At 66.6% G+C, this 57,671-nt stretch carries 32 protein-coding genes and 1 pseudogene (1 of these 33 running past the window's edge); 16 read left to right on the forward strand and 17 right to left on the reverse strand.

Annotation, left to right across the window (positions count from 1 at the left end; genetic code table 11):
- Positions 1-552: 552 nt before the first annotated feature.
- The 4 genes from AC5Y4H_RS15450 to AC5Y4H_RS15465 form a co-directional block, all read right to left on the reverse strand.
- Positions 553-1,284 carry a DUF2510 domain-containing protein gene (locus tag AC5Y4H_RS15450; protein ID WP_499983056.1) on the reverse strand — a complete coding sequence of 244 codons (732 nt, stop codon included), beginning with the start codon at positions 1,282-1,284 and terminating at the stop codon, positions 553-555.
- 267 nt (positions 1,285-1,551) lie between these two features.
- Positions 1,552-1,986, reverse strand: a complete 435-nt coding sequence (locus AC5Y4H_RS15455; RefSeq protein ID WP_499983057.1) for a DUF4383 domain-containing protein — start codon at positions 1,984-1,986, stop codon at positions 1,552-1,554.
- Between the two features lie 75 nt (positions 1,987-2,061).
- Positions 2,062-2,640 (reverse strand): cyclic nucleotide-binding domain-containing protein, encoded by a 579-nt coding sequence (locus AC5Y4H_RS15460; RefSeq protein WP_499983058.1) that lies wholly within the window; start codon positions 2,638-2,640, stop codon positions 2,062-2,064.
- A 98-nt stretch (positions 2,641-2,738) separates the two neighbouring features.
- A complete protein-coding gene (locus AC5Y4H_RS15465) occupies positions 2,739-4,295 on the reverse strand; it encodes a succinic semialdehyde dehydrogenase (RefSeq protein WP_499983059.1) in 1,557 nt (518 codons plus the stop codon).
- Positions 4,296-4,467: 172 nt separating this feature from the next.
- On the opposite strand from AC5Y4H_RS15465, the gene AC5Y4H_RS15470 reads away from it, so the two are divergent.
- The 3 genes from AC5Y4H_RS15470 to AC5Y4H_RS15480 all read left to right on the forward strand — a co-directional run bounded on the left by AC5Y4H_RS15470 (position 4,468) and on the right by AC5Y4H_RS15480 (position 30,101).
- Entirely contained in the window at positions 4,468-5,175 is a 708-nt protein-coding gene (locus tag AC5Y4H_RS15470) for an ANTAR domain-containing protein (RefSeq protein ID WP_499983155.1), read from the forward strand.
- Positions 5,176-5,309: 134 nt separating this feature from the next.
- Positions 5,310-5,702 (forward strand): Rv1352/Rv1906c domain-containing protein, encoded by a 393-nt coding sequence (locus tag AC5Y4H_RS15475; RefSeq protein WP_499983060.1) that lies wholly within the window; start codon positions 5,310-5,312, stop codon positions 5,700-5,702.
- 858 nt (positions 5,703-6,560) lie between these two features.
- The gene (locus AC5Y4H_RS15480) at positions 6,561-30,101 is read left to right on the forward strand and encodes a non-ribosomal peptide synthase/polyketide synthase (protein WP_499983061.1); all 23,541 of its coding nucleotides are present in this window, start codon (positions 6,561-6,563) and stop codon (positions 30,099-30,101) included.
- A gap of 86 nt (positions 30,102-30,187) precedes the next feature.
- On the opposite strand, the gene AC5Y4H_RS15485 is transcribed toward AC5Y4H_RS15480, so the two are convergent.
- Positions 30,188-30,979 (reverse strand): GAP family protein, encoded by a 792-nt coding sequence (locus tag AC5Y4H_RS15485; RefSeq protein ID WP_499983062.1) that lies wholly within the window; start codon positions 30,977-30,979, stop codon positions 30,188-30,190.
- A 473-nt stretch (positions 30,980-31,452) separates the two neighbouring features.
- Here AC5Y4H_RS15485 and AC5Y4H_RS15490 point away from each other — a divergent pair, with 473 nt between their 5' ends.
- From AC5Y4H_RS15490 to AC5Y4H_RS15500, 3 genes are all read left to right on the forward strand, one after another.
- Positions 31,453-33,258, forward strand: coding sequence for an N-acetylglutaminylglutamine amidotransferase (locus AC5Y4H_RS15490; RefSeq protein WP_499983063.1), 1,806 nt, complete (start codon positions 31,453-31,455; stop codon positions 33,256-33,258).
- Positions 33,255-35,045 carry an N-acetylglutaminylglutamine synthetase gene (gene ngg, locus AC5Y4H_RS15495; RefSeq protein ID WP_499983064.1) on the forward strand — a complete coding sequence of 597 codons (1,791 nt, stop codon included), beginning with the start codon at positions 33,255-33,257 and terminating at the stop codon, positions 35,043-35,045. Before AC5Y4H_RS15490 ends, ngg begins: the two co-directional genes overlap by 4 nt.
- A gap of 93 nt (positions 35,046-35,138) precedes the next feature.
- Positions 35,139-36,623, forward strand: a complete 1,485-nt coding sequence (locus AC5Y4H_RS15500) for an MFS transporter (protein ID WP_499983065.1) — start codon at positions 35,139-35,141, stop codon at positions 36,621-36,623.
- An 8-nt stretch (positions 36,624-36,631) separates the two neighbouring features.
- Here AC5Y4H_RS15500 and AC5Y4H_RS15505 read toward each other — a convergent pair whose 3' ends face one another.
- The 5 genes from AC5Y4H_RS15505 to AC5Y4H_RS15525 form a co-directional block, all read right to left on the reverse strand.
- Positions 36,632-38,428, reverse strand: coding sequence for a serine/threonine protein kinase PknE (locus AC5Y4H_RS15505; protein ID WP_499983066.1), 1,797 nt, complete (start codon positions 38,426-38,428; stop codon positions 36,632-36,634).
- 164 nt (positions 38,429-38,592) lie between these two features.
- Positions 38,593-38,934, reverse strand: coding sequence for a hypothetical protein (locus AC5Y4H_RS15510; RefSeq protein WP_499983067.1), 342 nt, complete (start codon positions 38,932-38,934; stop codon positions 38,593-38,595).
- Positions 38,935-39,112: 178 nt separating this feature from the next.
- Entirely contained in the window at positions 39,113-39,829 is a 717-nt protein-coding gene (locus AC5Y4H_RS15515; protein WP_499983068.1) for a pyrimidine reductase family protein, read from the reverse strand.
- Between the two features lie 3 nt (positions 39,830-39,832).
- The gene (locus AC5Y4H_RS15520) at positions 39,833-40,330 is read right to left on the reverse strand and encodes a flavin reductase family protein (RefSeq protein ID WP_499983069.1); all 498 of its coding nucleotides are present in this window, start codon (positions 40,328-40,330) and stop codon (positions 39,833-39,835) included.
- 17 nt (positions 40,331-40,347) lie between these two features.
- Positions 40,348-41,652 carry an APC family permease gene (locus AC5Y4H_RS15525; protein WP_499983156.1) on the reverse strand — a complete coding sequence of 435 codons (1,305 nt, stop codon included), beginning with the start codon at positions 41,650-41,652 and terminating at the stop codon, positions 40,348-40,350.
- A gap of 81 nt (positions 41,653-41,733) precedes the next feature.
- Here AC5Y4H_RS15525 and AC5Y4H_RS15530 point away from each other — a divergent pair, with 81 nt between their 5' ends.
- Together AC5Y4H_RS15530 and AC5Y4H_RS15535 are read left to right on the forward strand one after the other, a co-directional pair.
- Complete coding sequence (locus AC5Y4H_RS15530) at positions 41,734-42,471, forward strand: arsenate reductase/protein-tyrosine-phosphatase family protein (RefSeq protein WP_499983070.1); 738 nt, start codon at positions 41,734-41,736, stop codon at positions 42,469-42,471.
- 2 nt (positions 42,472-42,473) lie between these two features.
- A complete protein-coding gene (locus AC5Y4H_RS15535) occupies positions 42,474-43,949 on the forward strand; it encodes a multicopper oxidase family protein (protein WP_499983071.1) in 1,476 nt (491 codons plus the stop codon).
- A gap of 3 nt (positions 43,950-43,952) precedes the next feature.
- Here AC5Y4H_RS15535 and AC5Y4H_RS15540 read toward each other — a convergent pair whose 3' ends face one another.
- Positions 43,953-45,077 carry an FAD-dependent oxidoreductase gene (locus AC5Y4H_RS15540; RefSeq protein WP_499983072.1) on the reverse strand — a complete coding sequence of 375 codons (1,125 nt, stop codon included), beginning with the start codon at positions 45,075-45,077 and terminating at the stop codon, positions 43,953-43,955.
- Positions 45,078-45,146: 69 nt separating this feature from the next.
- On the opposite strand from AC5Y4H_RS15540, the gene AC5Y4H_RS15545 reads away from it, so the two are divergent.
- A complete protein-coding gene (locus AC5Y4H_RS15545) occupies positions 45,147-46,034 on the forward strand; it encodes a hypothetical protein (protein WP_499983073.1) in 888 nt (295 codons plus the stop codon).
- Here the strand turns inward: AC5Y4H_RS15545 and AC5Y4H_RS15550 are convergent.
- Positions 46,031-46,948 (reverse strand): TIGR03619 family F420-dependent LLM class oxidoreductase, encoded by a 918-nt coding sequence (locus AC5Y4H_RS15550; protein WP_499983074.1) that lies wholly within the window; start codon positions 46,946-46,948, stop codon positions 46,031-46,033. The two genes, AC5Y4H_RS15545 and AC5Y4H_RS15550, sit on opposite strands and share 4 nt — an antisense overlap.
- A gap of 62 nt (positions 46,949-47,010) precedes the next feature.
- Between AC5Y4H_RS15550 and AC5Y4H_RS15555 the strand changes: the two genes are divergently transcribed.
- The 5 genes from AC5Y4H_RS15555 to AC5Y4H_RS15575 all read left to right on the forward strand — a co-directional run bounded on the left by AC5Y4H_RS15555 (position 47,011) and on the right by AC5Y4H_RS15575 (position 51,421).
- Positions 47,011-47,700, forward strand: a complete 690-nt coding sequence (locus AC5Y4H_RS15555) for a helix-turn-helix transcriptional regulator (RefSeq protein ID WP_499983075.1) — start codon at positions 47,011-47,013, stop codon at positions 47,698-47,700.
- 143 nt (positions 47,701-47,843) lie between these two features.
- Positions 47,844-49,118: an amidohydrolase family protein gene (locus tag AC5Y4H_RS15560; RefSeq protein WP_499983076.1), complete on the forward strand. Its 1,275-nt coding sequence runs from the start codon at positions 47,844-47,846 to the stop codon at positions 49,116-49,118.
- A gap of 140 nt (positions 49,119-49,258) precedes the next feature.
- Complete coding sequence (locus AC5Y4H_RS15565) at positions 49,259-50,050, forward strand: SDR family NAD(P)-dependent oxidoreductase (RefSeq protein ID WP_499983077.1); 792 nt, start codon at positions 49,259-49,261, stop codon at positions 50,048-50,050.
- On the forward strand, positions 50,051-50,914 hold the full coding sequence (locus tag AC5Y4H_RS15570; RefSeq protein WP_499983078.1) for an LLM class F420-dependent oxidoreductase: 864 nt from the start codon (positions 50,051-50,053) through the stop codon (positions 50,912-50,914).
- A 3-nt stretch (positions 50,915-50,917) separates the two neighbouring features.
- Complete coding sequence (locus AC5Y4H_RS15575; RefSeq protein WP_499983079.1) at positions 50,918-51,421, forward strand: nuclear transport factor 2 family protein; 504 nt, start codon at positions 50,918-50,920, stop codon at positions 51,419-51,421.
- 43 nt (positions 51,422-51,464) lie between these two features.
- Here AC5Y4H_RS15575 and AC5Y4H_RS15580 read toward each other — a convergent pair whose 3' ends face one another.
- The gene (locus tag AC5Y4H_RS15580) at positions 51,465-52,067 is read right to left on the reverse strand and encodes a PaaI family thioesterase (RefSeq protein ID WP_499983080.1); all 603 of its coding nucleotides are present in this window, start codon (positions 52,065-52,067) and stop codon (positions 51,465-51,467) included.
- Positions 52,068-52,118: 51 nt separating this feature from the next.
- Positions 52,119-53,822, reverse strand: a complete 1,704-nt coding sequence (locus AC5Y4H_RS15585) for a 3-ketosteroid-delta-1-dehydrogenase (protein ID WP_499983081.1) — start codon at positions 53,820-53,822, stop codon at positions 52,119-52,121.
- Positions 53,823-53,922: 100 nt separating this feature from the next.
- Here AC5Y4H_RS15585 and AC5Y4H_RS15590 point away from each other — a divergent pair, with 100 nt between their 5' ends.
- Together AC5Y4H_RS15590 and AC5Y4H_RS15595 are read left to right on the forward strand one after the other, a co-directional pair.
- On the forward strand, positions 53,923-55,080 hold the full coding sequence (locus AC5Y4H_RS15590) for a 3-ketosteroid-9-alpha-monooxygenase, oxygenase component (protein ID WP_499983082.1): 1,158 nt from the start codon (positions 53,923-53,925) through the stop codon (positions 55,078-55,080).
- Positions 55,077-55,355: a ferredoxin gene (locus AC5Y4H_RS15595; protein WP_499983083.1), complete on the forward strand. Its 279-nt coding sequence runs from the start codon at positions 55,077-55,079 to the stop codon at positions 55,353-55,355. The genes AC5Y4H_RS15590 and AC5Y4H_RS15595 overlap by 4 nt, the downstream gene beginning before the upstream one ends.
- Before the next feature lie 7 nt (positions 55,356-55,362).
- Here AC5Y4H_RS15595 and AC5Y4H_RS15600 read toward each other — a convergent pair.
- The 3 genes and pseudogenes from AC5Y4H_RS15600 to AC5Y4H_RS15610 form a co-directional block, all read right to left on the reverse strand.
- Positions 55,363-56,168: pseudogene (locus tag AC5Y4H_RS15600) on the reverse strand (SDR family NAD(P)-dependent oxidoreductase).
- Positions 56,169-56,173: 5 nt separating this feature from the next.
- On the reverse strand, positions 56,174-57,250 hold the full coding sequence (locus tag AC5Y4H_RS15605; protein WP_499983084.1) for a hypothetical protein: 1,077 nt from the start codon (positions 57,248-57,250) through the stop codon (positions 56,174-56,176).
- Positions 57,251-57,298: 48 nt separating this feature from the next.
- Positions 57,299-57,671, reverse strand: partial view of an alpha/beta hydrolase gene (locus AC5Y4H_RS15610; protein WP_499983085.1) — the 3' end only. It continues 608 nt past the right edge of the window; only the last 373 of its 981 coding nucleotides appear in the window; the start codon falls outside the window, past its right edge — the gene reads right to left on this strand; it ends in the stop codon at positions 57,299-57,301.

Consider the following 57,671-nt stretch of genomic DNA (forward strand, 5'->3'; position numbering starts at 1 on the left):
ACTGCCGTTTCTACAGAAGTAGAAAGTAAAGAGTGATTGTCAGGAACAAACCACCTGCCCAGCCGCCGGAACTGAGCAACTTAGGGTGCACCCCGTCGACCCACCCAAGATTGCGACCAGCGTCGCGGCCACTGCGACCACTTTCAGCGTTTTCTTGGTGCTTGTCATCGGCGTACCTTTCTCGTTGGTGTTATAAATCTGTCAAATTGGATGCTATAACCGTCACAGGCGCAGCGGAAGCATGTTTTCCGCATTCGTTAAATCGAACCCCTGGGGCCGGTTTACAAAGTGGCGCGGCCGCGCGTCAACTGGTCGCGATTCGGGCGCGCGCTCCAGTAGGCGCGGCCTCGGGAGAAGACGGTCGGCGTAAAGTCCAAAGACGTCCGGCTAGATCGCAAGTGATGAGTTCATTGAGTATGTTGAGGTAAATTCCCCAAATAGCCAGCAGGCGAACGACCATTCAAAAAGCGAACGATGAGGCATGCGGCGAGACCGCAACATCACGGGCAGGAACAACGCCGACGACGTTGGCACCTGGCCGGGCGGGCCGGCCTACGGCTGAAATGCGGGAAGAACAGTCCCGGAATCCCGGATCTCCCAAATGCTCTTTTTGGTCACACCGTCGAAGTTGATCTTGTTCAACGTTTCCCGCGAATACGTGAGGTCGATGGCGACCTGAGTCGAGGTGTTGCCGTAGGGATCGGTCATCGGGAAGGTGCCCTGCACGTTCACCGCGGCCGCGTCGGGATAGGTAGCTTTTGCGTACTTGAGGATGTCGATGGTGTCCGACCGGGCACCGTCTTTGATCATCTGCTCGGTGTAGTTGTCGCGGATGGCGAATCGGGCGTCCACCACGCCGCCGTTCGGTCCCGGGGCGATGGTGAAGTTGACGCCCTCCGGTTTCTTGGGACCGGGCGGTGTTGACGGAGCCTCCTGGGTCGGTGTCGGCGCACCCTCAGCGGCCGAACTGCCGGGTGGGCTTAACGGGCTGTCCTTTTTCGGGTCGAAAACCCAGGTCTTGCCGATGAAGACCAGGAGAACGAGGGTGCAGAGCACCGCCAGAGCGACCGCGGCCTTTCCGGAGGTGCCTTTACTCGGCGGTTCGGCCGCGAACGTCCTCGGCGCCGCGGCGGCGAACTTGTCCGCCTGGTCGCTCGTGAACGCGTATTCGCTGGTCCAGCTGGTGCCGTCGAAATACCGTTGCAGCCCGTGACCCACCCCTGCGGGGTCGGGGTACCAGCCCGGCGCCGATTTGGGCGGGGGCGGTGCCTGTTCAGATGGCATCTATCCATTTTCGTCGTGGCAGAGACATCGCGGCTACCCGCCTCGATGGCCGCTCGAAACGGAGAGCGTTTCGTGAGTGAGCCGTCATGCTGTCGGCCTTTCAGTCCTGGCGGTCCGGCTCGGTGAGTTCCGGCGCGTTTCTCATGAGTCGCCATTCCTCCTTTGCGCCCGTAGTCGTCCTTCTCCGAATGCTTGGCCATCGCAACCTCCTTCGACGACTACCCGAAGCGGCGAAAGCCCAAGACCTCGAGACGGTGATCCTCTGACCTAGGGCGCTTTGCGGAGATCGGCGAGTGAGTTTCGAAGTCCACCGTCCAATCGAATCTGGACGGCTGCCACCGCGATCATGATCGCCGCGGTCACCAAGTGCACGATCGCGTCGGTGACGTTGTTGGGAAAGTGGAAAACGAACGCGACCTGCTGGGAGAAGAAGGCCCAAACCCCCGGCAGCGCACCGGCTATGGCGGCGAGGAGCAGATATAACACGGACCACGACTTCCGCATCGCGAATGCCAGCCCCGGCGCGAACAGCGCCAAACCCGCCACGGCGTGCCAGCCGTTGTAGTCCATTCCGAGCAGCTGCACGGTCGGCGCATTGGGCCCAATCGCGAAGCTGGGATTGATGGCGAAGCCGACCACCGCCTGAGCGACATGAACAACACAGATGATCAGCAGCCCGATCTGGGCGAAACTCCACCTCACATTGCACCCCCTTGTGCGCGGCAAGATGGCCGAAATACTACGTTCGGTAGTAGGTTCCTGCAACGAACGCCGTGGCTAGGCTGTCTCGTCCCGTTCGATCCAGCGGGTGAGCGCATCTTCGAGCGCGGTGGCGACGTCCATACCGGCGCTCTCAGCGGCCTGCTCAAACCGCTCGACCAATTCGGTGCGGACTGAGGCGCCCAACCGGGAGAACGGGGGTTTTGGCTTAGGCGGCAGTTCTACCGGCACATGTCGGGCGACAGACGCGTCGATGATTTCGCGAAGTGCCGGTATCTGGTTGAGCAACGTGGCGAGATCGTCGCGCTCTATGCGCAACAACTCGGCCGGTCCCATCGTCGTTACGGTCGCGGAGCGCAATCTACCCCGGTGCAGCGCCGACTCGCCGATGACTTCGCCCGGACCCAGCGCGGCGACGCGGTCCGAGCCGACATAGACGCCCACCTCCCCGCTGAGCAGGATGTAGCAGGAGTCGGACGGAGTCTGCTCATGAATCAACGGCAACGGGGCGGACGTCGAAGTGCGATGAGCCGCTCGGGCGAGACGCTGAAGTTCATCATCCGAGAAGTTGCCGAATGTGGCGTACTGGCGTAGCCGGCGAGCGTCTTCTTCGTAGAGCTTCGCGTCTGCCTTCATAGCGGACTCCTGACGTGCGACGTGCCGCTGACAATTGAAGAGCGTAACGCGCGCCGACAGAACCCGGTGCGGTATTGCGAACGCGGCGACCGGCCGCGTCAGTTCCTGCCGGGAAGCCTCATCACCGTCCGCACGATGGGCAGGAGCGACTTCTGCCAGAGAGTCCCCGGGATGCCAAGCGGCGGATCGAGATTGAACACCCGTGCGGTCGCGATCGTCTGGGATTCGGTGTACTTCAGCAGGCCCTCGGGACCATGCCGGCGCCCGACGCCGGACTGACCCATCCCGCCCATCGGCGCGCTGAGGCTGCCCCATGCGAATGCATAGCCCTCGTTGACGTTCACCGTCCCCGATCGCAACCGCGCTGCGATCTGCTGGCCCTCTGCGGAGGAACCGGCCCACACACTGGCGTTGAGCCCGTACTCGGTGTCGTTGGCCTTCTCGACGGCTTCGTCCACGTCGGCGACGGGATAGATCGAGACAACCGGCCCGAAGGTCTCGTTGGCCGCGCACTCCATCTCGGGCGTGACATCGGTCAGGACCGTCGGCTCGTAGAACAACGGCCCGATGTCGGGTCGCGCCTTCGCGCCGGCAATCACCTTGGCGCCCTTGGCCTTCGCGTCGTCCACGTGATCAGTCACGGTTTCCAGCTGACCCGCGGAGATCAAGCTGCCCATGTCGACCGAGAAGTCATACCCGGTGCCCAACTTCATGTTCCGCACTTCCGCGCCGAACTTGCCGATGAAATCGTCGGCGATGTCCTTCTCGACGTAAATCCGCTCAATCGAGATGCACAGCTGGCCGGCGTTCGAGAAGCACGCGCGGGTGGCCGCCTTGGCGGCCTTATCCAGGTTGGCCCCGCGCGTGACGATCATCGCGTTCTTGCCCCCGAGTTCGGCCGAGAACCCGATCAGCCGACGCCCCGCGTGTTCCGCGAGTTGCCGGCCAGTGGCGGTAGAGCCGGTGAACATCAGGTAGTCGCAGTTATCGATGATCGCGGTGCCGACCACCGAGCCCGGCCCGGGCACGATCGCATAGAGCTCTCGCGGCAGGCCGGCCTCATACAAGAGCTCGGCGCACGCCAGCGCGCAATAGGGGGTCTGGCTGTCCGGCTTGAGCACCACCGCGTTACCCGCCAGAAGCGCCGGTACCGAGTCGGACGCCGTCAGCGTCATGGGGTAGTTCCACGGCGAAATCACCCCAACCACGCCCTTGGGCTGATATCCGACCGTCGTCTTGCCGATCCCGGGGAGCAGCGCCTGCACCGTGCGAGGCTTCAGCAGATCCGCCGACACTCGCACGTAATAGTTTGCGTTCGCTATCAGGTCGACGATTTCCTCCTGTGCGGCCCATCGGGCCTTGCCGGCCTCGGCCTGCAGGAGATCCATCAGGAACTCGCGGTTCTCGAAAACAAGGTCCCGATAGCGGCTGATGACGTCGATGCGCTCGGCGACCGGCCGTTTCGCCCACGCGACCTGGCCCGCCCGCGCTTCGGAGAATGCGGCTTCGACATCCTCGGCCGTGCCGATTGGGATCGTGGTCAGCGGCTTGCCGTTGAAGACCTCGTCGATCGTTTTCGTCTGGCGTGCGGTGGTGTCCTTGATCGCGGCCAACTGACGCAGACGATCGAAGACCTCGGCTGACGGTGCGGGCATGTCATTACCTCTCGCAAAAGCACGGGTGTCTACGCACCAGCCTATTGGCTCTGCAAGGTCAGGCTTTATGGTGCACGCAACGAATGGCTCGTCTGCGGATTAGACGCGCCGACAAACGGGTAGTGGCACAGCGGTGCGCAATCACGACCGGTTCGAAGTGATCGCCCGAGGCATGGTCCAGGGGGCATCGGGCGTGTGTTGCTTGCTCTTGGATCGCGACCTGCGGATTCGGGCGGCAAGTAGAGACTACGAGCGCGTCACGCTGCGCGAGCACGGTGAGCTTCCGGGGCAATACCTGTTCGACGCCTTCCCGGACAATCCCAAGGATCCGCGCGCCGACGGGGCGGCGAAGCTCGCGTCGTCGCTGGAGAAGGCGATGCAGAGCGGCCACCCCCACACGATGCGGATGCAGCGCTATGACATCCCCGACCCCGCGGCCCCCGACGAATTTCTGCCGAAGGTGTGGAGCCCGACCAACTCTCCATTGCTCGATCACGGCGAGCTGGTCGGCGTGGTGCACAGCGTGAAGGAAGTGGCGGGAAGCAAACAACTTCTTGACGAGGTCGCGCGCGACGTCGATGACGGCGTCGGTTGGGAGCCGGCAGACCTACTGCACACCCTCGAAGCCGTCACCGCCGTGGAAACCGGCGTCCAGCTCCGGCGCCAGCAGGCATTGGCCACGGAGAACAAGCAACGGTTGCGCGCGATCGCTACCCGAGACATGATCGGCCAGGCCAAGGGCATGCTGATGGAGCGATTCAATATCGACGCCGACCGCGCGTTCGATCTGTTGACCAGGCTCTCCCAGGAGACCAACACCCGGGTCGAGGAGATCGCGGGCAACCTCGTTCACACCGAACATCCGCCGCGTTCGGGCTGAGGCGCCCGTCACACTCGAGGTTCGTCGCGATACCGATAGGACGACGACGAGGTCTCGTGTCCCGAATGAATTGTGGCGCAGTCGGAATGCCCGCGGTGGATTGAACGCGGCGCCGGCCCTGCTACCCTCCTTCAATGCAGTTCAGGACGGCTGCGATCGCTCAAGCGGCGATCGTCGTTGCAGGTTGCGGTGGCGGGTCGACGACGGCGACGACTCCGACGGTAACATCCACGCGGGACGTCACCCAAACCGTCACCGTGACGTTGCCGCCGCCTCCGGTTACCCCCAAAACGCTCATTGAAACCGACGGAACGTATCGAGTGAGCACCGACATCGTGCCGGGCACCTACCGCTCGGGCGGCACCAGCCCCGAAGGCGAATCCGATTGCTATTGGGCGAGGCTGAGGACTCTCAGACCCACCGACATCATCGATAGCGGCATCGGCACCGGTGCCCAGGTCGTGACGATCCAGCCGAGTGACAGAGCGTTTTTGACGCATAGCTGCCAGACGTGGCAGAAACAGTGATCAGCGGCCCGGGCCGTCGGGGAGGGGCGGACCATCGCGGCTCGGCGCCTAATCACGTTAAGCCGCAGAGGATTCGGTAGTAACGGCTGGTAACCAGTGCATGGAGCACACGCGAACTCGCGCTGCGGAGGTTGCGATGGGCCGCGTTGGTCGGCCGTTCAGGGTGAGCCGTTGTCGATCCCACTACTTCATCGGCGTGCTGTCGCCCACATGCCCCTCTGTCAGCCCTTAGCTGAAACGGTGAATCCAAGTTTGCACTCCTTATTTGACTGTGCCGTAAAGGTTCCGGTAGCTCGGCAGGCGACTGCGCGGTCGAAGCCCGCCCAGCCACCGCCAACGGCAACTGTGCCCGGCGTCGCCATACCAGGGCGAAGGCGATTACACAAACGTTAATTCAGTTGCACGCGTGCGTAATTGCGGTTTGCTGGCGCGGCTTGCAGTGCCCGGCGTGTATTTTGGAACTAACTCGCCTGTCCCAAGCTGGCGCTCCACTTGCGGCCTCAACCGCAAGGCGAATTCGCCCCCCTCGCGACACCGGGTGCGGGTAGTGAGGCTGTGCGGGTTGCACGAGACGTCAAGCAGCGCAGGAGAATTGATACGACGAAGACGCTTTGTATGAATGCGCTGTGATGACCTTCTCGGCGCAACGGGGGTATCTGCACGCGTCGGCTTAAGCCATGTCGATGCCGATTGTCCTTCGCTCGGCGCGGCAAACCGCCTGCATATCGCCGTGCGATGAGTATTGACAAATTCCGTTCTGTGTTGCGGTGTGGTAGTAGTTACGGTACGCGGTCACGCGAAAATTGAAGCAGCGCCGGGTATTTGACACATGCGCAGCACCTGACCTTGGAGCATTTCATGGGCGTTGCCGACCGTGTCCTCCCGCTGACGCGGGGGCAGCTGGCCATCTGGCTTGCGCACCAAACCAGCCACTTCGACGCAGAGTGGCAGCTGGGTGTCCTGGTGCGAATCGAGGGCACTTTGGAACGCGCCCTTTTGGAGCGCGCGATTCGGCAGGTGGTGGGCGAAGCCGAAACTCTTCGGGCCACTTTCTTCCAAATGGACGGCGAAGTCTTCCAAAAGGCAGTCGATTACCCGGACGTCGAGCTGGCCTATTACAACCTCACTGGCTCGCATGATCCCGTGCATGAAGCCCGCGAGAAGACGTCATCAATCCAACAGACACCGCTCCCGCTGACCGGTCCACTGTTCAAATTCGCGTTATTTCAGACCGGAATCGACGAATACTACTGGTTCGGATGCTTCCACCACATAGTCATTGACGGGTTGGGCATTTCGCTGATAGGCCGCCGGATTGCGGCCGTGTATTCCGCACTGGCGTCTGGCGCAACCGTTTCTCCTGCCTTTTTCGGAACGTTGCAGGAACTGGTTGGCGACGAGCAGCAATACGAAGAGTCCGCCGACTATCTGGACGATCAAGCATATTGGGCGGAGAACCTTCCTTCGGGGGGCGATCCCGATTACCGGTTGCCCCAAGCGACTTCCGACCGCAATTCGTATTTGCCCTCCGCGCCAGTACAATTGGATCCGGCCGTGGTCGGGCAAATCAAGGGATTGTCCAAAGCGTTGGGTATCCGCCGATCGTCGGTCCTGACCGCGGCGTGCGCCCTGTTGGTGCACGGGTTTTGCGCTAACGGTGCCGAAGAGGTGGTGCTCGACTTCCCGGTCAGTCGGCGCGTGCGCCCCGAGTCAAAGCTGCTCCCGGGAATGGTGGCTGGGGTGGTGCCCCTCGTCCTGAAGACGTCGCCACAATCTTCGGTTGCCGATTTCTGTAAACATGTGGATTCTCGGATACGAGAAACGTTGCGGCATCAGCGTTTTCCGGTGCAGGTTCTAGATGGCGAGGGTAATTCTCGTGACCCGCGGCAAGCGGCGAATCGCGTGGTCATCAACCACATTCTGGCCAGGCTCAACCTGAGCTTCGCCGATACTCCCGGAACGGCGGAATACACCACTTTCGGGCCGGTCGGTAATTTCGGATTCTTCTTCCTCGGATTCGGTGATCAGCATCTGCTGAGCACCCTCGGCGCTGGGCTCCCATTCTCAGATTTCGATGTTTCGGATTTGGCAAACCGGTTGCAACGAATCCTGGCCGTGATGGCGGAATTGCCGACCCGGCCGCTGTTGTCGCTGGACGTGTTGGCCGCCGCCGAGAAGCCCCGCCTGAATCGATGGGGCAACGGTGCGCTGTTGACCGAGCCGGCTTCCGCCGGGAGGTCGGTGCCGGAGTTGTTCGGCGCGCAGGTGGCGCTGGGCCCGGAGGCGGTGGCGCTGGTATGCGGTGAGCGGTCGTGGAGTTACCGGGAGTTGGACGAGGCCGCCAACCGGGTGGCGCATCTGCTGGCCGGGGCCGGGGTCGGCCCGGGCGCGTGTGTGGCGCTGTTGCTGCCGCGCTCGGCCGAGGCGATCGTGGCGATTTTGGCGGTGCTCAAGACCGGAGCCGCGTACCTGCCGATTGATCCGGCGGTGCCGGCGGCGCGGTTGGAGTTCATGCTCGGCGACGCGGAGCCGGTCGCCGCGGTGACCACCGATCGGCTGGCCGAGCGGCTGGCCGGGCAAGGCCTGAGGGTCATCGATATCAACGACCCCGGTGTCTTCGACTACCCCGCTACGGGCTTACCCGCGCCGGCGCCGGATGACATCGCCCACATCATCTACACCTCGGGCACCACCGGGGTGCCCAAAGGGGTGGCCATCACCCAGCACAACGTCGCTCAACTGCTGGACTCGCTGAGCGCGGGCCTGCCGCCGAAACAGGTGTGGACGCAGTGTCACTCGTACGCGTTCGACTTTTCGGTGTGGGAGATCTGGGGCGCACTGCTGCACGGCGGGCGGCTGGTCGTGGTGCCCGAAGACGTGGCGGGCTCGCCGGAGGACTTTCATGCCTTGCTGGTCGGTGAACACGTCAGCGTGTTGACCCAGACACCGTCAGCGGTGGGGATGCTGGCACCTGAGGGCTTGGAATCGACGGCGTTGCTGGTGGGCGGTGAGCCGTGTCCGGCCGAGGTGGTGGATCGGTGGGCGCCGGGCCGGGTGATGGTCAACGCCTACGGTCCTACCGAGACCACGGTGTACGCGGCGATGAGCGCGCCGCTGGCGGCGAGATCGGGGACACCGCCGATCGGTTCGGCGGTGCCGGGGGCAGCCCTGTTTGTGCTGGATGGGTGGCTGCGCCAGGTCCCCGCGGGGGTGGTCGGTGAGTTGTATGTGGCCGGCCGGGGCGTCGCGTACGGATATGTGCGACGGGCGGGGCTGACGGGATCGCGGTTTGTGGCGTGCCCGTTCGGCAAGCCCGGGATGCGGATGTATCGCACCGGCGATCTGGTGTCCTGGGGTTCCGATGGGCAGCTGCGGTATGTCGGGCGCGCCGACGAGCAGGTCAAGATCCGCGGATACCGCATCGAACTGGCCGAAGTCCAGGCGGCGCTGGCCGGGATGGACGGAGTGCAGCAGGCCGTCGTGCTCGCGCGTGAGGACCGCCCCGGCGACAAACGCCTGGTGGGTTATGTCACCGGCCCAGTCGACCCGACCGAAATCCGCGCAGGGCTGGCCGAGCGGCTTCCCGGACACATGGTTCCCGCGGCGGTAGTGGCACTGGACGCATTGCCGTTGACCCCCAACGGCAAGCTCGACACCCGCGCCCTTCCGGCACCGAAGTATCAGGACTCCGAGCACTACCGCGCGCCGGGCAACGCCGTCGAGGAGATCCTGGCCGATATCTACGCCGAGGTACTGGGGCTCGAGCGCGTCGGCGTCGACGACTCGTTCTTCGAGCTGGGCGGCGACAGCATTTTGTCGATGCAGGTGGTGGCCCGAGCCCGTACCGCCGGCCTGCTGTGCCGCCCGCGCGACATTTTCGTCGAGCAGACCGTGGCCCGGCTCGCCCTGGTGGCCGGGGTGGTCGACGGCGAGGCCGGCCCGATCGATGAGGGCGTCGGGCCGCTGGTGGCCACCCCGATCATGCGCTGGCTGCAAGAAGTGGACGCCCCGGTAAAGCAGTTCAACCAGACGGTTGTGGTGCTGGCGCCCGCCGGGGCGACCGAGGCGGACGCGGTCGTGCTGCTGCAGGCCCTGCTGGATCGGCACCCGATGTTGCGCCTCCGGGTAGACGACGACGGCGCCGGGGGCTGGTCGTTGCATGTGCCCGAAGCGGGGTCGACGGATGCGGGTGCGTGTCTGTCGTCGGTGCACGTGCTCTCCGACGAGGCGCTGATAAGGGCGCGGTCGCAACTGAATCCGGCGGCCGGGGTCATGCTGAGTGCGCTGTGGGTTGGCTCCACCGGCCAGCTGGTGGTGATCATTCATCACTTGGCCGTCGACGGGGTTTCGTGGCGGATCCTGTTGGAGGACCTCAACATCGCGTGGGCTCAGCATCGCGCCGGCCAGCCCGCCGACCTGCCGGTGACCGGGACGTCGTTTGTCAGTTGGGCGTCGCTGCTCGCCAACAAAGCGCGCAGCCCCCAGATCGCCGCGCTGGCCGACGCGTGGCGGTCGCCGGCAGCTACCCCGCCCGCGCTGCCGGCGGTGCAGCCGAAGCTGGACACCTACGCCACCGCCGGGCGCCTCTCGCTGGACCTGGATGTCGAGACGACCCGGATGCTGCTTGGCGAGGTGCCCGCGGCGTTTCATGCCGGGATGCACGAGATTTTGTTGATCGCGTTCGGGCTGGCGGCGGCGGAGTTTTTGGGCACCGGCGGCGCGCCGATCGGCATCGACGTCGAAGGCCATGGGCGCCACGAGGAGTTCGCCGCAGACGTGGACTTGTCGCGCACGGTGGGGTGGTTCACCACCAAATACCCGGTGTCGCTGGGGATGGGCGGCCTGCGCTGGGGTCAGGTGATCAACGGCGAGGTGGCCCTGGGGACCGTGGTCAAGGATGCCAAGGAACAGTTGCGGGCCCTGCCGCACGGGCTGACCTACGGCCTGCTCCGTTACCTGAACCCCGACGTCGAGCTGGGCGGATCGGATCCGGCGATCGGCTTCAACTACCTGGGCCGTTTCGGTGCCCCTGCGGGCGACAGGTCCGGCGACGGTTGGCGGTTCGGCCAGGAGGGCTGGTCGCTCACCGGGGCGGCCGGGGCGATGCCCATGCCGCTCGCGCACACCGTCGAACTCAACGCCGGCACCGTCGACGCCGACACCGGACCGTATCTGCACGCCGATTGGACGTGGGCGCCCTCTGCCCTCGATCGCGCGGCGGTTAACCGGTTGAGCCAGTTGTGGTTTGAAGCTCTGGCCGGCATCTGCGCGAACGTGCGGGCCGGCGGGGGTGGGCTGACGCCCTCCGACATCGCACCCGCCCGTCTCAGCCAGCAGCAGATCGACGAGCTGTGCCGGCACGAGCGGGTCGCCGACGTGCTGCCGCTGACCCCCCTGCAGCAGGGACTGCTCTTTCACTCCAACACGGCGCAAGGCAGCGACGACGAGATGTATGCGCTGCAGCTCGATTTCACGCTCAGCGGCATCCTTGACCCCGGTCGGCTCCGCAATGCGGTGCACGTAGTGGTCAACCGGCATCCCCACTTGGTGGCGCGGTTCTGCACGCAGTTCGACGAGCCCGTGCAAATCATCCCGGCCGATCCCGCGGTCCAGTGGCGGTTTGTGGATCTGGATGCCGAGGGCAGCGACGTCGACGCGGATGACTTGATCCGCGACATATCCGCCACCGAGCGCGACGCGGTCTGCGACCTCGCCGGTGGGCCGGTGTTTCGGGCCGCACTGATTCGCACTGCGGAGCGCCGGCACCGGTTTGTGCTGACTTTCCACCACATTCTGGTCGACGGCTGGTCGCTCCCGATCTTGCTGCGGGAGATATTCGCCAGCTACTACGAGCAGCCGCTGCCTGCGACGGTTTCCTATCGCAGCTTCCTCATCTGGCTGGCCGATCGCGACCTTGACGCCGCCCGCGCCGCCTGGCGTGATGCCTTGGCCGGCTTCGACACCCCCACGCTCGTCGGCCCTCGGGATCGGCTGGGACGAGGGCGGCGCGGCTTCGCGTCCGCCAGCGTGCCCGAGCCGACCACGCGGGCCCTCAACGAGCTGGCGCGCGCCTGCCACGCCACCGTCAGCACCGTGTTGCAGGGCGCCTGGGCGCTGCTCCTCACCTCACTGACCGGTCAACACGACGTCGCCTTCGGCACCCCGCGGTCGCGCGCGGGCCAGTCCGAAGTGCCCGGCGCGGAGTCGATGGTCGGACTCCTGATCAACACCGTGCCGGTGCGGGTGCGAATCGCCGCGACGACCACCACCGCAGATCTACTGGCTCAGCTGCAAACCACCCACAACGATCTGCTCGAGCATCAGCATCTGGCGCTGATCGACATCCATCGCGTCACGGGCCACGAACAGCTTTTCGACACGCTCTTCGTGTACGAGAACTACCCGATCGACACCATCGTGCCGTCCGACGCCGATGCGGACGCGTTGGCCATCACGGAGTTCACCAACCTCGAATACAACCACTATCCGTTGACGATGGAAGCCCTGCCGGGCCGCGAAATCGACCTGCGCGTCGAGTACGACACCGAGGTCTTCGACCCGGCCAGGATCGAGGCCCTCATCGAGCGGCTGCAGCGGGTACTGGTAGCGATGACCGCCGATCCCATGCGGCCGCTGTCGACCGTGAATCTGCTCGATCGCAGCGAGCAGGACCTGGTGTTGTCTCGGTGGTCCGGCGCGCAGGCGGCGGCACCGGTCGGGGTGGCCCCGGTGTTGTTGGCCGCGGCGGTGAGCGCCGACCCCGATGCGGTGGCGGCGCTCGACGGCGGCCGGGCCATCTCGTATCGCGAGCTCGACCAATGGTCGACGCGACTGGCGCGCGTGCTGATCGAGTCCGGCGTCGGTCCGGAGCGCGCGGTTGGCGTGGCCATGGGTCGCTGCCTGGAACTGGTCGTCGCCTGGTGGGCGGTGGTCAAGGCCGGTGGCGTCTATGTGCCGGTGGATCGGGCCCACCCCGTCGAGCGGATCGCGACGCTGCTGGACACGGTATCGGCGGTCTGCGTATTGACCTGTGGCGGCGACACCGTGGCCGGGTCCGGGGCGCGCCCGGTGCTGCGCGTCGACACCCTGGACCTGTCCGGGCGCAGCGCGGATCCGATCACCGAGCGGCTGGCGTCGCTCCGCACAGACGACACCGCCTTTGTGATCTTCACCTCCGGCTCCACCGGCACCCCCAAGGGCGTCGCGGTCAGCCACGCCGGTCTGCTGGGTTGGGCTGCGGCGCAACACAATCTATTCGGGCTGGACGCGGGCGCACGCGTGCTGATGGTGGCCACGCCGACCTTCGATGCGTCGGTCGGCGAGTTGTTATTGGCCGTCGCGTCGAGGGCGACGCTGGTGGTCGCGCCACCGCAGGTGTACGCGGGCGATGCGTTGACCGCACTGCTGCAGGACCAGCGGGTCAACGCGGCGATTTTGACCCCGACCGTGTTGTGGTCGCTGGATCGCGACCGCCTGGGCGAGTTGGGCACGCTGGTCGCCGTCGGCGAGGCCTGCCCGCCGGAAGTGGTGTCCGCGTGGGCGCCGGGTCGGCAGATGTTCAACGGCTACGGCCCGAGCGAGACCACCATCTGGGTCACGTGTGCGCCTCTGTCGGCGGGTCAGCCGGTCACCATCGGGGCCCCGATCCCGGGGGTGCGCGCGCTGGTGCTCAACGCGTTCCTCGCGCCGGCCCCCGTCGGTGTGCTGGGGGAGCTCTACCTGAGCGGCCCCGCGCTGGCGCACGGCTACGTCGGCCGGGTGGAGTTGACCGCGGAACGGTTCGTGGCCAACCCCTACGGCGAACCCGGGTCGCGCCTGTACCGCACCGGTGACCTGGTGCGGTGGACCTCCGCCGGGACCCTGGAATACCTCGGCCGCGGCGACGCCCAGATCAAGCTGCGGGGGCAGCGCATCGAACTGGGTGAGATCGAGAACACCTTGCTGGCCTGCCCCCAGGTTTCCCAAGCCGCCGCCACCGTGCACCGCAGCGACATCGGCGACCACCTCGTCGCCTACATCACCCTCAAACACACCACCACAACCTCCGACGGCGACGCCGACATCGTTGAAGAGTGGCAACAGCTCTACGACGAGCTGTACGGCGCCGAGGTCGAGGTGCCGGACTTCGGCATGGACTTCCGGGGCTGGAACAGCAGCCTCACCGGTGAACCGATTCCGCTCGAAGAGATGATCGAGTGGCGCTCGGCCACGGTGGACCGGATCAAAGCCCTGCGGCCCCAGCGGGTTTTGGAGATCGGCGTCGGCTCCGGGCTGCTGTTGTCACAGATCGCTCCGCACTGCGAAGAGTATGTCGCCACCGACATGTCGCCGGTGGTCGTCGACAATCTCGGCCGTTCGCTGGAGCAGTTGCAGATCTCGTGGCGTGATCGGGTGCGACTGCTGACGCAGCCCGCACACCTCACCGAGATGCTTGCGCGGGGTCACTTCGACACCATCATCGTGAACTCGGTCGTCCAGTACTTCCCCAATGCGGGCTATCTGACCGAGGTCATCGACAACGCCATCGAACTACTGGCCCCCGGCGGCGCGCTGTTCCTCGGCGACGTTCGCAACCACAGCCTGCAAGGCGCGTTCCAGACTGCCGTCGCGTTGGCACGCGCCGACTCCATCGACGCGGCCGAGGTCCGCCGACGCGTCAAGCACGCGGTGCTCGGCGAACCCGAATTGCTCCTGGCGCCAGAGTATTTCAGCACCCTGGCCGCCGATCACCCGTCAGTGGGCGGCGTCGAGATCCAAGTCAAGCGCGGCCTGGCCGACAACGAACTCAACCGGTACCGCTACGACGTCGTCATCCACAAAGCCCCCGCATCGGTGCGTTCACTGGCCGCGGCACCCAGCCGGACGTGGACGGACTGCGGCGGCCTGCACGGCCTGCGTACTTGGTTGCTCGCCGAGCGTCCCGCCACGGTGCGCATCACCGAAATTCCCCGCACCGGAGTGATCAGCGACGTCCGCATCGAGCGCGGCCTGGCCGCCGGACTGCCGTTGGCTGACGCTCTCGCCCAAGCCATGCCCGATGCCGCTACCGCCGAACATCTGCATCGTCTCGGTGAAGACATCGGCTATCACGCGGCCGTCACGTGGGGGGCCCAGCCCGGAACCCTGGATGCCGTCTTCATCGCCGCCGTCGACGGTGAGCAGGCCCCGGCCCTGACGGACCTCTATCTGCCCGGTCCTCGTGCCGGCCAGCGCGGCACGCACAACGAACCCCACACCAACACCAAGATCGGCGCAATCCGTCAACGGTTGAGCGCTTGGTTGCCCGAATACATGGTGCCGACGCACATCGTGGTGCTCGAGGAGTTCCCGTTGACCTCCTCGGGAAAGCTCGACCGCAGGGCGCTTCCGGAACCCGAGTATCAGCATGCCGATCTCTACGACGCTCCGGGCGGGATGGTCGAGGAGATCCTGACCGGCATTTACGCCCAGGTCCTCGGTCTGGAGCGGGTCGGGGTTTCAGAGTCGTTCTTCGACCTGGGCGGCGATTCACTGTCGGCGATGCGTCTGATCGCCGCGATCAATACCAGCCTGGGTGCCGATCTTTCGGTGCGCACCCTGTTCGAGGCGCCGACCGTCGCTCAACTGGCACCCCATATCGGCGGGGATGCGCGGAGCTTGGAGCCGTTGGTGGCGGCGGAGCGGCCCGACGTGGTGCCGCTGTCGTTCGCCCAGAACCGGTTGTGGTTCATCGACCAGTTCCAGGGGCCCTCACCCGTCTACAACATGACGATGGCGTTGCGGCTGACCGGGTGGCTGGACGCCGACGCACTGGGCGCGGCACTGGCCGATGTGGTGGCCCGTCACGAAAGCCTGCGCACGCTGTGCGTAGCGGTCGAGGGAATGCCTCGGCAGGTGCTGCTCCCCGCCGAGGAAGCGGACTTCGGGTGGGAGGTCGTCGATGCCGGCGGCTGGCCGGAAGACCGACTGAGCGAGGCGATGCAGGCCGTGGCTCGTCACGCCTTTGACCTGGCGAACGAGATCCCGTTGCAAGCCCGGCTGTTCCGTATCAGCAGCTCCGAACACGTGCTGACGGCCGCGGTGCACCACATCGCCGCCGACGGCTGGTCGATCACCCCGCTGGTGCGCGATCTGGGCATGGCGTATGCCAGCCGGTGCGCCGGGCAGACACCCGGGTGGGCGCCGTTGGCGGTTCAGTATGCCGATTACACGCTGTGGCAGCGGCATCAGCTAGGCGACCTTGACGACAGCCAGAGCCCCATCGCCGCGCAGCTGGCGTATTGGCAGGATGCGCTGGCGGGCATGCCGGAGCGCCTCGAGTTGCCCGCCGATCGGCCCTACCCGATGGTGGCCGATCAGCGCGGTGCCCAGGTGCGGGTGGACTGGCCGGCCGAGCTTCAGCAACAGGTTCATCGGATGGCCCGCGAACACAGCGCCACCAGCTTCATGGTGGTCCAGGCCGCTTTTGCCGCGCTGCTGTCCAAGATCAGCGGCAGCAGCGACGTGGCGGTGGGATTCCCGATCGCGGGGCGCCGCGACCCCGCGCTCGATGACCTGGTGGGCTTCTTCGTCAACACCTTGGTGCTGCGCGTCGACCTGGCCGGAAATCCCACCGTGGCCGAGTTGCTGGCGCAGGTGCGACGGCGCAGTCTGGCCGCCTACGAGCATCAGGACGTTCCCTTCGAGCTGCTTGTCGAGCGGCTCAACCCGACCCGCAGCCTGACCCATCACCCGTTGGTGCAGGTGCTGTTGGGCTGGCAGAACTTCGCCTGGCAGGACACCAACGCCGCGGGGTTGACCTTGGGAGACCTGGAGGTCACGCCGTTGGCGGTGGACACCCAGACCGCCCGGATGGACCTCACCTTCTCGTTGGCCGAACGTTGGGACGACGATGGTGCGCCCGCCGGGATCGGCGGGGTAGTGGAATTCCGCACCGATGTGTTCGACGCGGCCGGCGTCGAGGCCCTCATCGAACGATTCCGGATGGTGTTGGCGGCGATGACCGCCGATCCGGGCCGATCGTTGGCGTCGGTGGATGTGGTCACCGAGGCCGAGCACGCCCGCTTCGATCGCTGGGGTAATCGCGCGGTGCTGGCCCGGCCAGGGCGCAAATCCTCGATCCCGGCGTTGTTCGCCGAGCAGGTGGCGCGGACGCCGGATGCGGTGGCGCTGGTGTGCGATGCGGACTCATGGACTTACCGGCAGCTAGACGAGGCCGGTAACCGGTTGGCGCACTTGCTGATTGACCGTGGTGTGGGTCCCGGACAGTCGGTGGTCCTGCTCTTTCCGCGGTCGGCCGAGGCGATCGTCGCCATTTTGGCGGTGCTCAAAACCGGGGCCGCCTATCTGCCCATCGACCCGGCGTTGCCGACAGCACGGATCGAGTTCATGGTCGGCGACGCCGCCCCTGTCGCCGCGATCACCACCGGTGATTTGGCCGAGCGGCTGAACGGGTTCGGCCTGATGGTCATCGATGCCAGCAACCACGCTGTCGACGCCGCGCCCAGCACCGCGCCGCCGGCACCTCACCCCGATGAGACCGCCCACATCATCTACACCTCCGGCACTACCGGGGTGCCCAAAGGGGTGGCGGTCGCGCAACACAACGTTGCCCAGTTGTTCGACGGACTACAAATCGGGGTGGACCTGAAGGCACCGGGGCAGGTGTGGACACAGTTCCACTCCTATGCCTTCGACTTCTCGGTGTGGGAGATCTGGGGTGCCCTGCTGCACGGCGGACGCCTGGTAGTCGTGCCCGACGTGGTGGCGCGCTCCGCCGAGGAGTTCCACGCGCTACTGGTCGGCGAGCAGGTCAGCGTCCTTACCCAGACCCCGTCTGCGGTGGCGATGCTGTCACCGGAGGGTCTGCCGTCGACGTCGTTGGTCATCGGTGCCGAGCCCTGTCCGCCCGAGCTGGTGGATCGGTGGGCGCCGGGGCGGGTCATGGTCAACGTCTACGGCCCGACCGAGACGACCATGTGGTTGTCGAAGAGCACGCCGTTGCAGGCGGGGTCGGGGGCCCCTCCGATTGGGTCGCCGGTGGCCGGTGCGGCGTTTTTTGTGCTGGACGCATGGCTGCGTCCGGTGGCCGGCGGGGTGGTCGGCGAGCTGTACTTGGCGGGCCGCGGCGTCGGGTTCGGGTATTGGCGCCGAGCCGATCTGACCGCCACGCGCTTTGTGGCGTGTCCGTTCGGAGGCGTGGGAACACGCATGTACCGCACCGGCGACTTGGTGTGCTGGGGCGCCGACGGGCAGCTGCGATACTTCGGGCGCGTCGACGAGCAGGTCAAGATCCGCGGGTATCGCATCGAACTCGGGGAAGTGCGCTCGGCTCTGGCCGCGCTGGACGGGGTGCAACAGGCGGCGGTGATCGCCCGCGAGGACCGCCCCGGCGACAAGCGCCTGGTCGGTTATGTGACCGGCAGCGTCGACCCGGCCGCGGCGCGCAGCGTGCTGGGCGAGCGGCTGCCGTCCTACATGGTGCCGGCGGCGGTGGTGGTGCTCGAGGCGCTGCCGATCACCCCCAACGGCAAACTCGACACCCGCGCCCTACCGGCGCCCGACTACAGCGCGGGCGGATATCGCGCCCCGGGTGACGCGGTCGAAGAAATCCTGGCCGGTATCTACGCGCACGTCCTCGGATTCGAGCGCGTCGGGGTCGACGACTCGTTCTTCGACCTGGGCGGTGACTCGCTGTCAGCGATGCGGGTCATCGCCGCGGTGAACGCCAGCCTGGACGCAGGCCTTCCGGTGCGCACCTTGTTCGAGGCGCCCACCATCGCCCAGCTGGCACCGCGGATCGGCGGGGACGCGGACAGGGCTGCGCCCTTGGTGGCGGCCGCACGGCCGGCGGTGGTGCCGTTGTCCTTCGGCCAGAGTCGCTTGTGGTTCCTCGACCAGTTCCAGGGCCCGTCACCGATGTACAACATCGCCGCGGCGCTGCGGCTGGACGGCCAGCTTGATACCGCCGCGCTGGGCGTGGCGCTGGCCGATGTGGTGGGGCGCCACGAGAGCCTGCGCACGATGTTCCCGGTGGTCGAGGGCGTGCCGCAACAGGTCGTCGTCCCGATCGAGCGGGCGGACTTCGGCTGGCAGGTCGTTGATGCCAGCGGATGGCCGGACGGCCGGCTGGTCGAGGCCGTCGCGGCCGTGACACGTCACCGGTTCGACCTTGACGCCCAAATCCCCATGCGCGCATGCCTTTTCCGGGTGGCCGATGACGAACACGTGCTGGTGACCGTCGTGCATCACATCGCCGCCGACGGCTGGTCACTGACGCCGCTGGTGCGCGATCTGGGCGTGGCTTACGCCAGCCGGTCCGCGGGGCACGCCCCCGGGTGGGCGCCGTTGGCGGTGCAGTACGCCGACTACACGCTGTGGCAACGCGAGCAGCTCGGGGCCCTGGACGACAGCGCCAGCCGCATCGCCGCGCAGCTGGACTACTGGCAAGATGCTCTCGCCGGGCTGCCCGAGCGCCTGGATCTGCCCACCGATCGGCCCTACCCGCCGGTGGCCGACCAGCGCGGCGCCAGTGTGCCGGTCGAGTGGCCGGCCGAACTGCAGCAGCGGCTGGAAAGTGTCGCTCGCGAGCACAACGCGACCAGTTTCATGGTGGTGCAAGCCGCCCTGGCGGTGCTGCTGTCCAAGATCAGCGCCAGCAGCGATGTGGCCGTGGGCTTCCCGATCGCCGGGCGGCCCGATCCGGCCCTGGACGAGCTGGTGGGCTTCTTCGTCAACACCCTGGTGCTTCGCGTCGATGTGGCCGGTGCCCCCAGCTTCGCCGACCTGCTGGCACAGATCCGGCGGCGCAGCCTGACCGCCTACGAGCACCAAGACGTGCCCTTCGAGGTGCTGGTGGAGCGGCTCAACCCCACCCGGAGCATGACGCATCACCCACTCATCCAGGTGATGCTGGCCTGGCAGAACCTGCCAGGCGTCAGCGCTGACCCCGCCGCCGGGCTGGTCCTGGACAACCTGCGCGTCACGCCGCTGCCGGTGAACAACCAGACGGCCCGCATGGATCTGGAGTTCTCACTGGCCGAACGCTGGACCCAGAGCGGTGAGCCCGCCGGCATCGGCGGAACGGTGGAGTTTCGGACCGACGTCTTCGATGCGGACAGCATCGTCGCGTTGGTTGGGCGGTTGGAGCGCGTGTTGACGGCGATGACCGCCGACCCGACACGACGGTTGTCGTCGGTGGATCTGCTCGACGAGCGCGAGCGCGCGTGGCTTGACGAGCGCGCCAACCAGGCGGTATTGGCCCGGCCGGCGACCGCGGCGGCCTCGATTCCGGAGCTGTTCGAGGCGCAGGTGATGCGCGCACCGGACGCGGTGGCGATCAGTTGCGGCGGGGCGACGTGGAGCTACCGCGCGCTCGATGCGGCGGCTAACCGGTTGGCGCACCGGCTGGCCGGTGCAGGGGTACGCCCCGGCGGGTACGTAGCCCTGCTCGCGGAGCGTTCGGGCGAGGCGGTCGTGGCGATTCTGGCGGTGCTCAAGACGGGGGCGGCTTACCTGCCGATCGACCCGGCATTGCCGACCGCGCGGATCGGATTCATGCTCGGCGATGCCCGGCCGATAGCCGCCATCACCACCGCAGACCTGCGGTCGCGGCTGGAGGGCCACGACCTGCCGGTCATCGACCTCCACGACGCCGTTGCCGACGAACGATCCGGCACCGACCTGCCCGCGCCGGCGCCGGGGGATATCGCGTACCTGATCTACACCTCCGGCACCACCGGGGTGCCCAAGGGCGTCGCGGTCACCCACCGCGGCGTGACCGACCTGTTGGGTTCGTTGAACGCGGGCCTGCCGCCGGCGGGGGTGTGGGCGCACAGTCATTCGTTGGCGTTCGACGTTTCGGTGTGGGAGATCTTCGGCGCGCTGTTGCGTGGCGGGCGACTGGTGGTGGTGCCCGAGTCTGTGGCACGTGCGCCAGAAGCGTTGCACGACGTGCTGGTTGGCGAGCGGGTCAGCGTGTTGACCGAGACGCCGTCGGCGGTGTCCGTGTTGTCGCCGCAGGGCTTGGAGTCGGTGGCCCTGGTGATGGCCGGCGAGGCTTGCCCGCCGGAGGTGGTGGAACGGTGGGCGCCGGGGCGGGTGATGGTGAACGCCTACGGGCCGACCGAGACCACGATGTGCGTGGCGATCAGCGCGCCGCTGACGCCCGGAGCCGGGGCGGTGCCGATCGGTTCGCCGGTTTCCGGAGCGGCGCTGTTTGTGCTGGACGGTTGGTTGCGACCGGTGCCGTCCGGGGTCGTCGGGGAGCTGTTCGTGGCCGGTGCCGGGGTGGCGGCCGGCTACCTGGGCCGTTCGGCTTTGACGGCCTCGCGATTTGTGGCGTGTCCATTCGGAGGTGCGGGCACACGCATGTACCGCACCGGCGATTTGGTGTGCTGGGGCGCCGACGGGCAACTGCGGTATATGGGGCGCGCCGATGAGCAGGTCAAGATCCGCGGGTACCGCATCGAGGTCGGTGAAGTTCAGGCGGCGGTGGCCGCACTCGACGGTGTGCAGCAGGCGGTCGTCGTCGCGCGCGAGGACCGCCCCGGCAACACGCGATTGGTGGGTTATGTCACCGGGACCGCCGAGCCGGTCCAGGCGCGTGCCGCGCTGGCCGAGCGGCTGCCGGCTTACATGGTGCCGACGGCGGTCATCGCCCTGGACGCGCTGCCGTTGACGTCCAACGGCAAGCTCGACGTCCGGGCCTTGCCGGCTCCGGAGTACACCGCCGGTGAGTACTCCGCTCCCCAAACTCCCACCCAGGAGATCCTTGCCGGCATCTACGCCCAAGTCCTCGAACTCGAGCGCGTGGGCATCGATGACTCGTTCTTCGACCTGGGCGGCGATTCGCTGTCAGCGATGCGGGTCATCGCCGCCGTCAACGCCAGCCTGGATGCCGGGCTCGGGGTGCGCATCTTGTTTGAAGCACCCACCGTGGCGCAGTTGTCGGCCCGTATCGGAACCGACGGAGGCGGGCTGGAGCCATTGGTGGCGGGTGAGCGGCCCGCGGTGGTGCCGTTGTCGTTTGCCCAGAACCGGATGTGGTTCCTCGATCAGCTGCAGGGCCCGTCACCGATCTACAACATGGCAGCCGCGTTACGGCTGAGCGGGGGCCTAGACCCCGAGGTACTGGGTGCGGCACTGGTTGACGTCGTCCGTCGCCACGAGAGCCTGCGCACGCTGTTCCCGGCGCCGGAGGGGATTCCGCAACAACTCGTGCAGGCGCCCGAACGGGCCGAATTCGGATGGCAGGTCATCGACGCGAGCGCCTGGCCGGCCGGTCGGCTGGAAGAGGCCATCAGCGAGACAGCGCTACAGCCGTTTGATCTGGCTAACGACATCCCCTTCCGGGCGCGGTTGTTCCGGGTCGCCTCCGATGAGCATCTGATGGTGATCGTGGTGCACCACATCGCCGCCGATGGCTGGTCGATGACGCCGCTGACGCGTGACCTGGGTATGGCCTACGCCAGCCGGTGTGCGGGGCAGGCTCCGGACTGGGTGCCACTGGCCGCCCAGTACGTCGACTACACGCTGTGGCAGCGTGCCCAATTCGGCGACCTCGAGGACAGCGACAGCCGTATCGCGGCGCAGCTGGCCTACTGGGAGGAGGCGCTGGCCGGGATGCCAGAGCGCCTGCAGCTGCCTACCGATCGGCCGTACCCGCTGGTCGCCGATCAGCGCGGTGCCAGTGTGATCGTCGAGTGGCCCGTCGAGCTGCAGCAACGGGTACGTCAGCTGGCCGCGGAGCACAACACGACCAGCTTCATGGTGGTCCAGGCCGCGCTTGCGGTGTTGCTCTCGAAACTCAGCGCCAGCCCCGACGTGGCAGTGGGGTTCGCGGCCGCCGGTCGTACCGATCCCGCCCTGGACGACTTGGTTGGCTTTTTCATCAACACCTTGATCCTGCGAGTGCAGCTCAGCGGGGATCCGACCGCCACGGAGATATTGGCCCAGGTTCGGGCACGCAGTCTGGAGGCGTTCGAGAACCAGCACGTGCCTTTCGAAGCGCTCGTGGAGCGGCTCAACCCGACGCGAAACCTGAGCCATCATCCGCTGGTCCAGGTGGTGTTGGCGTGGCAGAACCTGCCCGGCTACGAGAATGCGGCCGACGGTTTGGTCTTGGGCGATCTGCGGGTGACGCCGTTGCCGGTGGACACCCAGGCCGCCCGCATGGACCTGACCTTTTCGCTGGCCGAACGTTTCGGTCAGGACGGGGCGCCCGCGGGGATCGGCGGGGCGGTGGAATTCCGCACCGACGTCTTCGACGCGGACACCATCGAGGCGTTAGTGCGCCGGCTGGAGAGGGTGCTGGCGGCGATCACCGCCGATCCGACCCGGCCGCTGTCGTCGATCGACCTGCTCGACGACCCGGAGCGCGACTGGCTTGACGAGGTCGGTAACCGGGCCGCGCTGGCCGGCCCGGGGGCCGCTCCGGTGTCGATGCCGGCGGCGTTCGGTGCGCAGCTGGCCCGCACACCGGATGCCGTGGCGCTGGTATCCGACAGCGTGTCACTGACCTACCGGGAGCTCGACGAGGCGGCCAATCGGTTGGCGCACTTGCTGGCCGGCCATGGTGCGCGCCCCGGTGAGTGTGTGGTGCTGCTGTTTTCCCGTTCCGCCGAGGCGATCGTGGCGATGCTGGCGGTGCTCAAGACGGGAGCGGCGTATCTGCCGATCGACCCGGGGGCGCCGGCGGCGCGGATCGAGTTCACGCTCGGCGACGCCCGGCCGATCGCCGCGGTCACCACCTCCGATCGGGTCGGGCGGCTGCAGGGCCATGGCCTGACGGTCATCGACGTCCACGACCCGGTTGTGACCGACCAGCCGAGCATCGGGCTGCCGACGCCCGACCCGCAGGACATCGCTTACCTCATCTACACCTCTGGCACCACCGGTGTGCCCAAGGGAGTCGCGGTCACCCAGGCCAGCATGGCCCAGATGATGGCCTCACTGGACGCCTACACCCCGGCGGGACAGGCGTTTGCGCAATGCCACTCCTATGCCTTCGATTTCTCGTTGTGGGAGATCTGGGTTCCGTTGCTGGGCGGCGGCCGGGTCGTGATCGTGCCCGAGTCGGTGGCCGGCTCGCCGGAAGATCTCCACGCCCTGCTGGTTGCGGAGCAGGTCCGCGTGCTCGCCCAGACCCCGTCGGCGGTGGCCATGCTGTCACCGGATGGTTTGGAGTCGACGGCGCTGGTGGTCGCCGGGGAGGCTTGCCCGGCCGAGGTGGTCGATCGGTGGGCGGCGCCCGGGCGGGTGATGCTCAACGGCTACGGCCCCACCGAGACAACGATGTGCGCGTCGGTCAGCCCGCCGTTGACTGCGGGGTCGGGGGCGCCGTCGATCGGGTCGCCGGTGCCGGGGGCGGCGTTGTTCGTGTTGGACGGCTCGTTGCGTCGGGTGCCCGCCGGTGTGGTGGGTGAGTTGTACGTGGCCGGCGATGGGGTCGCGGTGGGCTACATGCGCCGGCCGGGGTTGGCGGCGACGCGGTTTGTGGCGTGTCCATTCGGTGGCGTTGGCGCGCGGATGTATCGCACCGGTGATTTGGTGCGCTGGCGCGCTGAGGGGCAGCTGGATTACCTGGGGCGTGCCGATGAGCAGGTCAAGATCCGTGGGTATCGCATCGAATTGGGCGAGATCCAGACGGCTCTGATGGGTTTGGACGGCGTGGAGCAGGCGGCGGTGATCGCCCGCGAGGACCGCCCCGGCGACAAGCGCCTGGTGGCCTACGTCATCGGCGCCACGGATCCGGCCCGGATACGAGCCGCGCTCGCCGAGCGACTGCCGGCCTACATGGTGCCCGCCGCGGTGGTGGTCGTCGACGCGCTGCCGCGGACGGCCAACGGCAAGCTTGATGTTCGCGCGTTGCCGGCGCCGGATTACGGCGATGGGGATCGTTATCGGGCGCCGGGTGATGCGGTGGAGGAGATCCTTGCCGGGATCTATGCCGAGGTGTTGGGGCTGGAGCGGGTCGGGGTGGATGACTCGTTCTTTGAGCTTGGCGGCGACAGCATTTCGTCGATGCAGGTGGTGGCGCGGGCGCGGGCGGCCGGGTTGGTGTGTAAGCCGCGTGACATTTTCGTCGAGCAGACGGTGGCCCGGTTGGCCCGGGTGGCGGGGGTGGCCGACGGTGGTGATGGTCCGGTCGATGAGGGCGTCGGGCCGGTGGTGGCGACGCCGATCATGCGGTGGCTGGCCGAGGTGGAGGGGCCGGTCGATCAGTTCAATCAGACGGTGGTGGTGCAGGCTCCGGTAGGGGTGACCGAGGCGGACGTGGTGGCGTTGGTGCAAGCGCTGCTGGATCGGCATGCCATGCTGCGGTTGCGCGTCCAGGACGATGGCGCGCGCGGGTGGTCGATGCGGGTGCCCGAGGCCGGTTCGGTGGATGCCGGTTCTTGCCTGCAGTCGGTAGAGGTCCTCTCCGAGGAGGCCGTGATACGGGCCCGGGCGCGGCTGAACCCGGCCGATGGCCGGATGCTCAGCGCCTTATGGGCCGCCTCGACGGGCCAGCTGGTATTGATGATTCACCATCTGGCCGTCGACGGGGTGTCGTGGCGAATTGTGTTGGAGGACCTCAACATCGCCTGGGCCCAGCACCGTGCCGGACAATTGATCGTCCTTCCGGTGACCGGGACGTCCTTTGCCCGCTGGGCGGAGCTTCTCGACGAGCATGCCCGCACCCCGAAAGTCGTTGACACGGCGCAAATGTGGCAGCACGTCGCGGCGACGCCTGCGGCGCTGCCGGCGGTGCAGCCCGCCGATACCTATGAGACCGCCGGGCGCCTGTCGATGTCGCTGGACGACGCCGAGACGACTCGGATGCTCCTCGGTGAGGTTCCCGCGGCTTTCCACGCGGGCATACACGAGATTCTGTTGATCTCCTTCGCCTTGGCCATGACGGAATTCTTGGGCACCGGCGGCGACCCGATTGCGATCGACGTCGAGGGTCATGGGCGCCACGAGGAACTGGCCTACGGTGTGGACCTGTCGCGGGGGGTGGGATGGTTCACCACGAAATACCCCGTGGCGTTGACCGTCGGCGGGCTGTCCTGGACGCAGGTGATCGCAGGCGACGCGGAGCTCGGGGCGGTGATCAAGGACGCCAAAGAGCAGCTTCGTGCCCTCCCCGACGGCCTCACGTACGGATTGCTGCGCTACCTGAGCACTCAGGTCGACGTGGAAGGCTCCGACCCGCCGATCGGATTCAACTACTTCGGGCGCATGGGCGGCCCGGCCGACCTCTCCGGTGACGGTTGGGGGATCAGCCCGGACGGCCTGTGGGTCACCGAGGCGGCCACGGCTATACCGATGCCGCTCATGCACACCGTGGATCTCAACGCCGGCACCATCGACACCGAGAACGGGTCGCGCCTGCAAGCCAACTGGACCTGGGCGCCGTCGGCAATGGACGAAGGCCAGATCGCCCGGTTGAGCCGGTTGTGGTTCGACGCCCTGGCCGGCATCTGCGCGCATGTGCGACGCGGTGGGGGCGGGTTGACCCCGTCGGATATCGCTCCCGCCCGGCTGAGTCAGCACCAGATCGACGAGCTGGCGCGGCAGCAGGCGATCGCCGACATATTGCCGTTGACCCCCCTGCAGCAGGGGCTGCTCTTTCATGCCCGCACCGCTGGGGTCAGCGTCGACGACCTGTACGCCGTGCAGCTGAACATCGCGGTGACCGGCGCCCTTGACCCGTACCGCCTGCGCGATGCGGTGCACACGGTGGTCAAGCGGCATCCACACCTCGTAGCCCGCTTCTGTCCACAATTCGACGAGCCGGTGCAGGTCATTCCGGCCGACCCCGGGCCGCCGTGGCGCTACGTCTACCTCACCGGGTCCGGCGATGCCGAGGTTGACCGGCAGATCGAGCAAGTGTGCGCCGCCGAGCGTGCTTCGGTGTGTGAGCTGAACGGCGAGCCGGCCTTCCGGGTGGCATTGGTGCGCATCAGTGCCGATCGGTACCGGTTTGTGCTGACGAATCACCACATCGTCGTCGACGGCTGGTCATTGCCGATCTTGATGGGGGAGATCTTCAGCAGTTATTACGGCCAGCCGCTGGGGGCGGCCGGCTCCTACCGCAGGTTCGTGACCTGGCTGGCCGAGCGTGACCTGGGTGCCGCCCACGCGGCGTGGCGGACGGCCTTCGACGGCTTCGACGCACCCGCTTTGGTCAGCTCCGGGCACCGGCTGTCGGGTGATCGAGGTGTGGCATCCTTTGCGCTGCCCGCCGAGATCACCGGGGCCGTCGGGGATTTGGCCCGTTCATGTCAGACCACCGTCAATACGGTGTTACAGGGTGCCTACGCCCAGTTGCTGTGCTGGCTGACCGGCCAGCAGGATGTGGCATTCGGCACCACCGTTTCCGGTAGGCCGGCCGATCTGGTCGGAGCCGAGTCGATGGTGGGACTCTTGATCAACACCGTGCCGGTGCGGGCGCGCATGACGCCCGCGACCACGGCGATCGAGCTGCTCGAGCAATTGCAGAGCACGAACAATCACACGCTCGACCACCAGCACCTCGCGCTCAGCGAGATCCACCGCATCACCGGTCACGAGCAGCTGTTCGACACGCTGTTCGCCTATGAGAACTACCCGGTGGATGCCGCCGCATTGGCCGCCGACCAAGAACTGGCAATCGGCGATATCGCCCGCCACGAATCCACCCACTACCCGCTGACGGTCCAGGTCTTGCCCGGCAGCGAACTCGGCCTCCGCGTCGAATTCGACACCGGCGTGTTCGATCGCTCCGATATCGAAACGCTGATCGACCGGTTGCAGTGGGTGCTGGTGGCGATGGCCGCCGAACCCAACCGGCGGCTCTCGGCGATCGATTTGCTGGGTAGCGATGGCGATGCCCGCTTGAAGGAACTCGGCAACCAGGCGGCTGTGACCCGGTCCGCGCCCGAGCCGGTGTCGGTTCCGGCGTTGTTCGCCGCGCAGGTGGCGCGCTCACCGGAGGCCGTAGCGCTGGTGTGCGGTGAGCGCACATGGACTTACCGCGAGCTGGATGCGGCCGCCAATAAATTGGCGCAGTTGCTGGCCGCTCGGGGCGCGGGCCCGGGCAGATGCGTCGCGGTGTTGTTCCGGCGGTCGGCTGACGCGATCGTGGCGATCTTGGGCGTGCTCAAGACGGGGGCGGCGTATCTGCCGATCGACCCGGCGTTGCCGACGGCGCGGATCGGGTTCATGGTCGCCGATGCCGCGCCGATCGCCGCGGTCACCACCGCAGGTCTGGCCGACCGATTCGACGGGCATGACCTGCTGGTCATCGACGCCAATGACCCGGCTATCGACAGCCGCCCCGACATCGCACCGCCGGTGCCGGCCCCCGACGACATCGCGCACATCATCTACACCTCGGGTACCACGGGTACGCCCAAGGGAGTGGCGATCACGCACCAGAACGTGGCCCAACTGCTCGACTCCCTCGGCGCCGGCCTGCCCGCCGGACAAGTGTGGACGCAATGTCACTCCTACGCCTTCGACTTCTCGGTCTGGGAGATCTGGGGCGCGCTGTTGCACGGAGAGCGGCTGGTGGTGGTGCCCGAAGAGGTGACCGCTTCGCCGGGCGACTTCCACGCCTTGCTGGTGGCGCAGCGGGTAACCGTGTTGACCCAGACGCCGTCGGCGGTGGGGGCGCTGTCGCCCGAAGGCTTGGAGTCGACGGCGTTGCTGGTCGGCGGTGAGCCCTGCCCGGCCGAGCTGGTGGACCAGTGGGCGCCGGGCCGGGCGATGATCAACGCCTACGGTCCCACCGAGACCACGGTGTACGCGGCGATGACTGCGCCGTTGACACCCGGCTCAGATGCGGTGCCCATCGGATCTCCGGTCCCCGGCGCGGCACTGTTTGTGCTGGACGGCTGGTTGCGCTCGGTGCCGGCGGGGGTGGTCGGTGAGTTGTATGTGGCCGGCTGGGGTGTGGCGTGCGGTTATGTGAGCAGGCCAGGCCTGACCTCCTCGCGGTTTGTGGCCTGCCCGTTCGGAGCGCCGGGTGCGCGGATGTATCGAACCGGCGATCTGGTGCGGTGGCGTGCCGACGGTCAGCTTGACTATGTGGGTCGTGCCGACGAGCAGGTCAAGATCCGCGGTTACCGCATCGAACTGACCGAGATCCAGGCGGCGTTGTCTGCGCTCGACGGAGTGGCGCAGGCGGTGGTGGTCGCCCGGGAGGACCGACCGGGTGACAAGCGTTTGGTGGGGTATGTCACCGGCACCGTTGACCTGGCTGAGGCGCGCGTCGCGCTGACCCAACGGCTCCCGGGCTACATGGTCCCGACGCTGGTGGAACTGGAGGAGATGCCGTTGACGCTCAACGGCAAAATCGACGTTCGCAGCCTGCCGGCACCCGGGCATCCCGCCGGCCAGTATCGCGCCCCGAGCACGCCCACCGAGGAGACCCTGGCCAGGATCTACGCGGAGGTCCTCGGAATCGACCGCGTCGGGGTCGACGACTCGTTCTTCGACCTCGGCGGCGACAGCATTTCGGCGATGCGGGTGGTAGCCGCGGTCAATGCCGGCCTGGACGCCGATCTTGCGGTACCCGCATTGTTCGACGCGCCAACGGTGGGCGCTCTGAGTCGCCGGTTGCAGACGCACTCGGCCTCCACCCAGGAAGTGGTTCCCGTCCAGCACCTGAAAGCCGGTAGCGGCACCCCGCTGTTCTGCGTTCATCCGGCGGGCGGGGTGAGCTGGCCGTATCAGGTCCTCGGCAACCACTTGGACTGCCCGATAGTCGGAATTCAGCAGATTCCGCAGGGCGAAGAGCCAGCACCTCAGTCGATTCGAGAGATGGCCGAGAACTACGCCGACCGGATCCAAGGCGTTCATGCCGACGGGCCATACAACCTCCTCGGCTGGTCCTACGGGGGGGTGATCGCTCACGAAATTGCCGTCGAGCTCCGGCGACGCGGGCGCGTCACAAACCTGTTCCTTCTCGACGCGCAGCCGATCATCGACAGCAGCATGGCCCTGCACGACTACGCCCTGGACGAAGCCCAGATCGTGAAAGAAATCCTCGAGTTCTACGGGGTCACCACGCCCGAACCGGGTGAGTCCCTGACTTACGAGCAAATCGAAGATCTGATCCGCCAACACGAATCCATTGAGCTATCCCGGCACAAAGATCTGCTGAATCTGCTTGTGCACAACCTGAACACGAACCTCGCATTCTATCGGGCTCACGAACCCGGCGTCCTCGACGGCGACATGACGGTCTTTTCCGCTACGCGAGACGACAGCGAGCGCGGTGCGCGCCTTCTGCAAAGCTGGCGGCCCTACGTGACGGGAGACATCACCGTGTACGACGTCGACTGCACCCACAACGAGATGCTGACTACCGAATCGACCGGGATGTACGGCAAGCAACTCAAGCGCCTGCTCGACCTGGACCTCTCGCGGCGAGATGGTGGTGCCGATTGATGAGGGCGGTCGGACCTTCAGCGGTGGGGCAGCGGTGATTTCGACTTCGGCGATGTGCCGGCGCAGGCGCGTTCGGCGAACGATGCTCAGAGGATGTTGAAGCCCTCGGCCAACTGCGAGATCCCGACCACCGTGAAGACGGTCACGAGGATCTGCCGATGGTAGGTGCGCACCCAGCCATGCAGCTGCCGCAGTAGGGCCTCGGTCCGGGCCGGCGCGGCGACATAACCCACCAAGATCATCTCGACGACGGAATACATCAAGAGGAAAAAGACGATCGAGGCGCCGACCTGGGTGGCGAGCGGGGCCCTGGAGGCCACGATGATCGCGAGAATGAAGAAAACGCCATCGACCGGCACCGATGCCAACCCGATCACCCACGCAATCCACAACGATCCTTTTTCCCACGCGCAATGGGCGCGGTGAAGCAGGCGCCGGATCCGGGAACGGTCGCCCGAGGAAACGTCCCGGCCGCGACTGAGGAATCGTGGCACTGCGACCGGCGTATCCGGGGCCGTTGCGAGTGCCGAGTCCCCATTGCTCGATGCTCGCGCCTCGGCGCGCTGGCGCGTCGAGAAGCGCACGGCCATCACCGCCGCGAGTGTTAGCCCGAGTACGCCCAGGCCGATTTGAATTCGCGGGAGGGCGGAGCTGCCCGCGTGGTTGCCCGAGCCGTGGCCGAATGAGCCGAATAGGGACGTGAAGCTGAGCAGCATCAGCGGCACGAGCAGCTCGGGTATGCACACGGTGAGGCCGCCGACCCAGTAGGCGAGCAAATTGGGGGCGGGCCGCGGACGGGAGATCATCAAGAGGGCCAAGCCCAGGCGGACCGGATTGAGCGCCGCCAGGACACCCAAGCTCAGGACTGACCCCCACATCGCCCACGACTGTACCCACTGGGACGGAGCCTAAACGCCGTCCGCGCGCGTGTGATGAACTGCGTTCGCGTGCAACATGTTCGGGCAGCTCACACGTGAGCCTGCGTAGGTTCTGGGGATTGGTGGATCGGTGCGCAAGCGGGCGCGGCCATCCGGGCCGTGAAACCTGGTGCGTGACCGGCATTTTCGTTCGTCACGGCGGACGCACGCGTGTGGTCCCGCACGGGCGGACAATGCGGCCGCCGGGCCCTTTCGATGAGCATGTGCAACCGATTCGAACGACCGCCGGATCGCCGGAGGCAGAGATCCGCTTCCGATGGTGATCTTTCCGTTCGACTGCGTCGCCAGTCCGCCCGCGACCTGGTGAAGGCCAGAATTTAACGATTTACCCCGCAGGCGGGCAACCCGCGAGCTGACGCGCGTCACAGCGGCCGTCTGGGCGATTCCATGCGGGCAACGGTAGGGTCGAAGACGTGTGCGGAGTCACCGGGGAGGTACGGCTCGACGGGCAGGCGCCCGATGTAGCGGCCGTCTCAGCGATGGCCGCCGTGCTGACGCCCCGGGGCCCCGATGCCGGCGGCGCCTGGTCGCAGGGCCGGGTCGCGCTTGGCCATCGTCGCCTCAAAATCATCGACCTGACCGAGGCCGGCGCCCAGCCGATGGTCGACTCGGAACTGGGTCTGTCCCTGGCGTGGAACGGCTGCATCTACAACTACAAGGAGTTGCGGCACGAGCTCAGCGGCTACGGCTACCGCTTCTTCTCCCACAGCGACACCGAAGTTCTGATCAAGGCGTACCACCGGTGGGGCGATGACTTCGTCAGCCACCTGTTCGGCATGTTCGCCTTCGCCATCGTCGAACGCGACAGCGGGCGGGTGCTGCTCGGGCGGGACCGGCTCGGCATCAAGCCGCTCTACCTGACGGAGGACAGCCACCGCGTGCGGTTCGCGTCCACGCTGCCCGCGCTGTTGGCCGGCGGTGGCGTGGACACCCGCATCGATCCGGTCGCCCTGCACCACTACATGAGCTTCCACTCGGTCGTGCCCGCCCCGAACACCATCCTGCGCGGGGTCCGCAAGGTGCCGCCGGCCTGCCTCGTCGCCATCGAACCCGACGGCAAGCGCACCGTCAGCACCTACTGGGCGCCGGACTTCACCCGTCACCAGGATCGCGCGGACTGGTCGGAACGTGACTGGGAGGACGCCGTGCTGTCCACGCTGCGGCTGGCGGTGAAGCGCCGCCTGGTCGCCGACGTGCCGGTGGGTTGCCTGCTGTCCGGCGGCGTGGACTCCAGCCTGATCGTGGGTCTGCTCGCCGAGGCCGGCCAGCACGGGTTGTCGACCTTCTCCATCGGCTTCGAGTCGGCGGGTGGGGTCAAGGGCGACGAGTTCCAGTACTCCGACATCGTGGCCAAGCGCTTCGAGACCGACCACCACCAGATCCGCATCGAGACCGACCGGATGCTGCCCGCGCTCGACGGGGCCATCGGTGCGATGAGTGAGCCGATGGTCAGCCACGACTGCGTGGCCTTCTACCTGCTCAGCCAGGAAGTGGCGCGGCATGTGAAGGTCGTGCAGTCCGGGCAGGGCGCCGACGAGGTGTTCGCCGGTTACCACTGGTACCCGCCGATGGGCGAGCCCGCCGCGGCCACCCTGGACGGCGCCGTCGCCCAATACCGCGGCGCGTTCTTCGACCGCGATGACGCGGGGGTCGACGCGCTGGTCGGCCCGGGCATCGTCGCGCCGGGTGACCCGAGCCTGCGATTCGTCACCGAGCAATTCGCGCAGGCCGGCGCCGAGACCGGCATCGACCGCGCGCTGCGGCTCGACACCACGGTGATGCTGATCGACGACCCGGTGAAGCGGGTCGACAACATGACGATGGCGTGGGGGTTGGAAGGCCGGGTGCCGTTCCTGGACCACGAGTTGGTCGAGCTGGCGGCTACCTGCCCGCCGGAACTCAAGATCGCCCACGAAGGCAAGGGCGTCCTGAAACAGGCTGCGCGACGGGTGATTCCGTCGGAGGTCATCGATCGCCCCAAGGGCTACTTCCCGGTCCCGGCGTTGACCCACCTCGAAGGCCCCTACCTCGACATGGTCCGCGACGCTCTCTACGCGCCCACCGCCAAGGAACGCGGCCTGTTCAACACTGACGCGGTCGACGCGCTATTGGCCAACCCCAACGGCAAGCTGACCCCGCTGCGCGGAAACGAGCTCTGGCAGATCGCCCTGCTCGAGCTGTGGCTGCAGCGCCACGGTGTCACCGGCCCGGTTGCATGACCATGGTCGATCCGTCCGGCGACCACACCGAGGCGATCACGCTCGGCCTGCACGATGCATCGCCGCCCGAGCTGGTCGACGCGATGGCCAAGGACGTCGAGCTCGAACTTGGTTGGGGCCGACTGATATTCGGGCAGACGTTCGCCAATTCGCAGGAACTGGTCGAAGCGCTGCGCCGCGAGGGCCCCGGGCGCCGCGACATCTGCATCTACGCCCGCGAATCTCACGTCGTGGTCGCCGAGGCGCCCACCGAGCTGTTCATCGACCCCAGCCACACCTACCGGCTACGGTTCACCCCTAAGACGAAAAACCTTGCGCCGGCGCCGCTGGGCGTCACTGTGCGCACCCTCAACGACCCGATCGATGCCGACGCCATGAATCGCGTCTATGTGCGCTGCGGCATGGTGCCGGCCGGCGTCGACGTGATCTGGCACAACCATCAGAACGTGCCGGCGGTGAAGTATCTGCTCGCGGTGCGCGACGAGGACGGCGCGGTGGTCGGCACCGTCACCGGTGTCGACCACGAGTTGCTGTTCAACGACCCGGAAGAGGGGTCGAGCCTGTGGACCCTGGCGGTGGATCCGGCCGCGGGGCTGCCCGGTGTGGGAGGCGCGCTCACCAAGGCGCTCGCCGAGCACTTCCGCAGCGAGGGCCGGGCCTACATGGATCTGTCTGTGGCGCACGACAATGCCGCCGCTATCGGCCTCTACGAAAAACTGGGTTTCCGTCGCGTCCCGGTGCTGGCGATCAAGCGCAAGAACGCGATCAATGAGCCGCTGTTCAGCCCGCCACCGGAGACCATCGACGACCTCAACCCGTACGCCCGGATCATCGCCGACGAAGCGCTGCGCCGCGGGATCTGGGTGGAGGTGCTCGACGCCGAGACCGGCGAGATGCGCCTGACCCACGGCGGCCGCAGCGTCCTCACCCGGGAATCGCTGTCCGAGTACACCTCCGCGGTGGCCATGTGCCGCTGCGACGACAAACGGCTGACGCGGCGCCTGGTCGCCGAGGCGGGCATCACCGTGCCTCGCGCGCGACTGGCCACCTTCGATGAGAGCGATTTCGCCTTCGTCAAGGAGGTCGGCGAGGTCGTCGTCAAACCGACGCGCGGCGAGCAGGGGAAGGGCATCACCGTCGGGGTCGTCCCGGACAACGGGCCCGACGACCTCAGCTCGGCGCTCGCGCGGGCCCGCCAGCAATACCCGGACGTGCTGATCGAACAGCGGGTGACGGGCGACGACCTTCGCCTTGTGGTGATCGACGGCCGCGTCGTCGCCGCCGCGCTGCGGATGCCCCCGGAGGTCATCGGCACTGGCGAGCACAGCGTGCGGGACCTGATCGCCGCCGAGAGCCGGCGGCGCTCGGCGGCCACCGGTGGCGAGTCCCGCATCCCGCTCGACGACCTCACGGAGTCGACGATCGCCGAAGCCGGCTGGAAGCTGGACGACGTGCTGCCGCAGGGAACCCGGCTGCGGGTTCGCCGCACCGCCAACCTGCATCAGGGCGGAACCATCCACGACGTCACCGCGCACGTGAACAGCGAATTGTGCCGCGTCGCGGTGACGGCCGCCGAAGCGATCGGCATCCCGGTGACCGGCATCGACCTGTTGGTGCCCGACGTCACTGGCGCCGAGTACGCCTTCATCGAGGCCAATGAGCGCCCGGGGCTGGCCAACCACGAGCCCCAGCCAACGGCCGCGGCCTTCATCGACTTCCTTTTCCCCGGCCACCCCGGCCAACCGCAGGCCTGGACTCCGGAGGAGTCCCGCTCCGAGCGTGGCTGACGCCGACGAGCGCGGCGCAGATGTGATACCCGGCGCAGGGCTAACGGCGGGCTTTGGTGGGTAAATCCTCTGTCACACCAGAACGGAGACTGCATGAGTGCGAGCGCGCAAACCAAAACCATCTCGACGCATGTGCCTGCTCGGCTGGACCGGCTGCCGTGGTCGCGGTTTCACTGGCGCGTCGTGGTGGGCCTGGGCGGGGTGTGGGTGCTCGACGGACTCGAGGTCACCATGGTCGGCAACGTGTCGGCCCGGCTCATGGAACACAACAGCGGCATCGCGCTGAACGCCGCGCAGATCGGCATGGCGGCCGCCATCTACATCGCCGGGGCCTGCTCGGGGGCGCTGTTCTTCGGTCATCTGACCGACCGCTTCGGCCGGCGAAACCTGTTCATCCTCACCCTCGCCATCTATTTGGTGGCGACGGTCGCCACCGCGTTCGCCTTTGCCCCGTGGTATTTCTTCCTGACCCGTTTCTTCACCGGAGCCGGCATCGGCGGCGAGTACGCCGCCATCAATTCGGCCATCGACGAGCTGATTCCGGCGCGCGTGCGCGGTCGCGTCGACCTGGTGATCAACGGAACCTATTGGCTGGGTTCGGCCGCCGGCGCGGGTGGCGCGTTGATCCTGTTGAACACGGCGAACTTCCCGCCCAACATCGGCTGGCGGCTCGCCTTCGGCATCGGCGCCATCCTCGGCATTTTCGTGCTGCTCGTACGGCGCAATGTCCCGGAGAGCCCGCGCTGGCTGTTCATCCACGGCCGCGAGGAGGAGGCGGAGCAGATCGTCGGCGACATCGAGGACGCGGTCCAGCACGAGACGGGTCAAACGCTGCCCGAACCGCAGGGCAAGGCGCTGCGGATCCGCCAGCGCACGGCGATCTCGTTCCGGGAGATCGCCGCCGTCGCGTTCAAGCTGTATCCGCGGCGTGCGATCCTCGGCCTGGCGCTGTTCATCGGGCAGGCGTTCCTCTACAACGGCGTCACGTTCAACCTCGGCACGTTGCTCAACCACTTCTACGATGTGCCGTCGGACATGGTGCCGGTGTTCTTCGTGCTGTGGGCCCTGAGCAATTTCGCCGGCCCGCTGGTGCTCGGGCACCTGTTCGACACCGTCGGCCGCAAGCCGATGATCACGCTGACCTACATCGGCTCTGGAGTGGCGGTGGTGGCGCTGGCGTTCGTGTTTCTCACCCAGGCCGGCGGTGTCTGGGCCTTCATCGGCGTGCTGATCGTCGCGTTCTTCCTGGCGTCGGCGGGCGCCAGCGCGGCGTACCTGACGGTCAGCGAAATCTTTCCGATGGAGACCAGGGCGCTGGCCATCGCGTTCTTCTACGCGATGGGCACGGCGATCGGCGGTATCACGGGTCCGTTGCTGTTCGGTCAGCTGATCAACTCGGGCATGCGCAGCGAGGTTGTCTGGTCATTCCTGATCGGGGCGGTCGTGATGGCCGCGGCCGGCCTGGTCGAACTGTGGCTCGGCATCGCGGCCGAGCGGCGCCCGCTGGAGGAGCTGGCGTTGCCGTTGACCGTGGAGGACGCTGAGCGCCAAGACGATTCGGAGCCGGTTACCGACTAGCCGGCGGGCTATCCGGTGAGCTTTGTCAGCCAGGATGGGTTCTGGTAGTTCACCGCGGTGCTGCCATCCCACACGAACGGGGTGGCGTTGGCGTTGTCTCCCGACATCGTCGAGTAGCCGTTCGCCGCTTTGGCCTTGGCCGTGCCGATGTCGTCGCCGGACTTGATGCAACTGACGACGCCGGCGTCGGCCCCGACCGTCTTGGCCAATTGCGCGAGCTCGCCATCGGTGCGGTCTTCGGCGGCGCCCTCTTGCGGCTGAAAGTTGCTGGCGAACAAGCCCGAATAGAAGTCGGCGTAGAGCTTGGGGTCGCTCTGGGCCGCCACGCAGTAGGTGGCCGCCACCGCGCGCGTGGAGTAGTCCTGGCTGTGCGACTTTTCGTCGAGGAAGTTGAGCAGGTGGTAGCGGACGGCGAGCTTCTTGTTGTTCACCGCGGTGTCGATGTCGGCGGCGTTGGACCTGATGAAGCTGCCACACGGCGGGCAGATCGGCTCGTTGAAGATGTCGATGGTGGTCTGGGCCGCCGAACTGCCCACGAACACACCGTCATCGAGGATCCGCAGCGCGACGGCGTCCGCCGGGGGCGGGGCCGGGACCGTAGTGGGCCGGGGCTTCGATTCCCACGGGCGAGCGACGCCGAGGACTACACCAAGGAGCACCACCGTGGTGGTGGCGGCGACACCGGCCCACAGCCAGGCTTTGGCGCTGGACCGCGGCGGCTGACCCCAGGGTGGGGTAGCGCTACCGGCATTCGTCCACACCGGTGGGCCGCCCCAGGCCGTGGGCTGCGGCCCCGGCGCGCGGGAAGGCACGGGTTGCGCGGCGGCTTGCGCCGGCCAGGGGTTCAGTGGTTGCGGGGCGGGGGCGGGCGTCAAGGGCGCAACGCCGACGGCCGGCTGACCGGCGAATGCGGCAGGCGGCGTTGCCATTTGGCTGCGCTCCAGGATGTCGGTGGCCCGATCCCTGTCGGGTGCGGCCAGCGCGCCATGGGCGGCCGCCGACAAATCACCGCAGGTGAGGAAGCGGTCCGCGGGATCTTTGGCCATGCCGCGGGCGATCACCCCGTCGAAGGCGGCCGGGATGCTGGGCCGTGCCGCGCTCGGTCGCGGGATCGCTTGGTGCATGTGTGCGCCCATCACGCTGAGTTGGTCGCCCGTGTAGGGCGGCGATCCGGTCAGGCATTCGTACAGCACGCAGGCCAGAGCGTAGATGTCGGCCTTGGGAGTTATTTCGGAGTTACCGAACCGCTCCGGGGCCATGTATTTGACGGTGCCCACCGTGGTGCCGAATTGCGTGAGTTTCTCGTCGGAAGTGGCGCTGGCGATGCCGAAATCGACAAGGTAGGCGAAGTCGCCGGCGCTCACCAGGATGTTTTCCGGCTTCACGTCCCGATGCAGGATTCCCGCCGTGTGTGCGGCATCGAGCGCCGAACCGATCTGGCGGACAATCGCTATCGCCCGCGGCGGGGATATCGGCCCGTAGCGCTTCAGCATGCCGGCCAGGTCGTTGCCGTCGATCAGCCGCATGTCCACGTAGAGCTGGCCGTCGATCTCGCCGAAGTCGTGGATGGGCACGACGTGCGGTTCATGCAGCCGTCCGGCGGTGCGTGCCTCGCGCTGCATCCGCGAGCGGAACACCGGATCTCCGGACAGCGTGCGCGACATCAACTTCAGAGCCACGATGCGCTCCCGGACCGTGTCCTCGGCCTCATAGACGTCGCCCATGCCGCCGCGACCGACCAACCGCCGCAGCCGATACGGCCCGAATTGCGTACCCTCCCGCGAATCCGCGGTCGCGTCACCCATCGAACACTCCTCACCCGCCGGCCGTGCCCCGCAACCGACCGCCGGCGCCCGCACCCGGCCGGCGACTGCGCCGAGTCCTTGGTGTCATGCAGGCATAAGGCTAAGGTTTCGGTGACCGCGCGGCACGGCGAATAGAGAAAGCCAGCTAATTCGCCGGTACTCAATCAATGGTTGTCGTCATCGCCACTGGCGCGTTCGGTAAGCCCTTCGCGGGACAGCGCCCGGACGAATCCGTAGGCCTGCATCCCGGCCGGGCCCGGATTGTCGAAAATCCATTCGTTGATCTTTGCCAGCGCGTTGGCCAAGTCGTCGCGCTTGACCCGCACCAGGTACGTCTTTCGGTCGTCGTCGGGATCCTCGAGCGAGTCCGCGACGGCGACGGGGTTCTTGAACGCGTAGGCGATCCCGTGCACCGAGTCGTGATTCAGTGCCCAGTGAATCTCGCTGGGGCGCAATCGGTTCACCGCCAGATTGCGGTAATCCTGGTCGTCGGCTGAACTGCTCACCTGGCCGGTGATCCTATTCTGTGTGCATCGGGGAAGTGAACGTCTATCAATTGCGGGGCCGGTCGCCAGAAGCGATCCAAGCAGGTTTCAAAGCGGACATTTTCATCATAGGAAGGGGCGTCGCCCGCTGCATGTTGAGCGCTTCTGCGCACGTGCATTCGGCGCAACCCGGCGCCGCTCAGCGGCGATACTTCAGATAGAGATAGCCCTCGCAGAACAGCGCGTGCTCGAGGCTCATGGTGACCGGGGCGGGCAGCCGCGCCGGGTGCAGCCGGTGGCCCACCGGCTGGCTCGCGGCCAGTTTCGGGGCGAGCGTCACGCAGATCTCCGCGACGGCGTCGGCTTCCACCAGCTCGTCGAGCAGCGTCGGTCCGCCCTCGCACAGGATGCGATGCATGCCCTGCTCGCGCAGCATCGCGACCGCCCGCGAGACATCCACCGACTCCTCCCCGGCAACCATGACGTGTTGCCGCTCCTCGTCGAGGTCGTGTCGTGCCGCGGCGCTCGCGCAGGTCACCAGGATCGGCGGCTGGTCCGGGTTGCTGAACAGCCGGGCCGGTAGCTCACCGCTGCGGCTCACCACGGCGATCGGGGGTGGTCCGGCGCGTCCTTCGTGGTACCGCCGGGCGCGGGCCGCATCGCTGAGCGTTACCGGCCCATAGTTTTCGGCGCGGGCGGTGCCGGCGCCGACCAGCACGACGTCGGCCAGACCGCGCAGGATTTTCAGGAGGCGTTGGTCGGTGGGGCACGACAGCGGACCCGCGCGGCCACCGAACGCGGCGGCGCCGTCGGCGCTGAAGATCATGTTGGCCCGCACGCCATCCGGGGGATCGGCGTAGAACGTCGCGAGTTCGATGATGCTGGGGACGGGGCTGATCCTTGGCGAATCGCTCACGCGCTAGGCCTCATGGCCGGGTTCCAGCTCGTGCACGTCGCCGAACGACACCCAGGTCTCCAGCTCCTGCGGTGGACGCCCGCCCACCGGCGCCAGCAGGTGCCCGACGTGGTCACCCAGCGAGAAACGTTCTCCGATCTCGCCGACGAACCAGGCGGCGGCGTCTTCGAGGATGGGCATCTCTTCGGGACCGGGATGCCAGGAACACCGGTCGAACTTGTCGACCTCGTCGCTGGTCTGGCCGCCGAAGAGCTCCACCACGTCCAGGTGCTCGTGGGCGAACACGTGCACGGCGAGATGGGAGGCGCCACGGGCGACGCGGAAGGTGTGGTTGCGCCGGGACAGGCCGACGAGGAATCGGGGCGGATGGATGCTGGTCTGACTGGCGAAACCCACCAGGCAGCCGGCCGGGGTGCCGTCGGCCCGCGTGGTGACGACGTACATCGGATAGTTCAGCAGCGCCACCAGCTTGTCGAAGGCGTCGGTTCCGGGGTCGGACATCCGGTCAGTCTTCCCCGTCACGGCTCGGGGGAATCGTGTTCCCGTGATCGTGGCGCGCGCCGTCCCAACGAGCGATCCTTCGTGACACGTCGAACGGCGTAGGCCACGACGCCGATGCCCAGCACCGCCGTCCCGGACAGCACCGACCACAGCGGCATCGCGAAGGCCAGCACCACGCAACCGATCAGCCCGATCACCGGAATGGCCCGGTGTGGGCGGCCCTCATCGGGCCTCAGGGTCAGTGCGGAGGCATTGGCGATGGCGTAATAGATCAGCACGGCAAAGGAGGAAAACCCGATGGCGTCGCGAAGGTCGGTGGTGGCGGCCAGCACCGCGACGACGACGCCGATCGCCAATTCCGCGCGGTGCGGCACCCCGAATCGCGGGTGCACCGCGGCCAGCGCGTGGGGGAGATGGCGGTCCCGGGCCATCGCCAGGGTGGTGCGCGAGACGCCGAGAATCAGCGCCAGCAGGGAGCCCACGGCCGCGACCGCCGCCCCCACCTGGACGACGGGGACCAGCCAGCCCGTTCCCGCCGCGCGTGCCGCATCGACCAGCGGCGCGGCCGTTCGGCCGAGCCGCGTCGGCCCCAGCACGGAGAGCGCGGCCACGGCCACCATCGCGTAGACGACCAGGGTGATGCCGAGTGCCAGCGGTATCGCGCGTGGAATCGTGCGCGAGGGGTCGCGCACCTCCTCACCCAGCGTCGCGATGCGCGCATAGCCGGCGAAGGCGAAGAACAGCAGGCCCGCCGCCTGGATGACACCGCCGGCGGTCGCATCGCCCGGGCGGAGCGAACCGGCGTTGGCCGCCCCGGAGGTGAACGCGACCACGACCACCGCGGCCAGCACGGCCAGCACCGCGGCGACGATGATGCGGGTCAGCCAGGCCGACTTCTGCACGCCGGCGTAGTTCACCGCGGTCAACGCGACGACCGCTGCGACGGCCACCGCATGCGCCTGCGCCGGCCAGGCGTAGCTGCCGACCGTCAGCGCCATCGCCGCACACGATGCGGTCTTGCCGACGACGAACCCCCACCCGGCCAGATATCCCCAGAAGTCCCCCAACCGCTTTCGGCCGTAGACGTAGGTGCCGCCGGACGCGGGATAGCGCGCCGCCAGCCGCGCGGAAGACGTGGCGTTGCAGTAGGCCACCACCGCGGCCAGGGCCAGGCCCGGCAGCAGCCCCGAGCCGGCGGCGTGCGCCGCGGGTCCCAGCGCCGCGAAGATCCCGGCCCCGATCATCGACCCCAGCCCGATCACCACCGCGTCGAAAACACCCAGGCTGCGGTGCAATTCGCCACGGTCGGCGGCGGCATTCATCGGGGTGCTTTCGGACACTCGGTCTCCTGGTGGGTCGGACGATCAAACCTATCAAAACCATTTGATGTATTGTGCGAAAGTATGCCGGCAGCAGGTCGCGCGGCCGTCCCACCGCTGATGCAGATGGCGTCGCATCCCTTGCGGTGGTCACTACTGACCGAGTTGGCGTACGGGGATCGTCGGGTGCGGGAACTGGCCGCCGCCCTTGCGGAGCCGCAGAACCTGGTCTCGTATCACTTGCGACTGTTGCGTTCGGCCGGACTCGTCGGCGCGCGACGCAGCAATTTCGACGGTCGCGACACCTATTACCGGCTGGACCTGGCAAAGTGCGCCAAGGCATTCGGCGAGGCCGCCAACGCATTGCACCCAGCGCTGGCGGCCGCGCCTGCGCCCCGCACGGCTGCGCGGTCGGTGCTGTTTCTGTGCACCGGCAACAGTGCGCGGTCGCCGATGGCCGCGGCGCTGCTTCATAAGCGGGGCCAGGGCCGCATCCGGACGGCAAGCGCGGGCAGCCATCCGAAGGCTGAGTTGCACGTCAACGCCCTCCGGGTGATGCGCGACGAATACGGTATCGATCTCGGTGGCACCCGTCCCCAGTCATTGGCCGCGGTCTCCCGGCGCCGCTTCGACTGCGTGATCACGTTGTGCGACAAGGTGCGTGAGTACGCGCGCGACCACGATCTGGCCACCACTATGCATTGGAGCCTGCCCGATCCGTCGAGTGCCGGATACCCCGAATTTCGGTGTGTGGCAAACGAGTTGAGCCAACGCGTCGACTTCTTCATGCCCCTGCTGGCCGCCGGCGCCGGCCGCTGGTGATCATGGCCCTCAACCGGCGTCAGTTCCTCACATGGACCGCGGTGACGGCGGGGACCGGAAGCGCAGTTGCCGGGGCCGCCTGTTCGCACCCCTCGCCACCCGGGCCGCCCGGCGGCAAAGCCGATTACACGCTGCGGATCGGCTCCGGGAAGGTCGAATTGGCCCCCGACCGGATCGTGACGACCCTGACCTACAACGGCCAATTTCCGGGCCCGCTGCTGCGGTTCACGGAGGGCAGGCGCACCTGGGTCGATGTCTTCAACGACACCGACAACCCGGAACAGTTGCATTGGCACGGCCAGCACGTCGGTGTCGACGTCGACGGTGCCGCCGAAGAGGGAACCCCCGACATACCGGCACATGGCATGCGGAGGATCTCGTTTGTGCCCGGCCCGGCGGGATTGCGCTTCTATCACACCCACGTCGTCCCCCGCGCGGATCTGTCCCGTGGCCAGTACAGCGGTTTGGTGGGCCCGGTCTACATCGAGCCCGCTCGGAACGCAGGCGCCTACGACCAGGAAGTCGTCCTCACGCTCAAGGAGTTTGAGCCCACGCTAAGCCGCGGGGGCGACATGGCCAGCGATTTCCTGGCCGGCGAGCAGGACCAAGACCTCAAGGCCAGAGGCGAGTCGTCCATGGCCGCCTCGCTGGCTCGCGGTGACTCACCCGGCAATGAGGTCGGGTACGGGGCCTTTGCGATCAATGGACACATGCTGGGTCACGGCGATCCTCTGCGCGTGCACGCCGGTCAGCGGGTGCTGCTCCACGCGCTCAACGGCAGCGCCACCGAGACACGCAGTTTGGCCCTGCCCGGGCATACCTTCGACATCGTTGCGCTGGACGGCAACCCGGTACCCACGCGGTCCACCGTGCCGGTGTTGTGGCTCGGCGCGGGCGAACGGATCTCGGCCGTCGTGAACATGACCAATCCGGGTGTGTGGGTGTTGGGCGATCTGTCCGACGATGACCGCGGTCGCGGAATGGGAATGGTCGTCGAATATGCCGGTCGCGGTGGGGATCCGCAATGGGCGTCGCCCCCGCCCTTCGCGTGGGATTACCGGCTGTTCGGCACATCCGGGCCGGCGGTTCTGGCATCCCCGGACCACACCATTGACCTGTTGATCGAGAAACGCAACGCCGCCGACAACGGTTTCAACGTGTGGACGATCAACGGCACGCCTTTCGCGATGAACAGCGACAAGCCCGTGATCGACATCGAGCACGGCAAGCGCTACCGGTTGCGGTTCCGCAACGGCAGCGACGACCTGCACCCCATGCACCTGCACCGCCACACGTTCGAAATCACCCGGTTCGCCGGGGCGCCCACCGCGGGTGTCCGCAAGGACGTCGCGATGCTCGGCGGCTACCAAAGCATGGAGGTCGATTTCGTCGCCGACCAGCCCGGCCTTTCGCTGCTGCACTGCCATCAACAGATACACATGGATTACGGCCTCATGTTGCTGCTCAACAGCCGCTGACGCTTATCCGAGCGGGTTGTTCTGGCGCACTCCGCGATACATGCCCCAGCGCACGACCCATGGCATCACCACCCGCTCGACCGACCAGGACGGGAAGCGGAAAGCATGGCCCGTCGGCAGGAAGACCTCCAGGCCGTTGGGTTGTATGCCCACGAGGGAACCCCACCGCCGCGTCGGCGCCCGGTAGGCCCGTAGCGGCCGCCCGGCGAAGTCGGCGAGAACGTTGCGCGCCACCAAGGCGTCGCCGCGGTTCCGGGCGGAGCTGCGCAACGGGTCGGTCGCTGCGACGTCGCCGACCGCGAACACGCCCCGATGACCGGGCACGCGCAGCTCCGGGGTGACGCGCACGAACCCACGCTCATCGAGCAGATCCACCGGCAGCCAGCCGGTGTTGGGCCGCACCCGCCCGATCGCCCACAGCACGGCGTCGGCGTGGGCCGGGGGTTGACCGGTGCTCCAGTGAACCGGTTCGCTGGTCAGTTTGTCGCCCGCGAATCCCTCGGTCACGACCGCGCGGTGCCCGGGGTGAACGCCTACGCCCAGCCGCGTCAGCCGGCCGTGGATCCGCTGCCAATGTCGTGGATGGTGGCCCTCGAGAGCGGACTCGCCGGGGAAGTACAGGTCGACCCGCTTGTTCGGCCACGTCGTTGCCATGTTGAGGGCGCTGCTGACCGCCGCCGCCCCGCCGCCCACCACGACCACCGACGCCGCGGCGGCCAACCGGTCGTGCGCGGAGCGCAGCGCGGCGCCGATCTCGGCGGCCGACTCCAATGTCGGCTGACGCCAAAAGCCGTTGCTCACCCCGGTCGAGATGATCAGCGCGTCATACGCCTCGGTGATGGCCGCGCCGTCTTCGGTTCGGCCGAAGACGGTTTGGGCGGCCAGGTCGACTCCGGTCAACGTGGCCTGCACGGTGCGAACGCCGTCGAGGCGGCGGAACCGGTCGAACGGGATCCAGTAGTCGCGGGCCCAGTCGTGCGGACGTGACAGCCGGACGCCGAGCTCCTGGCCGCTCACCAGCGCGGGTTTGGCCGAGACCCCGACGACGTCGGCGTGTCGGGACAACCGGATCGCCGCGAGGACGCCCGCGTCCCCGAGTCCGGCGACGATGACACGCTTACGGATCATGCCGTTATCCTGCCCTGCATAGATCGTGGACGAACCGTCGACCGATCCGAGAGCGAGGGCCACACCAGTTTGATCGTCTCGCGCAGAATCGACAGCCCGGAGCGGCTGGGGGAGTCGACGTCCCCGGCGCGCCCGCGGTTGAGCGCCGCGCTGCGCGCCGCGGTGCGTGCGTCGGCGCCGCGTCCCGCCGCCGCCCGGCGCGCAGCCAAGGACTTCGAGAAGGGCCTGGTTCCGGCGGTCGTCGCCGAGATCCGGTGGTCGTTCACCCGGCCGCGCACCTGGCTGATGGGTGTGGTGGCCAACGTGATCTTCGCCGCCGGCTGGTTGCTGGTGCAGCCGCTGACCCTTGGCCGTCACCACGATTGGGTGGTCCTGGTGGGCACCTACTTCTCCTCCTGGGTCCTGGCCGATGTCACTACCACCAACTTCCTGGGCGCCGACCACTACCGCATCCGTCGGGGTTTATCGAACGGGGTGCCGTTCTGGCGGATCCTGGTGATCAAGAACCTCGCCCTGCTCGTGATCGTCGGTCTGCCCACCTTTGCCGCCGCGGTCGTGTTGACGTTGTGGCTGGAAACGCCCGCGCGGCTGGGCATTACGATTCCCACCGTCGCGGTGCCCATCGTCTCCTGGCTGGGCGTCGGCAACCTCATCTCGGTGCTGCACCCGGTGAGCGTCGAGCCGCTGATCCGGCGTTGGCGTCAGCGCGGCGATCTGCGCCGCACCCGCAGTTGGGTGCTGGCCCTGACCCTGCCCTATGCGCTGTATTACGTGGCCGATCCGATGAACGGCGTGGAGCACCGCGTGTTGTGGCAGCAGGCGCCCGCCCTGATCTGGCCGGTGTTCGGGCGCGAAACGAAAAGCTTCGTCCACCTCGCCATCGCGATGAGCGTGTGGATCGCCGGCAGCATCGCCGCGGTGTATTGGGTGCGCAGGCGCGGGTTGCAGATCCGCTAGGACACCTGGGGTTTGATCTCTTCGATGACCCATTGCTCGTAATCGAGGTATTCGTCCACGCCGCTTACGGCGGGAACGGGAACCGCGCTCACGGTCACGCCCTGCTCGGCAAGCCAATTCAACCGGTCGACGATTTGTCCCGCGCTCATGCCCGGCCGGTCGCTGGCCCGGCGCGCGACGTGACCTTCGCCGACCCGGTTGGTGCCGAGCCCGTGCATCACGTCGAAGTCCCGGCCGTCGTAGCCGGGCTGGGACTTGATGTAGTCGAGTTTCTGGGCGATCTGCTCGGGCGGTGTGAGAAACGGCCACCACCCGGACCCGAAGGTGGCCGCCCGCCGCAACGCGGCGTCCGCGTCACCGCCGATCCAGATCGGAAGGTGTGGCTTCTGAACGGGTTTCGGCTCGAAGGCGATGTCGGCGAACGACACATACCGGCCTTCGAATCGCGGTGCGTCACTGGTCCACAATTCGACGATGGCCGCCAGATATTCGTCGGCGATGCGGCCTCGTTCTCCGAAGGGCACCGAAAGCAGCTCGAATTCGCGGGCGAGCCACCCCACGCCGAACGTCACCATCATCCGGCCCCCGCTCATCCAATCGGCGGTCGCCAGCGCTTTGGCCACCACAATGGGGTGCTGCAAGGGCAAGATGGTCACGCAGGAGTTGACAGCCACCCGCTCGGTGGCACCGGCGATGAACGCCTGCGCGGTGGTCGAGTGCAGATAGTGTGGCCCGGACAACTCGACATGGTCGGTGGGGATGACGAGATGCTCGGGCACCGCGATCATGTCGTAGCCCCATCGGTCGGCGCATTGCATCATGCGTCGTTGTTCGGGCCCGGTGACGGCCGCCTCCCAGGGTTGCGTGATTGCCTTGAGGCGCAGCAGGTGCGGAAGGGCAAAAGCGAATTTCACGGGCGTCCCAGCCAGCGGTCCATGTTCTCCAATCTAAGGGTCCGTGTTGTTAACCTGGCGACATGGACTCCGAAGCGGACCCTGCCAGCCCAAAGCTGACCAACGCGGCGCTCGCCGCCACCAGCTGGGCGCTGCTGGGCATGATGTCCTACGAAGAAGAAGTTTCGGGCTACGACCTCAAGAAATGGATCGATTGGAGCGTCGACCTCTACTACTGGAGCCCCTCCTACAGTCAGATCTACACAGAGCTGAAGAAGCTGGAGTCGCTGGGACTGGTGACGTCGCGCGTCGAACGCGATGAGGGAACCCGCAGTCGGCGGCTCTACAAGATCACCCCGGCCGGGATGGATGCCGTCACCGAGTGGACGAACCATGCGCCCGTCGACCCTCCGGTGCTCAAACACTCTGTGCTGCTGCGCGTTACGTTCGGTCACCTCAGCAACCCGAGTCGGCTCAAGGAATTGCTGCAGGAGCACGTCGCGTACGCGGAAGCGCGGCATCGCAAAGCCGTCGAGGACGCCGAGGGGGCGGAGGTCGAACCCGCCTGGGCGTACTCGGTGCTCGCGCTGCGCTGGGCCGCCAAGTACTACGCGGCCGAACGCGAGTTCGCGCTGCAGATGATCAAGGAGATCGACGAGGCCGACGCCGTCATGAAGCGGGCCGCCAAGGGCGGTTTCGGACAGCCGCGCCCCACGCCCGGCTACTGGCGCGAGGTCGAAAAGCAAGTCCAGGCCAAGCGCGAAGCCGACTAGGCCGCGGCGTCCCGCGCGGCTGAGAACGCCTCCAGCCGATTCACCAGCCGAATCGCCGGCTGTCCGCTCAATGAGATTTTGATCTTGTGGTCGTCAGGCCATCCGGGAAAGCTATCTTCATAGCGAAGAGGTCGGAGGATGCGATGACTACAACTTGGGACTCAATTGATCGCTACGTGGTCATCTCGACGGACACCCACGCTGGGGCTGATATCGACGACTACAAGCCGTATTTGCCCGCGGCCCTGCACGACGAGTTCGATGCGTGGTCCAAGACGTACGTAAGCCCATTCGACGACCTGATCATTGCCACCGCCAGCCGGAACTGGGACAGCGAGCTCCGGATTGCCGACATGGACGCCGACGGGGTGGCCGCCGAGGTGCTGCTGCCCAACACCGTCCCGCCGTTCTTCCCGACCACCCCGAACATCACCATCAGCCTGCCGCGGACTCGCGACGAGCTCGAGAAGCGGTGGGCGGGGGTACAGGCTCACAACCGCTGGCAGGTCGACTTCTGTTCGCTGGCCCCGGAGCGTCGCCGCGGGTTGATTCAAATCTTTCCCAACGACGTCGAGCTTGCGATGGACGAGATCCGTTGGGGCGTCGAGCAGAACTGCTTCGGCGGCGTGCTTGTCCCACCGGTCTCGCCCGGCGATCCCAACGTCGCACCGCTCTTCCACACTCGTTACGAACCGCTTTGGGCGCTGTGCGCGGATCTGGACCTGACCGTCGTGCAGCACGCGGGCGCCGGCAGCCCCGAGATGCCGATGGACCAGCCGGCGTCCAACGCGGTGTTGATCACCGAGATGGCGATGTGGGCCAACCGCACGCTGGGACACCTGATCCTGGCCGGGGTGTTCGAGCGCTACCCGACGCTGCGGTTTGCGCCCACCGAGCAGGGCACGCTGTGGGTGCCGGCACAACTCGGCATGCTCGATGCCATGGTGCCCACCATGAAATCCGAGGCCCACAACCGCACCTACGGGATGTTCGGCGGGACGTCGGTCGACGCTCTGACGCTGACGCCGAGCGAATACGCACAGCGAAACTGCTATCTGGCCAGCGAATTGGCGCCGTTCGACTCGAGCATGATCGATTTCATGGGTCCCGAGCACATCATGTGGGGCAGTGACTACCCGCACGAGGAAGGCTTCACGCCACACTCCAAGCTGGCCATCCGCTGGGCCCTGCACAACAGATCGGAAGATGACTGCCGAAAGATTCTGGGCGGCAATGCTGGTCGGCTGTACCGGTTCGACCTCGAAGCACTCACGCCGATCGCCGCCAAGATCGGGCCCACGGTCGACGAGGTGCACACGCCACTCGAGGACACCGGCTATCGCGCCCCGGCCGCATTCGGATACCGACCGTTCGAAGGCGGGCTGGCGCTGAAGCGACTGGCTCCGGCCCGCAATTAGTCGAAGCTGACAACAGTTCTTGTCGGCAGCCCGCGGCGTGGCCGCCGAATGTATCGAAGTGAAGATTTCCCGACCACCGGAAGCACCGCCACAAGTCGCCTGGCGACTGGTCCAGAATCTCCTCATTGAGGAGGCGGACGATGGTTGAAATTTCCAAATACGGCCCGTGGGCGGTGATCGCCGGAGGCTCGGAAGGGGTCGGCGCCGAGTTCGCGCGGCAATTGGCGGGTGACGGCTTCAACCTCATGCTGATCGCGCGCAAGCCGGGACCGCTCGAGGGCACCGCCCGGCAGTGCCGGGAGATTGGTGCCGAGGTCCGGACGTTGGCATTGGATCTGACTGATCCCGAATCCACTTCGCGGATCATCGCCGAGGCTGCGGACGTGGACGTCGGCCTGCTGGTGTACAACGCCGGCGCCAACACCTGCAGCGCACCGTTCCTGGATGCTGAGCTCGCCGATTTCCATCGGGTGATCGACCTCAACGTGATGCGGATGCTGGACCTGGTGCACTATTTCGGAAGGCCTATGCGATCGCGCCGCCGCGGCGGCATCCTGCTGGTCGGTTCCATGGCAGGGACGCATGGATCGGTGTGTCAGTCGGTGTACACCGGGGTCAAGGCGTTCGGTCGGTTGTTCGCCGAGAGCCTGTGGATCGAGTTGCGCGACTACGGCATCGACGTTCTGGAGCTCGTGCTCGGCGTGACCCGAACCCCGGCCATAGAACGGGTTGGGCTGAACTTCGACGTGCCGGGTCTGACCGTTTCCGAACCGGCCGACGTGGCACGCGAAGGATTAGCGAACCTGGCAAACGGCCCGGTCTTCATCGCCGGCGGCAATGCCGAAGCGATACACCAGGGCAGCGGGCCCGATCGTGCGGCGATCGTGCTGGGCGCACACAAGGTTGTTCAGGAACTGATTGGTCGGACATAGATGCGGCTCGGCCTAGCCACCCCTGTGGTGACCGCGGTGCCCGGTTTCGCAGCAGACTGGGAAGCCACGGCGACCGTGGACGACATCGTCGGTATCGCCGCGGCCGCCGACGCGCTCGGGTTCGACTACCTCACCTGCTCAGAGCATGTCGCGGTGCCGTTGGCTGAGTGCGACACGCGCGGCGATGTGTACTGGGATCCGTTGGCGACGTTGGGGTTTCTCGCGGCCCGAACCACCCGGATACGGTTGGCGACATCTGTGGTGGTCCTCGGCTACCATCACCCGCTCGCGATTGCCAAGCGTTACGGGACCCTGGACCGCATCAGCGGCGGTCGGTTAATTCTGGGAGTCGGAGTGGGCTCCCTGGCGGCCGAATTCGAATTGCTCGGCGCATCATTCGCCGACCGGGGCGAGCGGGCGGATGACGCGCTGCGCGCCCTGCGGTGTTCAATGTCCACACGCGAGCCCGCCTACGTCGGCAAGCACTTTGCCTATTCGGGAATGTCCTTGCGGCCCTTCGCGCTTCAGCGGCACGTCCCGATATGGGTCGGCGGCAGGACCAAACGGTCGTTACGACGGGCGGTGGAATTGGCCGACGGGTGGATGCCGTTCGGGCTCGGCGCCAGCGAGGTCGGCGAAATGCTGGCCGGCGTTGCGCTTCCGGAGGGATTCGACATCGTGCTCGGCACCAATGGAGCCCTGGATCCCACCGATGAACCCGGCCGCGTGCACGACCATCTGCGCAAGCTCTGCGACGTCGGAGCCACGGCCGTGACATGCTCGGTGCGCGCGCATTCGGCGACCCACTACGCCGAACAATTGTCCGCTCTTTACGAGCTAGCGAAAAATCATGGAAGGAGCTGAGCCATGACCAACATCGAGGACATCGCGGCGCGGCTGCGACGTCTTGAGGACGAACACGACATCGCCCAATTGATCGCGTCGTACGGCCCGGCGGCGGATGCAGCGAATGCCGATGCCGCGGCGGCGCTCTGGGCCGAGGACGGTACCTATGACGTTGAGGCGTGGAGCATGCAAAGCCGGGCCGATGTCCGCGCGATGGTGAGTTCGACATCCCACCAAGATTTGGTGGCCAACGGATGCTGTCACTTCATCGGGCCGAGTGTCGTGACAGTAGCCGAGGATAAGGCGGTGGCGGTCTGCGAATCACTTGTGTTACTACGGGATGACGGCGCTTACCGCGTATGGCGCGCCACGGCAAATCATTTCGAGCTGCGGCGGGTCGATGGCCAGTGGCGGATCAGCAAACGTGTCAGTCGCGTCCTGGATGGTCAACCCGGCGCGCACGCATTGCTGAGCAGCGGGCTCGAGGGTGTCTCGGCGCCGGCTCTGGACGTGGCCGCGCAGTGAGAGATTGTCCGCTGGTCTTCTTTTCGTTTGTCGCCTTGGATGCTCATCGCGTGCCGTCGCGCGGATAGATGAACACCCCTTCGGCCCGTACGGTAATGCCCGCCGCATCGGCGATGTGGCCGATCGCGAACGTCTTCGTACCTTTCACCCGATCGATATGCGCCTCTGCCCGCAGGGCACCAAGCGGGGTGCCTCGCAGGAAGCGGACACAGAGGGTGCCGGTGACGGCGGGCATTGCGGGTTTGTGGGCGGTCGCGGCGAGCACGTGGTCGAGGATCAGGGCGCAGACTCCGCCGTGCACGTGTCCCGCCGGACCTTCGTAGGGCGCACCGAGCGTGAGGTCGGCCCATACCTGACCGTCGGTTCCGTGCTGGACGACCAGAGGAGGGGCGATGGGATTACGCAAACCGATCAGGACGTTGCCCCACGCCATTGGCTGGCCGTCCCGGCTTTTCCGGATGCCGAACGATCCCGGTGATACTGACGTGCTCAGATCGTCGGCGGCGCTGTCGATCTTGGCCTTAGCCGTGGCGACCGTCGCGGCGTCGGCTTCGGTTCGGATGCTCAAGTCGATGAGTCGGCGCAGCGAATCGGTCAGCGGCCCGTAGACCGACTTCAGCTGCGCGAGTTCGCTTTCGGCTGTCATGGGAGGGTGAAACTCGGGATGTTGACGACGGTCATCTGCAGGCTCCTCTAATCAGTTCGACGCGGCGTCATGTGCGGCGATGTAGCCGTACACCAGTCCCTGCGCGATCGTCGCGCCCGCACCCGGATAAGTGTTCCCGAACGCGTTGGCCGCAGTGTTGCCGATCGCGTACAGGCCTTCGATCGCGCTGCCGTCTTCGCGCAGCACCCGAGCGCGGTCATCGGCGCGCAGACCGCCGCAGGTGCCGAGGTCACTCAGCGCCATCTTCACCGCATAGAACGGGCCCCTGTCGAGGGCGCGGAGGTTGGGGTTGGGGCCGATGGTGGGGTCGCCGTAGTAGCGGTCGTAGGCGCTGTCACCGCGGTGGAAGTCGGCGTCGTCTCCGGTCCGCGACATCTCGCTGAACCGCGTCATGGTCGCACTGAAATGTGTTCTGGGAACGCCGATCATGTCGGCAAGTTCGGTCAGGTCATTCGAGCGATGGGCGATCCCGGCTTCGTACCACGACTGCGGGATCGGCATGCGCGGAAACAGTGCACCGCCGAAGACGTAGCTGTTGCGGTACTGCTGGTCGAAGACGATCCACATGGACTCCACCGGATTGCCCGAGTGTTCTCGCTCCAGCAGGCGCTGTCCGAACGACATGTAATCGGTTGCCTCGTTGATGAATCGGGTGCCGTTCTGGTCGATGATCAGCGAACCAGGCAGTGATCGTTCGGCCAGCATCACCGACGGTGCGCCTCCGGGTAGCGGCGCCACGGCCGGAAACCACCATGCCTGGTCCATCAGATCGGTTGCGGCGCCGACATCTTGAGCGGCGTGGATCGCGTCACCGGTGTTGGTCTCGGCGCCCAGGCTAAGGTGTTCGCCAAGGGATTCGGACTGAAACTTCCGCCGCATGGCCATGTTGTGATCGAACCCGCCCGCCGCCAACACCACGCCGCGCCGCGCGGTGACGGTGACCTCACGTCCGTCATGGCCTAAGACTGCGCCGGTGACCCGTCCGTCGGCAGTGCTCAGCCGCTGTAGCTCGGTGTCCGTCCAAATCGGAATCCCCGCCCGCACCACACCGGCGAACAGTCCCGCGGCCAGCGCCTGCCCGCCTGCAACATAGCGTCGGCCTATCAGGAGACCGCCCACTCCTTGCGCGAGGCGCTTGGCGATGGTCGGTACGCCCTTGCGCGGAATGCGGGCCATCAGGTTCATCCACCGATAGTCGGCGGTGGTGGTCGGCATCGGGACGTTGGCCTCCATGACGCCGGGCCGCAGCCGGGTCCGGTATTCCCGCAGGATCGCCGTGTTCAGCGGGCGGCACTCACACGTGCGGCCGCCGGCTGTACCACCCGGCTCCTCCGGGTGGTAATCGGAATAGTCCTTGGCCCAACTCAGGCGAATCGGGGTGGTGCGCAGCAGCATGTTGACCGTAGAGGTCACGTTGCGCAGATAGGCGGCGGATCGGTCGGCCGGCGCGGTGCCGGCAACCACGGACTGCAGGTAGGTTTCGGCACGTTGCATGGTGTCTCCGGCACCCTTATCCGCGAGGATCGGGCTCGCCGGCAGCCACAGCGCGCCGCCGGAGCGCGCCGTCGAGCCGCCGACATACGACGACTTCTCCACGATCAATACGTTCAATCCGCGCTCGTGGGCAGCCAGCGCTGCTGCCATACCCGTGCCCGAGCCCACGACCAGGAGGTCGACCACCTTGTCTCGCACCGGCAGACGGGCAGGGATCGTGGCTGAGAGCGCAGTCGTCACAGACACGAGGTTAAGCCGCCACTTTGGCATTGTGATTGCTTTCTCCCTGCCAGCGGGACGGTCCGTGCCATGGGTGGGCGCGCGGTTGTACAAAAACGACATGACGTTGGAGTTGAAAACCGACGAGGTTCGCCAGATCGAAGCGGCGGTGGCCCCGTCCCGATTCGCGCGCGGCTGGCACTGTTTGGGCCTGACCAAGGACTTTGGCGACGGCAAACCCCATGCCGTCCACGCGTTCGGTCAGAAGCTGGTGGTCTTCCGCAGCGGCGACGGCAAGATCAACGCGCTCGACGGGCATTGCCGGCACATGGGCGGGGACCTCACGCAGGGCCAAGTGAAGGGCGATGAGATCGCCTGCCCGTTTCACGATTGGCGCTGGGGCGGCGACGGCCGGTGCAAACGGGTGCCGTACAGCAAGCGGGTGCCCAAGCTGGCCCGCACCGCGAAGTGGACCACCCTCGAGCAAGACGGAATGTTGTTCGTGTGGAACGATCCGGAAGGCAATCCGCCGCCGGCGGAGCTCATCATTCCGCGGATCGAAGGCGCAGGCAGCCGGGAATGGACTGACTGGCATTGGTACACCACGGTCGTCAACACGAACTGCCGCGAAATCATCGACAACGTCGTCGACATGGCGCACTTCTTCTACATCCACGGATCAATGCCGACATATTTCAAAAATATCTTCGAAGGGCAGATCGCAACCCAATATATGAATAGCGGCCCGCGCGGTGACATACCCGACCCCGAAGGTCAGCCTCAGATGCTGGGCACTACCTCGGCCGCGTCATACTTCGGGCCATCGTTCATGATCGATGATCTGACCTATCACTTCGAGCATGAGGATCAAAGGACGGTTCTGCTGAACTGCCATTACCCGATTGATGCGAATTCGTTTGTGCTGCAATATGGGATCATCGTCAAAAAGTCTGAGCATTTGCCGGAGGAAGCGGCAATGCAGACTGCCATCGCACTAGGTGACTGGGTGCAAGTCGGTTTCGAGCAGGATGTCGCGATCTGGAAAACCAAGGCGCGCATCGATAACCCGCTGTTGTGTGAAGAGGATGGCCCGGTGTATCAACTACGGCGTTGGTATCAGCAGTTCTACGTCGATGTCGCGGACGTGACGGCCGACATGGTGGACAGGTTCGAGTATGAGATCGATGTCACCAGACCCCGCGAGGCCTGGCAGCAACAGGTCGAGGAGAACATCAAGAAAAGCGAAGCCGCACGAATCGGACAAACCTCGCCGGCATGACCGATTGCAGCGACAACCGTTTGCAAGACGCGCCGTTGCTGCCGGTGAGTTGCCGCCGCTGCGGGGCGCAGGTGCTGGCTCGCAAGAGCAGTTGGCAGCAGACCAGTATTCAATGGACCGCTGAAGCGACAGCGATGTGTCCGCAGCGGCAACAGACCGCGGCGCTCACGCAACACTCCCCGGGCATATTCCTGGCATGTTCTGACCTACGCGACTCGATCGACGGAGCCGTCGAACGGGGCGCACTTCCGATCATCGACGAATTGATCCGCTGACTGCGGTTCACATGTGCGTGCCGCCGTCGATGCGCAGCTCCGTGCCCGTGATGAAATAGGCGTCGGCCGAGCCGAGCATCGCCACAGCAGAAGCGACCGCATCCGGTGGGGCGAATTGTGCGCCGCCTTCCAGCGGGAGCATGGGCTGCGCCTTGACGAACAGCGAATAGTCGGCGTCGGCCGGCAGGCCTGCACCGACGCTTTGCTTGGATTGCCCAGTGCCGTCGGTCATTCCGGACGAGATCGACCCAGGCTGCACGCAGTTGAACCGGATGCCCTCCTTGGCGAACTCCAGTGCCAGCGCGTGGGTCATCGACAGGATGCCGCCTTTTGAAGCGGCGTAGCCACACATGTAGGGGTGGGCGAACTGGGCGGACGTCGACGTAAAGTTCACCACCGCAGGTCGGTTGCCGTTGCGCAATTCGCGGATTGCTTCGCGCGTGACCAGGAACGTGCTGACGAGGTTGACCCGGAGCATCTGTTCGAAGTCGTCTGTCGTGGTGTCCTCAAAGTGAGCCGATCGTAGGATTCCTGCAGCGTTGACCAGGGTATCTAGGCCGCCAAGCGCCGTAACCGCTGGGCGACACCGGTCTTCACGGAGTCCTCGTCGGCGACATCCATGATCAGCGTGCTGAGCCGCTCGACGTGCGGCTCAGCCTTGGCGATGGTGTCTTTCAAGCCTGCTTGACTGATGTCGGCGGCGACCACGTGACCGCCTTCGGAGAGGATGCGCAGAACGGTCGCCTGGCCGATGCCGGAACCACCCCCGGTGATTATCACGCGACGGTTGGCATAACGCTGGAGGATGCTCACAGAGGTCACGCCAGCTGGAAGGCGCTGATCGGCGCCTCTTGCGGATAATTCGACGGGCCACCCAGATCATAGGCCGCGTTGAGGGTGCGGATAAATTCCGGGTCGTGCAGCGGGTCGTCCGGCATGGCAAGTTTTATGCCCTGAGCATTGACGTCCCTGACCATGGTGTCGATCGCCTGCTCGATGGTCAGGTCAGCCGAACCTTCCATGTTCTTCTTCAGTTCGTCATAGTCGGAGAACACCTCTGCCGACCAGTGCACCAAGAATCGCAACTCGTCGGTGTGGTGCCGCGCGATCGACTCGTCGCCGTTCTTCAGCAGCCAGTGGTCGCGGTCGTCGGGATCGCCGGTGAACACGGTGTCGAACGCCAAGCCGGCCGGAATCTGTTGATTTAGTGGGCCATTGGCTTCGCCGCGGTGCACCATCATCTCGTTCTGCACGACGACTCCACGGTTGTTGATCGGCGGCAGCACACGGCTGGGTGCTCGCAGCGGACCCTCGGGCCAATAGGTGAATCCACTTCCGCTGTCGAGTGAAAACCAGGTGATTACTTGCGCCATCTTGATCAGGTAGTCCTGGAACAGGCCCGACTTGCCCATCACGCTGGTGAGCCAGGTCGGTGCATTCTCGTACCGCACGCCACGAAAGCTCGGTGAGTCCAGATGTCCCGGATCGCGATTCGCGCACGGCCCGTTGATGTTGAACAGCATCAGCTGCGGCTTGGCGTATTGCGCGTTCCAATAGCTTTTCGCCATTTCCAGGAACTGCGCGTTGTAGAAGCAGTCATGCAGTTGCGGGTAGAGCACCGCGCCGTAGTTGGCCAGGTAGCCGCGGAAAGTCGGCGTCAGAAACAGGTCCAGGGAGGGCTCGAAGCCCTCGGGAAATACGCCGCTCATGGTTGCGATCAGTTCCTCGGCCGACGCGAAGTGTTGCGCAATGATCAACTTCCACGGGCCCTCGGTGCGCACGACGTCGAGCAGGCGCTCGCGTTGGTCGTCGGTGTAAACGTTTTCGATCTCGCGGGGCGGTGCTGCCGGCCGCAACACGTCGGAAAGCTCCCTCCGGCGCTCGTCGGTGAGCATCAGCTGTCTCCTTCTGCCAATTCTGCGTTGGCGTGATTGTGGGTGACGTCACCGCGTTGCGGCGCCGTCATGTCCGGTGATCGGGACGTCGAATCGGACCGGGTGCGCGAACTTCGCCCGCAGCAGCGCGCCGATCTCGGCGATGGCCAACCGCCCGCGCGCGGTCGCGTCACAGCGCATCAGAAAGCCGTGGTACATGCCGGGATAGCGGGTGGTGGTGGTCTGCACGCCGGCATCTCGCAGCCGTGCCGCGTACCGCTCGCCCCAGTCCCGAATCGGATCGCATCCCGCGGTCACCATGATCGCCGGCGGTAGGCCGGACAGGTCGGATGCGTAAGCGGGAACGAGGTATGGATCCCGGGGTGGGCCGGCGTTGCCGTCAGCGAGGGCGTGCATGAAGTCGATGTCGTCGCGGACGAGC

The organism is Mycobacterium sp. NGS58, from assembly GCF_059812385.1.

Coding starts and splice junctions, on each gene's coding strand:
- AC5Y4H_RS15450 (WP_499983056.1), bottom strand. CDS start 1,284: ATGCCATCTGAACAGGCACCGCCCCCGCCCAAATCGGCGCCGGGCTGG.
- AC5Y4H_RS15460 (WP_499983058.1), bottom strand. CDS start 2,640: ATGAAGGCAGACGCGAAGCTCTACGAAGAAGACGCTCGCCGGCTACGC.
- AC5Y4H_RS15465 (WP_499983059.1), bottom strand. CDS start 4,295: ATGCCCGCACCGTCAGCCGAGGTCTTCGATCGTCTGCGTCAGTTGGCC.
- AC5Y4H_RS15470 (WP_499983155.1), top strand. CDS start 4,468: ATGGTCCAGGGGGCATCGGGCGTGTGTTGCTTGCTCTTGGATCGCGAC.
- AC5Y4H_RS15475 (WP_499983060.1), top strand. CDS start 5,310: ATGCAGTTCAGGACGGCTGCGATCGCTCAAGCGGCGATCGTCGTTGCA.
- AC5Y4H_RS15480 (WP_499983061.1), top strand. CDS start 6,561: ATGGGCGTTGCCGACCGTGTCCTCCCGCTGACGCGGGGGCAGCTGGCC.
- AC5Y4H_RS15485 (WP_499983062.1), bottom strand. CDS start 30,979: ATGTGGGGGTCAGTCCTGAGCTTGGGTGTCCTGGCGGCGCTCAATCCG.
- ngg (WP_499983064.1), top strand. CDS start 33,255: ATGACCATGGTCGATCCGTCCGGCGACCACACCGAGGCGATCACGCTC.
- AC5Y4H_RS15500 (WP_499983065.1), top strand. CDS start 35,139: ATGAGTGCGAGCGCGCAAACCAAAACCATCTCGACGCATGTGCCTGCT.
- AC5Y4H_RS15505 (WP_499983066.1), bottom strand. CDS start 38,428: ATGGGTGACGCGACCGCGGATTCGCGGGAGGGTACGCAATTCGGGCCG.
- AC5Y4H_RS15520 (WP_499983069.1), bottom strand. CDS start 40,330: ATGTCCGACCCCGGAACCGACGCCTTCGACAAGCTGGTGGCGCTGCTG.
- AC5Y4H_RS15525 (WP_499983156.1), bottom strand. CDS start 41,652: ATGAATGCCGCCGCCGACCGTGGCGAATTGCACCGCAGCCTGGGTGTT.
- AC5Y4H_RS15530 (WP_499983070.1), top strand. CDS start 41,734: ATGCCGGCAGCAGGTCGCGCGGCCGTCCCACCGCTGATGCAGATGGCG.
- AC5Y4H_RS15535 (WP_499983071.1), top strand. CDS start 42,474: ATGGCCCTCAACCGGCGTCAGTTCCTCACATGGACCGCGGTGACGGCG.
- AC5Y4H_RS15540 (WP_499983072.1), bottom strand. CDS start 45,077: ATGATCCGTAAGCGTGTCATCGTCGCCGGACTCGGGGACGCGGGCGTC.
- AC5Y4H_RS15555 (WP_499983075.1), top strand. CDS start 47,011: ATGGACTCCGAAGCGGACCCTGCCAGCCCAAAGCTGACCAACGCGGCG.
- AC5Y4H_RS15560 (WP_499983076.1), top strand. CDS start 47,844: ATGACTACAACTTGGGACTCAATTGATCGCTACGTGGTCATCTCGACG.
- AC5Y4H_RS15565 (WP_499983077.1), top strand. CDS start 49,259: ATGGTTGAAATTTCCAAATACGGCCCGTGGGCGGTGATCGCCGGAGGC.
- AC5Y4H_RS15570 (WP_499983078.1), top strand. CDS start 50,051: ATGCGGCTCGGCCTAGCCACCCCTGTGGTGACCGCGGTGCCCGGTTTC.
- AC5Y4H_RS15575 (WP_499983079.1), top strand. CDS start 50,918: ATGACCAACATCGAGGACATCGCGGCGCGGCTGCGACGTCTTGAGGAC.
- AC5Y4H_RS15580 (WP_499983080.1), bottom strand. CDS start 52,067: ATGACAGCCGAAAGCGAACTCGCGCAGCTGAAGTCGGTCTACGGGCCG.
- AC5Y4H_RS15590 (WP_499983082.1), top strand. CDS start 53,923: ATGACGTTGGAGTTGAAAACCGACGAGGTTCGCCAGATCGAAGCGGCG.
- AC5Y4H_RS15595 (WP_499983083.1), top strand. CDS start 55,077: ATGACCGATTGCAGCGACAACCGTTTGCAAGACGCGCCGTTGCTGCCG.
- AC5Y4H_RS15605 (WP_499983084.1), bottom strand. CDS start 57,250: ATGCTCACCGACGAGCGCCGGAGGGAGCTTTCCGACGTGTTGCGGCCG.